53 protein-coding genes and 3 tRNA genes (2 of these 56 cut by a window edge) are annotated in these 57671 nt (G+C 68.2%); 21 read left to right on the plus strand and 35 right to left on the minus strand.

Features of this window, described 5'->3' with window-relative positions; genetic code table 11:
• Both ACTWQR_RS03630 and ACTWQR_RS03635 read right to left on the minus strand, forming a co-directional pair.
• Window positions 1-72 carry the start of an HTTM domain-containing protein gene (locus tag ACTWQR_RS03630; RefSeq protein WP_443225396.1) on the minus strand. It extends 1374 nt beyond the left edge of the window, so the window shows 72 of its 1446 coding nt (coding positions 1-72); its start codon is at window positions 70-72; the stop codon falls past the left edge of the window.
• Window positions 69-1001 (minus strand): DUF5819 family protein, encoded by a 933-nt coding sequence (locus ACTWQR_RS03635; protein WP_443225397.1) that lies wholly within the window; start codon window positions 999-1001, stop codon window positions 69-71. Before ACTWQR_RS03635 ends, ACTWQR_RS03630 begins: the two co-directional genes overlap by 4 nt.
• 268 nt (window positions 1002-1269) lie before the next feature.
• Between ACTWQR_RS03635 and ACTWQR_RS03640 the strand changes: the two genes are divergently transcribed.
• Window positions 1270-2406 (plus strand): acyl-CoA dehydrogenase family protein, encoded by a 1137-nt coding sequence (locus tag ACTWQR_RS03640; protein ID WP_443225398.1) that lies wholly within the window; start codon window positions 1270-1272, stop codon window positions 2404-2406.
• 187 nt (window positions 2407-2593) lie between these two features.
• Here the strand turns inward: ACTWQR_RS03640 and ACTWQR_RS03645 are convergent, their stop codons facing one another.
• From ACTWQR_RS03645 to ACTWQR_RS03660, 4 genes are all read right to left on the minus strand, one after another.
• On the minus strand, window positions 2594-2923 hold the full coding sequence (locus ACTWQR_RS03645; RefSeq protein ID WP_443225571.1) for a rhodanese-like domain-containing protein: 330 nt from the start codon (window positions 2921-2923) through the stop codon (window positions 2594-2596).
• A 109-nt stretch (window positions 2924-3032) separates the two neighbouring features.
• Window positions 3033-4007 carry a hypothetical protein gene (locus ACTWQR_RS03650; RefSeq protein WP_443225399.1) on the minus strand — a complete coding sequence of 325 codons (975 nt, stop codon included), beginning with the start codon at window positions 4005-4007 and terminating at the stop codon, window positions 3033-3035.
• 100 nt (window positions 4008-4107) lie between these two features.
• Window positions 4108-5550 carry a DUF2252 domain-containing protein gene (locus tag ACTWQR_RS03655; RefSeq protein WP_443225400.1) on the minus strand — a complete coding sequence of 481 codons (1443 nt, stop codon included), beginning with the start codon at window positions 5548-5550 and terminating at the stop codon, window positions 4108-4110.
• 980 nt (window positions 5551-6530) lie between these two features.
• Window positions 6531-6617 (minus strand) — tRNA-Leu (locus tag ACTWQR_RS03660).
• A 563-nt stretch (window positions 6618-7180) separates the two neighbouring features.
• Here ACTWQR_RS03660 and ACTWQR_RS03665 point away from each other — a divergent pair.
• The 6 genes from ACTWQR_RS03665 (at window position 7181) to pknB (ending at window position 15413) form a co-directional block, all read left to right on the plus strand.
• Window positions 7181-8023, plus strand: a complete 843-nt coding sequence (locus ACTWQR_RS03665; RefSeq protein WP_443225401.1) for an FhaA domain-containing protein — start codon at window positions 7181-7183, stop codon at window positions 8021-8023.
• A gap of 10 nt (window positions 8024-8033) precedes the next feature.
• Entirely contained in the window at window positions 8034-8555 is a 522-nt protein-coding gene (locus tag ACTWQR_RS03670) for an FHA domain-containing protein FhaB/FipA (RefSeq protein WP_443225402.1), read from the plus strand.
• Window positions 8556-8645: 90 nt separating this feature from the next.
• Entirely contained in the window at window positions 8646-10217 is a 1572-nt protein-coding gene (locus ACTWQR_RS03675; protein ID WP_443225572.1) for a Stp1/IreP family PP2C-type Ser/Thr phosphatase, read from the plus strand.
• Between the two features lie 26 nt (window positions 10218-10243).
• Window positions 10244-11680, plus strand: coding sequence for an FtsW/RodA/SpoVE family cell cycle protein (locus tag ACTWQR_RS03680; protein WP_443225403.1), 1437 nt, complete (start codon window positions 10244-10246; stop codon window positions 11678-11680).
• Window positions 11677-13173, plus strand: coding sequence for a peptidoglycan D,D-transpeptidase FtsI family protein (locus tag ACTWQR_RS03685; RefSeq protein ID WP_443225404.1), 1497 nt, complete (start codon window positions 11677-11679; stop codon window positions 13171-13173). Before ACTWQR_RS03680 ends, ACTWQR_RS03685 begins: the two co-directional genes overlap by 4 nt.
• 227 nt (window positions 13174-13400) lie before the next feature.
• Window positions 13401-15413, plus strand: coding sequence for a Stk1 family PASTA domain-containing Ser/Thr kinase (pknB, locus tag ACTWQR_RS03690; protein ID WP_443225405.1), 2013 nt, complete (start codon window positions 13401-13403; stop codon window positions 15411-15413).
• Window positions 15414-15652: 239 nt separating this feature from the next.
• On the opposite strand, the gene ACTWQR_RS03695 is transcribed toward pknB, so the two are convergent.
• The 6 genes from ACTWQR_RS03695 to ACTWQR_RS03720 form a co-directional block, all read right to left on the minus strand.
• Entirely contained in the window at window positions 15653-16393 is a 741-nt protein-coding gene (locus tag ACTWQR_RS03695; RefSeq protein ID WP_443225406.1) for a class E sortase, read from the minus strand.
• 142 nt (window positions 16394-16535) lie between these two features.
• Complete coding sequence (locus ACTWQR_RS03700; RefSeq protein WP_443225573.1) at window positions 16536-17642, minus strand: class E sortase; 1107 nt, start codon at window positions 17640-17642, stop codon at window positions 16536-16538.
• A gap of 416 nt (window positions 17643-18058) precedes the next feature.
• Window positions 18059-18697: an aminodeoxychorismate/anthranilate synthase component II gene (locus ACTWQR_RS03705; protein ID WP_443225407.1), complete on the minus strand. Its 639-nt coding sequence runs from the start codon at window positions 18695-18697 to the stop codon at window positions 18059-18061.
• Complete coding sequence (locus ACTWQR_RS03710) at window positions 18694-18855, minus strand: hypothetical protein (protein WP_443225408.1); 162 nt, start codon at window positions 18853-18855, stop codon at window positions 18694-18696. Before ACTWQR_RS03710 ends, ACTWQR_RS03705 begins: the two co-directional genes overlap by 4 nt.
• Window positions 18856-18907: 52 nt before the next feature.
• Window positions 18908-19606 (minus strand): class E sortase, encoded by a 699-nt coding sequence (locus ACTWQR_RS03715; protein WP_443225409.1) that lies wholly within the window; start codon window positions 19604-19606, stop codon window positions 18908-18910.
• A 66-nt stretch (window positions 19607-19672) separates the two neighbouring features.
• Complete coding sequence (locus tag ACTWQR_RS03720; protein WP_443225410.1) at window positions 19673-20452, minus strand: DUF881 domain-containing protein; 780 nt, start codon at window positions 20450-20452, stop codon at window positions 19673-19675.
• 142 nt (window positions 20453-20594) lie between these two features.
• Here ACTWQR_RS03720 and crgA point away from each other — a divergent pair, with 142 nt between their 5' ends.
• Window positions 20595-20849 carry a cell division protein CrgA gene (gene crgA / locus ACTWQR_RS03725; RefSeq protein ID WP_443225411.1) on the plus strand — a complete coding sequence of 85 codons (255 nt, stop codon included), beginning with the start codon at window positions 20595-20597 and terminating at the stop codon, window positions 20847-20849.
• A 261-nt stretch (window positions 20850-21110) separates the two neighbouring features.
• Here crgA and ACTWQR_RS03730 read toward each other — a convergent pair whose 3' ends face one another.
• Window positions 21111-22007, minus strand: coding sequence for a rhomboid family intramembrane serine protease (locus ACTWQR_RS03730; RefSeq protein WP_443225412.1), 897 nt, complete (start codon window positions 22005-22007; stop codon window positions 21111-21113).
• 87 nt (window positions 22008-22094) lie between these two features.
• Window positions 22095-22622, minus strand: a complete 528-nt coding sequence (locus tag ACTWQR_RS03735) for a peptidylprolyl isomerase (RefSeq protein ID WP_443225413.1) — start codon at window positions 22620-22622, stop codon at window positions 22095-22097.
• 328 nt (window positions 22623-22950) lie between these two features.
• On the opposite strand from ACTWQR_RS03735, the gene ACTWQR_RS03740 reads away from it, so the two are divergent.
• Complete coding sequence (locus ACTWQR_RS03740) at window positions 22951-23664, plus strand: DUF5324 family protein (protein WP_443225414.1); 714 nt, start codon at window positions 22951-22953, stop codon at window positions 23662-23664.
• Window positions 23665-23848: 184 nt separating this feature from the next.
• Here ACTWQR_RS03740 and ACTWQR_RS03745 read toward each other — a convergent pair whose 3' ends face one another.
• The 4 genes from ACTWQR_RS03745 to ACTWQR_RS03760 form a co-directional block, all read right to left on the minus strand.
• Window positions 23849-24805, minus strand: coding sequence for a hypothetical protein (locus ACTWQR_RS03745; protein WP_443225415.1), 957 nt, complete (start codon window positions 24803-24805; stop codon window positions 23849-23851).
• Entirely contained in the window at window positions 24789-25397 is a 609-nt protein-coding gene (locus tag ACTWQR_RS03750; protein WP_443225416.1) for a sigma-70 family RNA polymerase sigma factor, read from the minus strand. Before ACTWQR_RS03750 ends, ACTWQR_RS03745 begins: the two co-directional genes overlap by 17 nt.
• Window positions 25394-25552 carry a hypothetical protein gene (locus ACTWQR_RS03755; RefSeq protein ID WP_443225417.1) on the minus strand — a complete coding sequence of 53 codons (159 nt, stop codon included), beginning with the start codon at window positions 25550-25552 and terminating at the stop codon, window positions 25394-25396. The genes ACTWQR_RS03750 and ACTWQR_RS03755 overlap by 4 nt, the downstream gene beginning before the upstream one ends.
• 641 nt (window positions 25553-26193) lie before the next feature.
• Window positions 26194-26266, minus strand: a tRNA-Ala gene (locus tag ACTWQR_RS03760).
• Between the two features lie 182 nt (window positions 26267-26448).
• Between ACTWQR_RS03760 and ACTWQR_RS03765 the strand changes: the two genes are divergently transcribed.
• The gene (locus tag ACTWQR_RS03765) at window positions 26449-26997 is read left to right on the plus strand and encodes a helix-turn-helix domain-containing protein (RefSeq protein ID WP_443225418.1); all 549 of its coding nucleotides are present in this window, start codon (window positions 26449-26451) and stop codon (window positions 26995-26997) included.
• Between the two features lie 142 nt (window positions 26998-27139).
• Window positions 27140-28984 carry a serine/threonine protein kinase gene (locus ACTWQR_RS03770; protein WP_443225419.1) on the plus strand — a complete coding sequence of 615 codons (1845 nt, stop codon included), beginning with the start codon at window positions 27140-27142 and terminating at the stop codon, window positions 28982-28984.
• 81 nt (window positions 28985-29065) lie between these two features.
• Here the strand turns inward: ACTWQR_RS03770 and ACTWQR_RS03775 are convergent, their stop codons facing one another.
• Window positions 29066-30484: a hypothetical protein gene (locus ACTWQR_RS03775; protein ID WP_443225420.1), complete on the minus strand. Its 1419-nt coding sequence runs from the start codon at window positions 30482-30484 to the stop codon at window positions 29066-29068.
• 292 nt (window positions 30485-30776) lie between these two features.
• Window positions 30777-30905: a DLW-39 family protein gene (locus ACTWQR_RS03780; RefSeq protein WP_003999697.1), complete on the minus strand. Its 129-nt coding sequence runs from the start codon at window positions 30903-30905 to the stop codon at window positions 30777-30779.
• Between the two features lie 327 nt (window positions 30906-31232).
• Here ACTWQR_RS03780 and ACTWQR_RS03785 point away from each other — a divergent pair, with 327 nt between their 5' ends.
• Window positions 31233-31601 carry a DUF6344 domain-containing protein gene (locus ACTWQR_RS03785; RefSeq protein WP_443225421.1) on the plus strand — a complete coding sequence of 123 codons (369 nt, stop codon included), beginning with the start codon at window positions 31233-31235 and terminating at the stop codon, window positions 31599-31601.
• A gap of 453 nt (window positions 31602-32054) precedes the next feature.
• Here the strand turns inward: ACTWQR_RS03785 and ACTWQR_RS03790 are convergent.
• The 9 genes from ACTWQR_RS03790 to dnaA all read right to left on the minus strand — a co-directional run bounded on the left by ACTWQR_RS03790 (window position 32055) and on the right by dnaA (window position 44788).
• Window positions 32055-32128 (minus strand) — tRNA-Ile (locus ACTWQR_RS03790).
• Window positions 32129-32318: 190 nt separating this feature from the next.
• Window positions 32319-33032 (minus strand): DUF3566 domain-containing protein, encoded by a 714-nt coding sequence (locus tag ACTWQR_RS03795; protein ID WP_443225422.1) that lies wholly within the window; start codon window positions 33030-33032, stop codon window positions 32319-32321.
• 18 nt (window positions 33033-33050) lie between these two features.
• Complete coding sequence (gyrA, locus tag ACTWQR_RS03800) at window positions 33051-35639, minus strand: DNA gyrase subunit A (RefSeq protein ID WP_443225423.1); 2589 nt, start codon at window positions 35637-35639, stop codon at window positions 33051-33053.
• 42 nt (window positions 35640-35681) lie between these two features.
• Window positions 35682-37769: a DNA topoisomerase (ATP-hydrolyzing) subunit B gene (gyrB, locus tag ACTWQR_RS03805; RefSeq protein WP_443225424.1), complete on the minus strand. Its 2088-nt coding sequence runs from the start codon at window positions 37767-37769 to the stop codon at window positions 35682-35684.
• A 286-nt stretch (window positions 37770-38055) separates the two neighbouring features.
• Window positions 38056-38604, minus strand: a complete 549-nt coding sequence (locus ACTWQR_RS03810; RefSeq protein ID WP_443225425.1) for a DUF721 domain-containing protein — start codon at window positions 38602-38604, stop codon at window positions 38056-38058.
• On the minus strand, window positions 38601-39725 hold the full coding sequence (recF, locus tag ACTWQR_RS03815) for a DNA replication/repair protein RecF (RefSeq protein WP_443225426.1): 1125 nt from the start codon (window positions 39723-39725) through the stop codon (window positions 38601-38603). The genes ACTWQR_RS03810 and recF overlap by 4 nt, the downstream gene beginning before the upstream one ends.
• 91 nt (window positions 39726-39816) lie before the next feature.
• Entirely contained in the window at window positions 39817-40692 is an 876-nt protein-coding gene (gene gnd, locus ACTWQR_RS03820; protein WP_443225427.1) for a phosphogluconate dehydrogenase (NAD(+)-dependent, decarboxylating), read from the minus strand.
• A gap of 128 nt (window positions 40693-40820) precedes the next feature.
• Window positions 40821-41951, minus strand: a complete 1131-nt coding sequence (dnaN, locus tag ACTWQR_RS03825) for a DNA polymerase III subunit beta (RefSeq protein ID WP_165259156.1) — start codon at window positions 41949-41951, stop codon at window positions 40821-40823.
• A 977-nt stretch (window positions 41952-42928) separates the two neighbouring features.
• The gene (gene dnaA, locus ACTWQR_RS03830; protein ID WP_443225428.1) at window positions 42929-44788 is read right to left on the minus strand and encodes a chromosomal replication initiator protein DnaA; all 1860 of its coding nucleotides are present in this window, start codon (window positions 44786-44788) and stop codon (window positions 42929-42931) included.
• A gap of 398 nt (window positions 44789-45186) precedes the next feature.
• On the opposite strand from dnaA, the gene rpmH reads away from it, so the two are divergent.
• The 9 genes from rpmH (at window position 45187) to ACTWQR_RS03875 (ending at window position 52232) form a co-directional block, all read left to right on the plus strand.
• A complete protein-coding gene (rpmH, locus tag ACTWQR_RS03835) occupies window positions 45187-45324 on the plus strand; it encodes a 50S ribosomal protein L34 (protein WP_006381191.1) in 138 nt (45 codons plus the stop codon).
• Window positions 45325-45343: 19 nt separating this feature from the next.
• Window positions 45344-45715 (plus strand): ribonuclease P protein component, encoded by a 372-nt coding sequence (rnpA, locus tag ACTWQR_RS03840; protein WP_443225429.1) that lies wholly within the window; start codon window positions 45344-45346, stop codon window positions 45713-45715.
• The gene (yidD, locus tag ACTWQR_RS03845; protein WP_443225430.1) at window positions 45712-46077 is read left to right on the plus strand and encodes a membrane protein insertion efficiency factor YidD; all 366 of its coding nucleotides are present in this window, start codon (window positions 45712-45714) and stop codon (window positions 46075-46077) included. Before rnpA ends, yidD begins: the two co-directional genes overlap by 4 nt.
• 3 nt (window positions 46078-46080) lie before the next feature.
• Complete coding sequence (gene yidC, locus ACTWQR_RS03850) at window positions 46081-47367, plus strand: membrane protein insertase YidC (RefSeq protein WP_443225431.1); 1287 nt, start codon at window positions 46081-46083, stop codon at window positions 47365-47367.
• A gap of 15 nt (window positions 47368-47382) precedes the next feature.
• Window positions 47383-47892, plus strand: coding sequence for a Jag family protein (locus tag ACTWQR_RS03855; protein ID WP_443225432.1), 510 nt, complete (start codon window positions 47383-47385; stop codon window positions 47890-47892).
• Window positions 47893-48027: 135 nt separating this feature from the next.
• Window positions 48028-48744, plus strand: coding sequence for a 16S rRNA (guanine(527)-N(7))-methyltransferase RsmG (gene rsmG, locus ACTWQR_RS03860; protein ID WP_443225433.1), 717 nt, complete (start codon window positions 48028-48030; stop codon window positions 48742-48744).
• A 372-nt stretch (window positions 48745-49116) separates the two neighbouring features.
• A complete protein-coding gene (locus ACTWQR_RS03865; protein ID WP_443225574.1) occupies window positions 49117-50190 on the plus strand; it encodes a ParA family protein in 1074 nt (357 codons plus the stop codon).
• Window positions 50187-51290, plus strand: a complete 1104-nt coding sequence (locus ACTWQR_RS03870; RefSeq protein ID WP_443225434.1) for a ParB/RepB/Spo0J family partition protein — start codon at window positions 50187-50189, stop codon at window positions 51288-51290. The genes ACTWQR_RS03865 and ACTWQR_RS03870 overlap by 4 nt, the downstream gene beginning before the upstream one ends.
• Window positions 51291-51614: 324 nt before the next feature.
• Window positions 51615-52232: a GNAT family N-acetyltransferase gene (locus ACTWQR_RS03875; protein WP_443225435.1), complete on the plus strand. Its 618-nt coding sequence runs from the start codon at window positions 51615-51617 to the stop codon at window positions 52230-52232.
• Between the two features lie 145 nt (window positions 52233-52377).
• Here the strand turns inward: ACTWQR_RS03875 and trxA are convergent, their stop codons facing one another.
• The 6 genes from trxA to murJ form a co-directional block, all read right to left on the minus strand.
• Entirely contained in the window at window positions 52378-52710 is a 333-nt protein-coding gene (gene trxA / locus ACTWQR_RS03880) for a thioredoxin (RefSeq protein ID WP_033321301.1), read from the minus strand.
• A gap of 42 nt (window positions 52711-52752) precedes the next feature.
• Window positions 52753-53724, minus strand: coding sequence for a thioredoxin-disulfide reductase (gene trxB / locus ACTWQR_RS03885; protein WP_443225436.1), 972 nt, complete (start codon window positions 53722-53724; stop codon window positions 52753-52755).
• Between the two features lie 195 nt (window positions 53725-53919).
• Complete coding sequence (locus ACTWQR_RS03890) at window positions 53920-54855, minus strand: anti-sigma factor family protein (protein ID WP_443225437.1); 936 nt, start codon at window positions 54853-54855, stop codon at window positions 53920-53922.
• Window positions 54852-55565 carry an RNA polymerase sigma factor SigM gene (gene sigM / locus ACTWQR_RS03895; protein WP_443225438.1) on the minus strand — a complete coding sequence of 238 codons (714 nt, stop codon included), beginning with the start codon at window positions 55563-55565 and terminating at the stop codon, window positions 54852-54854. Before sigM ends, ACTWQR_RS03890 begins: the two co-directional genes overlap by 4 nt.
• Before the next feature lie 27 nt (window positions 55566-55592).
• Window positions 55593-57320, minus strand: a complete 1728-nt coding sequence (locus ACTWQR_RS03900) for a serine/threonine protein kinase (RefSeq protein WP_443225439.1) — start codon at window positions 57318-57320, stop codon at window positions 55593-55595.
• Between the two features lie 117 nt (window positions 57321-57437).
• Window positions 57438-57671, minus strand: partial view of a murein biosynthesis integral membrane protein MurJ gene (murJ, locus tag ACTWQR_RS03905; protein ID WP_443225440.1) — the end only. 2004 nt of this gene lie beyond the right edge of the window; only the last 234 of its 2238 coding nucleotides appear in the window; the start codon falls outside the window, past its right edge — the gene reads right to left on this strand; it ends in the stop codon at window positions 57438-57440.

Below are 57671 nucleotides of genomic sequence, written 5' to 3' on the forward strand. Positions count from 1 at the left end.
CTGGCTGCCCGTCGGGGTGCTCTTCGGGTCGCCCGTCGCGTTGCTCTTCGGGTCGCGGTCCACGCTGCTCATCCGGCGCTCGCCTCCGTGCTCTCCGTGGGCCGCGTCCCGGCCGGTCGGTCGGCCTTCGACACCGGCCACCAGGGCAGCTGGCGGACCATGGGCTTGTCGGACACCTGCTCCTTGCTCCACTTCGGAGACGGCACATTGGTCGTACGGGAGCGGACCTGGACCTGTTGTACGACCGCGGCCCGGCCGCCCGCCCGCTCGCGGTCGAGGCGCAGCACCACGATGCGGCGCAGATAGCGTTCGGAGAGCGCGCCGCGCAGACCGCTGGGACGGTTCTCGTTGTCGTGCGTGGCCACGTAGAAGTCCCAGGCCCTGCGCAGCTCGTTCTGCTGTGTGTGGCTGGGCAGCAGATTGGCGTCGATGGCCGCGCCGTCCCGCGCGGAGAGGTCGTACCAGCCGGTCGTCGTGACGTCGGCGTCACTGGTCCGCACCTCGGCGCGTACCTGGACCGAGATGTTCTGCTGAAGCGGGTTGGGCGCGAAGAGCTTCCAGTTCTGCTCGAACTCGGGGTAGACCCACTCGTCGATCGCCCGCCCGTGCTGCTTCGTGACCGTGTTCGACGGCGCGACGTGCAGGAAGACCATGCCGACGTGCACACAGGCGGCGACCGCGACGACCGCGAGGGCGAGCGCGGCGGCGATCTGGTAGCGGAGGGAGAGGGCGGCGATGCCGGTGACGGGCGACGGGCCGGCCGGCCCGTCGCCGGAGGGCGAGATGCCGATGAGGGACGGAGGTCCGGCGGGCCCGTCGCCGGAGGCCGCGTGGCCTGCGTGGCCCGCATGGCTGTCCGGCGGCGGGCCGTCGGGGGCGCCTGGCGCGGGCTCAGCGGCGGAGCCGGGCTCGGGAGCAGAGGCAGGGGCTGGGGCAAGGTCGGGGGCCGCGGGCTCGCTCGGCACGGGACGGGCGTTCGAGCCCTTGTCGTACGCGTCCATTTCGCCCCGTTCCCCGATGTCGGCCTGATTCCCTCGCCGGCCCGCAGGGCGTCGTACCGCCCCCGCGGCGCCGCGACGCGACGTTCGCACCGGAACGGTACTCAGGCCCACCCGTCCAGGACAGCCCCAAAAGCCACAGCGGCCACAAGGTTATCCACAGCGGTGGACACCTTACGGCCCTGGTCCCGACCCGTTCCCTTCTTGTAGAACCTGTTCTATCTTGACGCTCCGTCAGATCAGGAGATCCGGGACCGGAGAGGACGGGATCGTGGACTTCACCTTCACCGAGGAGCAGCAGGCGGCCGTGGAGGCGGCGAAGGCGGTGTTCGCGGGGGTCGCGCCCGACGGTGTACCGAGTCCCGCGCTCACCGCGGGCGCCGTCGCGGACGACTTCGACCGTGCGCTGTGGGCCAGGCTCGCCGACGCGGACCTGCTGAGCCTGCTGCTCGACGCCCGCTACGGCGGCGCGGGCCTGGACGCCATCGCGCTGTGCCTGGTGCTGCGCGAGTCGGCGAAGGTGCTCGCGCGAGTGCCGCTGCTGGAGAGCGGTGCGGCGGCCCTGGCCGTGCAGACGTACGGCGGTGAGGAGCTGAAGGCGGAGCTGCTGGCGCGGGCCGGCCGGGGCGAGGTGGTGCTGACTGTCGCCGCGAACGGGCGCACCGGGCACGACGGCGCCGAACTCGCCGTGACCGCGTGGCGGGAGGGCGACACCTGGGTGCTGGACGGGGTACAGACGGCCGTTCCCTGGGCACAGAACGCGGACTTCGTGCTCGTACCCGCGTTGAGCACCGTTTCGGGCCGTTCCGTACTCGCCCTCGTACCCCGCGTCCACGAAGGCGCGGTGCTCGCCGAGCAGGTCTCCACGACGGGCGAGCGGCTCGGCGAACTCCGGCTGGATTCCGCACGCGTCGCCGCCCGTGACGTCATCGACGCCGAGGGCGCCTGGGAGTGGTTGCGTGAGCTCCTCGCGACCGGGACGTGTGCGCTGGCGCTCGGGCTGGGCGAGGGCGTGCTCGGGATGACGAGCGAATACACCAGCAAGCGGGAGCAGTTCGGGTTCCCGGTCGCCACGTTCCAGGCCGTGGCCGTGCAGGCCGCCGACCGCTACATCGACCTGCGCGCGATGGAGGTGACCCTCTGGCAGGCCGCATGGCGGATCAGTACGGGGGCGGGCGGGGCGCTGCCCTCGTCCGGTGACGTCGCCGTCGCCAAGATCTGGGCATCCGAGGGCGTACGACGCGTGGTGCAGACCGCGCAGCATCTGCACGGGGGCTTCGGCGCGGACACCGACTACCCCCTGCACCGGTACCACGCCTGGGCCAAGCACCTGGAGCTCTCGCTCGGCCCGGCGGCGGCACACGAGGAGGCCCTGGGAGACCTGCTGGCGGCGCATGCGCTGGGGTGAGGGCTCCCGCGGCCCGTTTTCTCCCGCGCGAGAGCCACCGCGGCCCGCTTCCTCGGCCCGGTCACCCCGCTGGGGCAGGACGACTTCCGCCTGCCCGCGCCGGAGTGAGGCACGACAGAGCATGGGGAGGCACGCCAGAGCATCGTGAGGCGTGACAGAGCATCGGGCACGATGTCCTGCCGTGCCGCTAGAGCACGAAGCCCGGCCGGCCCTTGTCGTCCACCACGGGGCGGCCCACGGCCGCCCAGACCTGCATGCCGCCGTCGACGTTCACCGCGTCGATGCCCTGCTGGGCCAGGTACATCGCGACCTGCGCCGAACGGCCGCCGGAGCGGCAGATCACATGGATCCTGCCGTCCTGCGGCGCCGCCTCGGTCAGCTCGCCGTAACGGGCCACGAAATCGCTGATGGGGATGTGCAGTGCCCCTTCCGCGTGACCTGCCTGCCACTCGTCGTCCTCCCGGACGTCCAGCAGGAAGTCTCCGTCCGAGAGATCCCCGACCTCGACCGTGGGCACACCAGCTCCGAATTGCATGCCTCTGACGCTACCTGACCTGGTCGCCGCCCCGGTCCGCCCGGTGTACGCGAACGAGTCGTACGCGACCGGATCAGGCCTGAGATCGGCCTCAGGCCCCACTGCCGAGCAACCCCGCCAGCTCCGCCTCCCGCTCGCCCACCTGCGTCAGCAACTGCTCGGCGATCTCCTCCAGGAGCCGGTCGGGGTCGTCCGGCGCCATCTTGAGCATCGCTCCGATCGCGCTCTCCTCCAGATCGCGGGCCACGAACGTGAGCAGATCCTTGCGCTGGGCGAGCCATTCGAGGCGGGCGTAGAGCTCCTCGCTGCGGCTCGGGCGCCACTCCTCGGGCACGGGACCGGCGGCCCACTCCTCGGACAGCTCCCGGAGCAGCGCCTCGTCCCCACGGCCGTACGCGGCGTTGACCCGAGCGATGAACTCATCGCGCCGCGCGCGCTCGCCGTCGTCCTGAGCCAGGTCGGGGTGCGCCTTGCGGACGAGCTCCCGGTAGAGCTTGCGGGCCTCGTCGCTCGGCCGGACCCGCTGCGGCGGCCGCACCGGCTGGTCGGTCAGCATGGCCGAGGCCTCCGGGGACAGCCCGTCCGAGTCGAGCCAGTCGTGGAACAGTTCCTCGATCCCCGGCATCGGCATGACGCGGGCGCGCGCTTCCCGCGCCTTGCGCACGTCCTCCGGGTCGCCGGTGCGCGCGGCCCGGGCCTCGGCGATCTGCGCCTCCAGCTCGTCGAGCCGTGAGTACATCGGCCCGAGCTTCTGGTGGTGCAGCCGGGAGAAGTTCTCCACCTCGACCCGGAACGTCTCCACCGCGATCTCGTACTCGATCAGCGCCTGCTCGGCCGCCCGCACGGCCCGCTCCAGCCGCTCCTCGGGCCACGCCTGCTCTTCGCCTCCGCCTCCGGCGTCGCCCGAGGGCTCGTCACCCCCGGCCTCCGTGCCCGACGGCTCATCAGCCCCCGGCACCGCGTCGGCGCCCGGCTCGGCGGACGGCCCGTCCTCGACGGGCGGCTCGCCGCGGGGCGGCTCCGCGGAGGGCTCGGACGGGTACTGCTCAGCTTCCGGGGTCGTCACACGACCAGCCTAGGCCACGGCTCCGCCACCCCCTCAAAAGCGCCTGGACAAGGGCTTTACCGCCAGGGCAAGCGCCCCTCACCCTAAGCGCCCCTAGGAGTCAGACCCCCAACTCGGCCACGACCCGTCCCGCCCGCACAGCTGCCACCAGCTCCGTGTGGTCCGCCTCTGTCCGGTCCGCGTACGCCACCGAGAAGGAGGCGATGGCCTCGTCCAGCTCCTCGCTCTTGCCGCAGTACCCCGAGATCAGCCGCGGATCGGCGCTGTGGGCGTGCGCCCGCGCGAGCAGCGCCCCTGTCATGCGTGCGTAGTCGTCTATCTGGTCCGCGGCCAGCGCCGCGGGATCGACGCTGCCCTTGCGGTTGCGGAACTGCCGTACCTGGAACGGGCGCCCGTCGACCGAGGTCCAACCGAGGAGGATGTCGCTGACGACCTGCATGCGCTTCTGCCCGAGAACGACGCGACGGCCCTCGTGCACGACCTCCGGCACCGGAAGACCGGCCGTCTCCAGGTGCGGCACCAGTACGGAGCCGCGGGTCTCCTTCACCTGGAGCACGAGAGGCTCACCGCGGTGGTCCAGCAGCAGCACCACGTACGAGCGGGCGCCCACGCTTCCCGTGCCGACCACGCGGAACGCGACATCGTGCACCGCGTACCGAGCGAGGAGCGGGAGCCGGTCCTCGGAGAGCGTGCCCAGGTACTCCTCCAGCGAGAACGCCACCGCGGCGGCCTCCTCGTCGGGGACGCGCCGCAGCACCGGCGGAGCGTCGACGAAACGACGCCCGCCGCCCTCGACGACCTCCGTCGACTTCGCCGCGAACCGCCCGCTGGTGTTGGCCCGCGCCTTCTCCGAGACCCGCTCCAGCGTGCCGAGCAGGTCGTGGGCGTCGGTGTGGGAGACCAACTCCTCGTCCGCGATGGCGTTCCACGCGTCCAGGACCGGGAGCTTGGCCAGCAGCCGCATGGTGCGCCGGTAGGAACCGGCCGCGAACTGCGCCGCCTTGCGGCAGGTGTCCTCGTCCGCACCCGCCTCGCGGCCGGCGAGCACCAGGGAGGCCGCGAGCCGCTTGAGGTCCCACTCCCACGGCCCGTGCACGGTCTCGTCGAAGTCGTTCAGGTCGATGACGAGGCCACCGCGCGCGTCCGCGTACAGGCCGAAGTTCCCCGCGTGCGCGTCCCCGCAGATCTGCGCGCCGATGCCCGTCAGGGGCGTACGCGCCAGGTCGTACGCCATGAGTCCGGCCGAACCGCGCAGGAAGGCGAAGGGGGTGGCCGCCATCCTGCCGACCCGTATCGGCGTGAGGTGGGGGATCCGGTCGCGACTGGACTCCTCGACCGCGGTCACGGCGTCCGGGCGATCGCCGTTCGTATCCACGGAGGCGTGCGCGCTGCGCGGGACGCGCTCCCGCAGCGCCTTGCCCTCATCCTTGGGGGAGCTCTTCGCGGCCCACTGCGCGAACCCGCGCACGCTCGGAACCCTTGCTGTCCCGGCCACCGCGCCACCGACCTCGCTCACACCGACCGCCTCCCCGTGCACGAACATCAACTCGTGATGACCGTACAGCCGGGCGTCTACCCGCGTTAGCCCCTGTGGACAACTCCCCGCCTGTGGAAAACTCCCCAGCTCAGCGCGAACGACCCGGCCCGCAGCCCCGGCCCTCATCCCCGGCCCGCAAGACCGGCCGGCCTTCAGGACCCACCCCACCGCCGGGCACCCGCGCCGGGCACCCGCCGCCGCTACTTCCGGAACCGCTCCGGGCACTGCCGTCCGCTGCGGCCGCAGCGGAGCGCCGCAGCGGACCGTCGCCGGTCGCCAGGACGTCGCCGAAGCCGTTCAGCGGTGCCGAAGCCGTTCAGTAATAGCGGCCGCCCTGCGGGGCGGGCAGGGCGGCGAGTTCGGCGAGGTCCTCGGCGCCGAGCCGCACATCCGCCGCACCCGCGTTGTCCAGGAGGTACTTCGGAGTCTTGGTGCCGGGGATCGGGACGACGTACTCTCCCTGGGTCAGGACTGCGGCCTGGCTTTGGTCCTGACCCAGGCCAGGCCGCGCCGGAAGTCGTCCTGCGGCAGGTCGTCGAGGAGGTGAATCGTCCGGCGAGGAAGCCGCCCTTGCTCGTCACGCGGGGTGGCCAGGTCGGTTGACCAATCATGAACGGCTTACTTCGTAATGTGGTGGCACCGGCTCACTCGGCGCACCCCGTTGAGGTGGAGATGCGGGACGCCTGTGCTCGGCGGCGAGCGCCCCCGCCGCCGCCGAACCCGCCACCGGCGAAAAACCAAAGATCGCGGAACCTGGACATCCACCGGCCCTCTGGTGCCGACCGCCCGACCCGGGTCCAGCGCCACCCCAGCGCCCCCCCCAAGAACAACCAGCAGCACAAAACGCAGGGGCCCCGACCGTGAGATACCTCACCGCCGGGGCCCTGCCATGTCGCTGTCCGAGCCGCAGCCCCACCAGCACAACGAGAAACGGGCCCCCACCATGACTTTCGTCACTGGTGAAGACCCGTTCCATCGGTTCTTCATGGTGCGCGAGGGGGGAGTTGAACCCCCACGCCCTTGCGGGCACTGGAACCTGAATCCAGCGCGTCTGCCTATTCCGCCACCCGCGCATTGGGTGTGTCATCCGTCTCTCACCGGGTGGGTGAGCGCCGCCGACATGCAGAAGATTAGCACGGTGGAGAGGGTGGATTCACACCCGTTTCCGGGGCCGGCGACGGGGCAGCCGACCCGGGCGCCACCCCTGTGTCACCCCGTCATCACCTGCGGAGCCAGCCAGTGCGACGCCCCGTAGGGCACTCAGGAGGGGCCCCGAACTGTGCCCCGAACGGCGCCTGGACCCCACCGCCCCCGTGCGCTACGTATCAGCCGCAACCGGTTCACGTATCAACCTCGTACCGGTCCCGGCCATCTCCCCAGGAGGCGGCCAGGGTCGGCAGCCGGGTGCGGGACACTGTGGTGAAGCCGCCTCTACGATCCTTCCCAACGGAGTGTGCGGGGGGAGTTCGAAGAGGAGCTCCGGCGGGAACCTCGGGAGGGGACTTCAGTGGGCTCATGGGCGTCGACATCAGTCGACACCCGTCGACCGGGCCGACAGGGGGAACCAGCCGATTTCCCGGCGCGTGGATACGATCAGTAAGCAGTACCAGGGCGATGACAAAGGAGGAGGTGCCCCATGGGAGTCCTGAAGAAGTTCGAGCAACGTCTCGAAGGTCTGGTCAACGGCACCTTCGCCAAGGTGTTCAAGTCCGAGGTCCAGCCAGTCGAGATCGCGGGAGCGCTCCAGCGGGAGTGCGACAACAACGCGACCATCTGGAACCGCGACCGGACCGTCGTGCCCAACGATTTCATCGTGGAGCTGAGTACGCCGGACTACGAGCGCCTCAGTCCCTACTCCGGCCAGCTCGGCGACGAGCTGGCAGGCATGGTGCGCGACTACGCCAAGCAGCAGCGCTACACGTTCATGGGCCCCATCAAGGTCCACCTGGAGAAGGCGGACGACCTCGACACCGGTCTGTACCGGGTACGCAGCCGTACGCTCGCCTCCTCCGCCAACCAGCAGGCCGCTCCCGAGCGAGCCCCCGCGGGCGGCCGTCCCGGGGGCTACGGGTATCCGCCGGCGGCCCAGCCGGCCGGTGCTCCCCCCATGCCGTCCGCGCCGCCGCCCGGCGGCCGTCCGGGCCCGACGCCCATGGGACAGCGGCCCGCCGCTGCTCCCGGACCGGTGCCCGGTGCTCGCGTGCGGCACTGGATCGAGGTCAATGGCACCCGCCATCAGATCTCCCGCCCGACGCTGGTGCTGGGCCGCAGCACCGAAGCCGACGTGCGGATCGACGACCCCGGCGTCTCGCGCCGGCACTGTGAGATCCGGACCGGAACGCCCTCGACGATCCAGGATCTCGGGTCCACCAACGGCATCGTGGTGGACGGGCAGCACACCACCCGCGCTACGCTCCGCGACGGCTCGCGGATCGTCGTGGGCAGTACCACCATCATTTACCGGCAAGCCGAAGGGTGAAGCGGGGGCAATGTCAGAGCTGACCCTCACGGTCATGCGGCTGGGTTTCCTGGCCGTACTGTGGCTGTTCGTGATCGTGGCCGTGCAGGTCATCCGCAGCGACCTGTTCGGAACGCGTGTCACACAGCGCGGCTCGCGCCGGGACGCCCAAAGGCCGCAGCAGGCGGCGCGCCAGGCCGCGCCGCCCCAGCAGCGCCAGCAGGCCGCACCGAGCGGCGGCGGCCGTCAGCGCCGTGGCGCCCCCACCAAGCTGGTCGTCTCGGAGGGCACCCTCACGGGTACGACAGTCGCCCTCCAGGGGCAGACCATCACGCTGGGCCGCGCGCACGACAGCACCATCGTGCTGGACGACGACTACGCCTCCAGCAGGCATGCCAGGATCTACCCGGATCGTGACGGCCAGTGGATCGTCGAGGATCTCGGGTCCACGAACGGCACGTATCTCGACCGGAACCGACTGACGACTCCCACGCCCGTACCGCTGGGCGCGCCGATCCGCATCGGCAAGACCGTCATCGAGCTGCGGAAGTAGTACGACAATGAGCGAGCGGAGCGAGCGAGCAGCGGCGGTCCACACGACGGACCCCGGCGCGCTCCCGACCGGAGGGTGGGCACCGTGCGGATGTACCCGGAGCCGACGGGCGAGGTGCGCATGAGTCTGTCACTGCGCTTCGCCGCCGGATCGCACAAAGGCATGATCCGCGAGGGCAACGAGGACTCCGGCTACGCCGGTCCTCGCCTGCTCGCGATCGCCGACGGAATGGGCGGCCAGGCCGCCGGTGAGGTCGCCTCCTCCGAGGTGATCTCCACCATCGTCGCGCTCGACGACGACGTGCCGGGCTCCGACATTCTCACCTCGCTCGGCACCGCCGTACAGCGCGCCAACGACCAGCTCAGGATGATGGTCGAGGAGGACCCCCAGCTCGAGGGCATGGGGACGACTCTCACGGCACTCCTGTGGACCGGGCAGCGGCTCGGCCTCGTACACGTCGGCGACTCCCGCGCGTACCTCCTGCGGGACGGCGTACTGACGCAGATCACCCAGGACCACACCTGGGTGCAGCGCCTCGTGGACGAGGGCCGCATCACAGAGGACGAGGCCACCACTCACCCGCAGCGGTCTCTGCTGATGCGGGCGCTGGGCAGCGGCGACCACGTCGAGCCCGACCTCTCCATCCGTGAAGTCCGCGCCGGCGACCGGTACCTGATCTGCTCCGACGGACTGTCGGGGGTGGTCAGCCATCAGACGATGGAGGACACCCTCGCCAGCTACCAGGGCCCCCAGGAGACCGTGCAGGAGCTGATCCAGCTCGCGCTGCGCGGTGGTGGCCCCGACAACATCACGGTCATCGTGGCCGACGTCCTCGACATCGACAGCGGAGACACCCTCGCCGGGCAGCTCTCCGACACCCCTGTCATCGTGGGCGCGGTCGCCGAGAACCAGCAGCAGCAGCTGCACGACAACGGCGCCATGCAGACCCCGGCGGGCCGCGCGTCCAGCCTCGGCCGTCAGGTGCCCGGGCAGGGCGGCGGCGAGTTCGGCCCGCCCGGCAGCGGCGACACCACCGGCTACGTACCCACCGACGGCTTCGGCGGCTACTCCGACGACGACTTCGTCAAGCCGCGCTCCGGACGCAAGTGGCTGAAGAGATCCCTCTACGCCGCGCTCGCGCTCGCTGTCATCGGCGGCGGGCTGTACGGCGGCTACCGCTGGACGCAGACGCAGTACTACGTCGGCACCAAGGGCGAGCACGTCGCGCTGTACCGCGGCATCAGCCAGGACCTGGCCTGGGTCTCGCTCTCGAAGGTCGAGAAGGACCACCCCGAGATCGAACTCAAGTACCTGCCGCCGTACCAGCAGAAGCAGGTCAAGGCCACGATCGCCGAGGGCGGCCTGAGCGACGCCGCCTCGAAGATCGAGGAGCTGGCCACGCAGGCGTCCGCGTGCAAGAAGGACGCCGAGCGCCGCGAAGCCGAGAGCGAGCAGAACTCGAAGACCGGCGAGGGCGAGGCCGGCGGCGTCACGGGAACCACACGGACGTCGGCCGCGTCCAAGGCGGCACCGACGCCGACGGCGACCCCGTCATCCCCGTCGCCCGACCCGTCCAAGTCCACGACCGCACCCACTCCCACACCCGGCCCCAGCCTCTCCGACGAAGAGCAGAAGCTGGTCTCGCTGTGCGGTAAGCAGTAAGCAGCCGTGAGGGGCCCTGTCACACGATGAGCAGTACTTCCAACCCGTCGACACAGCACACGTCCACGATCGGCGCGATCGGAACGCCGAGCCGGCGCAACACCGAGCTCGCGCTGCTGGTGTTCGCCGTCGTCATCCCGGTGTTCGCCTACGCCAACGTCGGTCTGGCCATCAATGACTCGGTGCCGCCCGGCCTGCTGAGCTACGGCCTCGGGCTCGGCCTGCTCGCGGGCGTCGGCCACATCGTCGTACGGAAGTTCGCGCCGTACGCGGACCCGCTGCTGCTGCCCCTGGCAACGCTGCTCAACGGCGTCGGCCTTGTGGTCATCTGGCGGCTCGACCAGTCGAGGCGGCTGCAGGCGAGCAACACGTTCGTCGAGGCGGCCCCCCGCCAGCTGCTGTACTCCGCGCTGGGCGTCGCCCTGTTCGTGGTCGTACTGATCTTCCTCAAGGACCACCGCGTCCTGCAGCGCTACACCTACATCTCCATGGTCGGCGCGCTGATCCTGCTGCTCCTGCCGCTGGTCCCGGGCCTCGGCCTGAACGTCTTCGGCGCCAGGATCTGGATCTCGATCGCCGGTTTCACCATCCAGCCGGGAGAGTTCGCGAAGATCGTCCTCGCGATCTTCTTCGCCGGCTATCTGATGGTGAAGAGAGACGCCCTGGCCCTGGCCAGCCGCCGCTTCATGGGCCTCTACCTGCCGCGCGGTCGCGACCTCGGACCGATCCTCGTCGTCTGGGCGATCTCGATCCTGATCCTGGTCTTCGAGACCGACCTCGGTACGTCGCTGCTGTTCTTCGGAATGTTCATCATCATGCTGTATGTCGCCACCGAGCGCACCAGCTGGATCGTCTTCGGCATGCTGATGTCCGGGGCCGGCGCCGTCGGCGTCGCCACCTTCGAACCGCACGTCCAGCAGCGCGTCGAGGCCTGGCTCGACCCGATGCGCGAGTACACGCTCAGCCAGGAGGGCGTGGTCGGACACACCGAGCAGTCGATGCAGGCCCTGTGGGCCTTCGGCTCCGGCGGCACCCTCGGCACCGGTCTCGGCCAGGGCAACTCCGACCTCATCGGCTTCGCCGCCAACTCCGACTTCATCCTCGCCACCTTCGGCGAGGAACTGGGCCTGGCCGGCGTGATGGCCATCCTGCTGCTGTACGGGCTGATCGTGGAGCGCGGCGTGCGCACCTCACTCGCCGCCCGCGACCCCTTCGGCAAGCTGCTGGCCATCGGCCTGTCCGGCGCCTTCGCCCTCCAGGTCTTCGTCGTCGCCGGCGGCGTCATGGGCCTGATCCCGCTGACCGGTATGACGATGCCGTTCCTGGCGTACGGAGGTTCCTCCGTCATCGCCAACTGGGCCCTCATCGGCATCCTGATCAGAATCAGCGACACCGCGCGCCGCCCCGCGCCCGCCCCCGCGCCCAGTCCCGACGCCGAGATGACCCAGGTGGTCCGACCGTGAACAAGCCCCTGCGACGGATCGCGATCTTCTGCGGGCTCCTTGTCCTCGCGCTCCTCATCCGCGACAACTGGATCCAGTACGTCCAGGCCGACTCGCTGAAGGACGACCCCAAGAACCGCCGCGTCGCCATCGCCCGCTACGCCACACCGCGCGGCGACATCATCGTCGACGGCAACCCGATCACCGGGTCCACCAAGACCAGCGGCGACGACTTCAACGACTTCGAGTACAAGCGCACGTACAAGGACGGCGCGATGTGGGCCCCCGTCACGGGCTACGCCTCGCAGGCCTTCGGCGCCACACAGTTGGAGAGCATCGAGGACGGCATCCTCACCGGTGACGACGACCGGCTCTTCTTCCGCCGCACGCTCGACATGGTCACCGGCAAGAAGCAGGAGGGCGGCAATGTCGTCACCACGCTCAACGCCGCCGCGCAGAAGGCCGCGTACAACGGCCTGCTGAAGCAGGGCAAGGGCGCCGTCGCCGCCATCGACCCGTCCACCGGAGCGATCCTGGCGCTGGCCTCCACCCCCTCGTACGACCCCTCGACGTTCGCCGGAAACTCCACCAAGGTCGACGGCGAGGCCTGGAAGAAGCTTCAGAAGAAGAACAACCCGGACAACCCGATGCTCAACCGGGCGCTGCGCGAGATCTACCCGCCCGGCTCCACCTTCAAGGTGGTCACCGCGGCCGCCGCCCTGGAGCACGACCTCTACACGGACCCCGACGCGAAGACCGAATCGCCGGACCCGTGGATCATGCCGGGCACCACCACCAAGCTGCCGAACGAGGGCACCATCCCTTGTGAGAACGCCACGCTCCGCCAGGCCCTGAGGTTCTCCTGCAACACCGTCTTCGGCAAGGTCGGCTTCGACCTCGGCAAGGACAAGATGCTGGAGACCGCCAAGAAGTTCGGCTTCAACGAGGAGCAGTTCATCCCGGTCCGCTCCAGCGCCTCCAACTTCCCCGAGGAGATGGACAAGCCGCAGACCGCGCTCAGCTCCATCGGCCAGTTCGAGACCGCCACGACCCCGCTGCAGATGGCCATGGTGGCCTCCGCCGTCGCCAACAACGGCACGCTTATGAAGCCGTACATGATCGACAAGCGCCAGGCGCCGAACCTCGACGTCATCGAGCAGACCGACCCCGAGAAGATGAGCCAGCCACTCTCCGAGGAGAACGCCCAGATCCTGCAGTCGATGATGGAGACGGTCGTCAAGGAGGGCACCGGCACCAACGCCCAGATCAACGAGAACGGCGTCACCGTCGGCGGCAAGACCGGTACCGCCCAGCGTGGTGTCGACAACAGCCAGAACCCGTACGCCTGGTTCATCTCGTACGCGAAGACCAGCGACGGCAGCTCTCCGGTCGCCGTCGCCGTGGTGGTCGAGGACGAGAGCGCCAACCGTGGCGACATCTCCGGCGGCGGTCTCGCCGCACCGATCGCCAAGGACGTGATGAAGGCAGTCATCGACAGCAAGCCGGGATCATAAATGAACGCGACGAGCGCGATGAACGTAAGAAAGACCGCGGTCCACACAAAACAGTGACCCCGCTCACGTCCCCTTCACATCGGTGCACGATGCGATACCGGTCCTGTATCGGGTGACGGTTGTGGCCAGGTCAGTCAAGGCGAGCCGGGTACGGTATGCCCGGACAGCACACCGCCGGACCACGCGTGGGTGTGGTCAGGACCGACGGAGAGGGCTGGTAGGTAGCTATGGAAGAGCCGCGTCGCCTCGGCGGCCGGTACGAGCTGGGCCAGGTGCTCGGCCGTGGTGGCATGGCAGAGGTTCATCTCGCCCATGACACCCGGCTCGGCCGCACCGTGGCGGTGAAGACGCTGCGGGCGGACCTCGCACGCGACCCGTCGTTCCAGGCCCGGTTCCGCCGGGAGGCCCAGTCGGCCGCCTCGCTCAACCATCCCGCGATCGTCGCCGTGTACGACACGGGTGAGGACTACATCGAGGGCATCTCCATCCCGTACATCGTGATGGAGTACGTCGACGGGTCCACGCTGCGCGAGCTGCTGCACTCCGGGCGCAAGCTGCTGCCCGAGCGCGCCATGGAGATGACCATCGGCATCCTCCAGGCGCTCGAGTACTCGCACCGCAACGGCATCGTCCACCGTGACATCAAGCCGGCGAACGTCATGCTGACGCGCAACGGCCAGGTCAAGGTCATGGACTTCGGCATCGCCCGTGCGATGGGCGATTCCGGCATGACGATGACGCAGACCGCCGCGGTCATAGGAACGGCGCAGTACCTCTCGCCGGAGCAGGCGAAGGGCGAGCAGGTCGACGCCCGGTCCGACCTGTACTCGACGGGCTGCCTGCTGTACGAGCTCCTGACGGTCCGCCCGCCCTTCATCGGGGACTCCCCGGTCGCGGTCGCGTACCAGCACGTACGGGAAGAGGCCCAGCCTCCGTCGAACTTCGACCCTGAGATCACGCCCGAGATGGACGCGATCGTCCTGCGGGCCCTGGTCAAGGACCCGGACTACCGCTACCAGTCGGCCGACGAGATGCGCGTCGACATCGAGGCCTGCCTCGACGGCCAGCCCGTCGCGGCCACCGCGGCCATGGGTTCCGTCGGCTACGGCGGCTACCCGGACGACCAGCCGACCACGGCCCTGCGCTCCACGGACGCGCAGGCCACGTCGATGCTGCCCCCGATGAGCCCGGACGACGACGGCTACGGCTACGACGACCGCGCCGGCCGCCGCCGCCAGCAGCCGAAGAAGAGCAGCACCTCGACGATCCTGCTGGTCGTCGCCGGTGTGCTTGTCCTGGTCGGCGCGATCCTCATCGGGAAGTGGGCGTTCAGCGGGACGGGCGGTACCGGGGACGAGCCGTTCCCGGCGCCGAACTTCGTGAACCGGACCCAGGTCGAGGCCCAGAAGATGGCGACGAACGTCGACCTGACGGTCAAGATCGAGAACAAGGCCTGCGAGGAGACCCCGAAGGGCAGCGTCTGCGACCAGAACCCGGCCGCGAAGACCGAGGTCAACAAGGGCGACACGATCACGCTGACGGTGTCGACGGGGGCGCCGAAGGTGGCGGTGCCGAACGTCATCGACGATCCCGTCGATGACGCCACGGAGAAGCTCGAGGGCGACAAGTACCAGTTCGAGGTCAAGACGGAGAGCAAGGAGTCCAGCGAGGAGCCCGGCACGGTCCTCGAACAGGACCCGACGGCGGGCGACGAGGTGGAGAAGGGCTCCACGATCACCCTCACCATCGCCAAGGAGAAGGAACAGACCACTGTTCCGGACGTCAGCGGCCAGAGCTGCGACCAAGCCCGGGCGCAGATGGAGGACAGCGACCTCACAGGCACCTGCACCGAGGTGGAGACCGAGGACGACAACCTGGTCGGCAAGGTCATCGCGACCACGCCGGCGGCCAACTCCGCGGTCGATCCGGGCTCGACGGTGACCATCCAGATCGGCAAGAAGGCGGAGGACAAGGAGTTCGCCATGCCGAAGGTGACCCAGATGACTCTTGGCCAGGCCAAGCAGGTTCTGGCGCAGAGCCAGCTCCAGCTCGGCAGCGTCCAGGGCTCGCAGGACGACAACGCCATCGTGTTCGGCAGCAACCCGCAGGAGGGCGCTGGGGTGAAGGCGGGCGACAAGGTCGACCTCTTCACGACCGACGCCGGGCAGAACAACGGCGGCGGCAACGGCGGCCAGATCTTCGGAGGCGCCACCGGCGCGACGACGCGGGACGAGGACTGACGCCCGCTCGCTCACTCGCTGCGCAGGGTATGTACGACGAAGCCCCGTGTCCCCTCTTCTGAAGGGGGGCACGGGGCTTCGTCGTACTCCTCAGGACGGGCCAGGGCTTCGTCGGCGTACACATCGTGCACAGAGGGGCCGTGAGGCCGTACACGGGCCGTGGAGCCCTCACCGATCCCGGAGCGGCCAACAGGGACCATGCGGCCGTACGCGGGACGTGCGGCCGCATGTGGGACGCGTCAGCGCAGCTCGGGCGGCGGCGTCCGCTCGTCGTTGACCTTCTCCACGCGGTCCAGCTCGCCCCACACCACGTACCGGTAGCGGGACGTGTAGACGGGCGTGCAGGTCGTCAGCGTGATGTAGCGGCCGGCCTTCGTCCTGCCCGACTCCTTGGGGACGGGCGCGAGGACCTTGACGTTGAACTTCGAGGTCTCGGGGAGGGTGGCGTAGACCTTGTAGACGTACCAGTTGTCCTTGGTCTCGAAGACGATCGCGTCGCCCTTTTCGAGCTTGTCGATGTTGTGGAACTTGGCGCCGTGCCCGTCCCGGTGGGCGGCCAGCGAGAAGTTGCCCTTCTTGTCCTGCGGGAGAGCGGACTTCACGGGGTCGGTGTAGTAGCCGGCGATGCCGTCGTTGAGGCTCTTCGTGGAAGTGCCCTTCTTGACCAGCACCTCGCCGCTCTTCATCGCCGGGACGTGCAGGAAGCCGATGCCGTCCTTGGTGTCCAGGCCGATCGGTCCCCGGTCCTCCGCCCAGTGGTCGCGCACCTTGTCGCCCTGCTTGTCTGCCTCTCGGTCCGCGACGACGTTCGTCCACCACAGCGAATAGGCGACGAACAGGCCGAGGACCAGACCCGCCGTGATGAGGAGTTCGCCGAAGACGCTGACGGCCGCCGCGATCCGGCCGCCACCGCGGCGCCGCGGTGCGGGGGAGGACGCCGGCGCGTCGGTGTGCTCTTCGTGGTCGGTCGTCGCTGCCACTGCGTTTGCCCCGTCTGGTGTCTCAGGATCAGGAAGTGTTGGGATCAGAATTCTTGGACTTGGACCAGGAAGTCTTGGAAATCTCGGACGTCTTGGGTGAGGAGGTTTTGGATCAGGAGGTCTTGAGTGGTCCCACGTGCTCTCAACTGACGAGCGCGTCCGGTTTGCCCTTGCTGCGCGGCCGTTCCTCGACCATGTTGCCCCAGACGATCATCCGGTATTTGCTGGTGAATTCCGGGGTGCAGGTGGTCAGAGTGATGTAACGGCCCGCCGCCGTGAAGGTCGACCCCGTGGGGATCGCGTTCAGCACGGCCGTGTTGTTCGGTGGCGTCACGGGCAGGATCGACGCCATTTTGTAGACGAAGTACTTGTCCTGCGTCTCGACGACGATCGGATCGCCCGGCTTGAGACGGTTGATGTACCGGAACGGTTCGCCGTGGGTGTTGCGGTGCCCCGCCAGCCCGAAGTTGCCCGTCTTGGCATCCGGCATAGCCGTCTTCACGCCTTCCTCGGCGTAGTGGCCGACCATGCCGCGGTCGAGAACCCGCTTCTTGTCGGTCCCCTCGGCGATCGGCACGACCACGTCCAGCTTCGGGATGTGCAGAATGGCGAAGCCCTGACCCGGCTCGAACGTGCCCGGATTCCGCTTGCCGTTCGCCCAGTCGTCCTGGAGGCTGCTCGCCTCGTTGCCCGCCTGCGCGGCCGCCCGGACGTTCGTCCACCACAGCTGGTACGTCACGAACAGCAGCATCAGTACGCCGGTGGTGATGAACACCTCACCGATCGCCCGGCTCGCCATCACGGCCGCGCCCGGCTTCCGCGCCCGCGCCGCGCGCCGCGCCTCCACCCGCGAGAGGGGCGCACCGGCCTCCAGTGGCCCCTGGGGCGCCCCGCCGGTTCCCCCGGCCCCACCGTGCCGCCCATGGCGCCTGGCGGCCTTGCGCCGGGCCGCACGGCCGCCGACGACGGCACCGCCCAAGGTCCCTGCGCCTGTGCCCGCGCCCGTGAACCGTGTGCCCGTTCCTGCGGGTGATGCGGCGGCGGGCATCGCGGGCGTCGCGGATATGGATTCGGCGTCGGCTATTCGCAGCGCGACGGTCTCGTCGTCGAGCGGGGGAGGCTCGTGCGGCTCGGAGTAGGCCTCGCCGTACGGCTGCCGCGGCGCCCCTGCGTACGGCGGCTGAGCCTCCTCTAAGGCGGCCGGGGGCTCTTGGTACCGCGGTCCGGGCTCTCCGTAGGAGGGCCGCAACTCCTCGTACGGCCGTTGCGGCTCGACAGGCGTGACAGGTACGGCAGGTGTGACTGGGACGGCAGGCGTGACGTACGACGGCTGCGGTTCGGCGTACCCATGCGCGGGCTCCATGTGCGCACGGCGCACCGGCTCCGCGTACGCCGAAGCGGTCTGCTCCGCGCTCCAGTCCCGTGTATGCCCCTGAGGGTCGTACCAGTCCCGCTCCGGTGCCGCGGGCTGACCCTGCCCCGGCAGGGGGTCGCTGAGCGGGTCGGCCAGCTCCTCGACGGCGGCCTGCATCGCTGCGTCCGACTCCTCGAAGGCCTCGTAGGCCTCGAAGGCACCCGCGCCCTTCGCCTCGAACGACGCAGCGCCCCCGTACACGGCGTCCTCGCCGTACGGGGCGGCACTGTCGCGCTCGGGGCGCAGGGCGGTCACGCCGTGGCCCTGCCCACCACCGGGGCAAGCCCCGTCGACCTGGCCACGGCCTCTTGGTAGCCGCACTCGACCAGCCAGTTGGCCAGCATGCGGTGACCGTGCTCGGTCAGTACCGACTCGGGATGGAACTGCACGCCCTCAACCGCGAATTCACGGTGCCTGAGGCCCATGATGATCCCGTCGTGCGTGCGGGCCGTGACCTCCAGCTCGGCCGGGACGGTCTTCGGCTCAGCGGCAAGCGAGTGGTAGCGAGTGGCGGTGAAGGGCGAGGGCAGTCCCGCGAACACACCCCTGCCCTCGTGCTCCACCAACGACGTCTTGCCGTGCAGCAGCTCGGGCGCGCGGTCCACCACACCGCCGTACGCCACCTGCATCGACTGCATCCCGAGACAGACCCCGAAGACGGGAACCCCGGTTGTGGCACAGTGCCGCACCATGTCGACACAGACGCCGGCCTCCTCGGGCGTACCCGGGCCCGGCGACAGCAGTACGCCGTCGAAGCCGTCCTGGGCGTGCGCCGTGGACACCTCGTCGTTGCGCAGCACCTCGCACTCTGCGCCCAGCTGGTACAGGTACTGGACCAGGTTGAAGACGAAGCTGTCGTAGTTGTCGACGACGAGAATCCGCGCGCTCACTGGTTGTCCACCGTCACATCGTTGAAGGGCAGCAGCGGTTCGGCCCACGGGAAGACGTACTGGAAGAGCACGTAGACCACCGCGAGAACCAGCACGATGGAGAGCAGCGCCTTGATCCACACGTTTCCCGGCAGATGCCGCCAGATGAAGCTGTACATGCCGTCCCTTCCGTCACACCACGGCACCCGACTCACGCCGTACACGACCAGACTAACGGCGTAGTGCCTCCGGTTTCCCAGCCTCTACGGGCTGGGTGGCATCAAGGTGGGCCCAGACGATCAGCCGGTGGCTGCTGCCCCATTCCGGTTCACAGGTCGTCAGCGTCAGATAGCGGCCCTCCCTCGTGTACCCGGACTTCTCCGGCACGGGGTCGATGACCGCCGTGTCGGTGGGGAGCGTCTTGTAGGGCTTGGTGTCGATGCGGTACGAGAACCACGTCGTGCCGTCGGTCAGCACCACCGCGTCACCTGGGCGCAGCCGAGGAAAGTCCTTGAACGGGTCCCCGTACGTGCGGCGATGGCCGGCGACGGCGAAGTTGCCCTCCTGGCCGAGCTGCGCGGTGCTCGCGTAATGGCCGAGGCCCTTCTTGAGGGTGTTGGTCTTCGTGCCTTCCAGCACGGGCTTGTTCCACGTGAAACCAAGCCGCGGGATGTACATGACAGCGAAGGGCTTGCCGTCCTTGTACGGGGCCGGCGGCTCGGGATCATCAGCGGTGGGCTCGCTCGTGGGGGCCTCGGACTCGGCTGCCACGGAACCCTTCGACCACTGCTCCTCAAGCAGCGCGACCTGGTCGTCCATCGCACCGTCGGCCTTCAGGCCCGTCCAGAACAGCACGTAGACGACGAAGAGCACGATCAAGGTGCCGACGGTGATGCACAACTCACTGATCGTCCTGACGACCACTCGCACTGACACAAGGTCCCCCCAGCGGCAGCTACTCCAACTACTCCACGGGCTTCCTACGCCACGGCTTTCCTACTCCACAGGCTTCGCGTAGTGGAGATCCACTGTGCCCGAGTAGCCGGGAAGAGTCACCGTCTCGTCCTCATCGACTTTCCAGCCGAGCCCGTAGACGTTGACGTACACCATGTAGTTCTGGATCGCCGAGGAGGCCGAGAGGGCCTTCTGGAGCTTGTCCGGGTCGCCGACCGCCTGGATCTTGTACGGGGGCGAGTAGACGCGGCCCTGAAGGATCAGGGTGTTGCCGACGCAGCGGACGGCGCTGGTGGAGATCAGCCGCTGGTCCATGACCTTGATGCCCTCGGCGCCGCCCTGCCACAGGGCGTTGACCACGGCCTGCAGGTCCTGCTGGTGGATGACCAGGTAGTCGGGCTGCGGCTCGGGGTAGCCGGGGAGCTTCGCGGTGGCGTTCGGAGGCGCGTCGTCGAGGGTGACCGTGAGGGCCTTGCCCTTGAGCTTCTGGGTGCCCGCGTTCTTCTCCAGGGCGGCGAGCCTGGCCTCCTCCGCCTTCGTGCTGCCGTTGTCCCGCTCGGCGAGGGCCTCGACGTCGTTCCGCAGCGATCCGTTGCTCTCGTCCAGCTGGCCGTTCTTGTGGCTGCGCTCCTGAACCAGGTCGGAGAGCTTCAGAAGCGAGGCATCCGTCCTGATATTGGTGCCCTTGGCCGTGTCGAAGCTGGTGAAGAAGATCAGCCCGGCCAGGGCGAACACAGCCACGGTCAGCACCCGTACCGGCCGAAAACGCCGGATACGGTCAGGGCTGGAACCTGGCTGTGGGAAGTCGGCAGAATTGCTCAACGTACCCTTATCTCCTTCGGCGCCGCGGAAGCACTACGCTAACGGACGCCCGGGGGAGCGCTAAGAGTCCCCTTGTACGCTGCCCCGGAGCCAGCCCACGTTCCCTGCGCGGCCACGCAGCGCATCGACAGGAGAGACCCTCGTGCCGAAGTCACGTATCCGCAAGAAGGCCGACTACACGCCGCCCCCGGCGAAGCAGGCGACCGCCATCAAACTGAACAGTCGTGGCTGGGTCGCCCCGGTCATGCTGGCCTTGTTCCTCATCGGCCTCGCCTGGATCGTCGTTTTCTACGTGACGGACGGCTCGCTGCCGATCGACGCGCTCGGAAACTGGAACATCGTCGTCGGCTTCGGCTTCATCGCGGCGGGATTCGGCGTATCCACGCAGTGGAAGTAACAGCGGTCGACACCCAGGTGCACGTAGTTCTGCCCCGAGCTATCCACTGAGTTATCCACAGCCGTTTCCACAGGGGTGGAAAAAGAACGACGATCTGTGGATAACTCGCCCGACGTTGACGCCGGTGTGACTGACCTACCGGGATCCGGAAGTGCGTTCGCCCCCTGTCCTGCCTGGGGAAACCCAGGTCAGCGACAGGGGGCACACTTGTTCCCGCACACTATGCACAAGATCCGGCACAGTCTGTGGACAACGCCTGGCTCACGTGAGCTGCGAGGTCCTCACCAGTGTCATGACCACGACCGCGATCAATACCAGCGCGCAGACGCCGTACTGGATCAGGGCCCGCCGCTCACGGGGGGCGTGGACCATCGCGTAGCCGATCAGGACGCCGCCGGCGAGGCCGCCGATGTGGGCCTCCCACGCGATGTTGGACCACCCAAAGGTGAGGATGAGGTTGATCACCAGCAGGGCGATGACCGGACGCATGTCGTAGTTGAGTCGGCGCATGAGGATGGCGGTCGCACCGAACAGCCCGAAGATCGCTCCGGAGGCGCCGAGCGACGGCTGGTTCGGCTCGGCGATCAGATACGTGAGCGCGCTCCCGGCGAGGCCGGAGACTCCGTACAGCGCGAGGTAACGAACGCGGCCGAGGGCTGACTCCAGGGGGCCGCCGAGCCACCACAGGCTGAGCATGTTGAAGGCGATGTGGATATAGCTGCCGTGCAGGAACATCGCCGTGACCAGCCGGTACCACTGTCCCTCCGCGACGCCCTCGATGCCTCCGAGGAGCGGCACGTACGCGCGGCCGATGAGGTCGAAGCTGTCGGTGAAGCGGTCGCCCACGGAGAGCTGGACCAGGAAGAGCGCGAGGTTGAGCCCGAGGAGGATCTTGGTGATGAGCCGGGGATCCGCGGTGACCGTGCCGCCGGCGAGGGTGCGGGGCTGGGAAGCGCTCGGCGCGTGCCCCGTGCCGGATCCGTCCCGCACACACTCCGGGCACTGGAAGCCGACCGAGGCGCTGATCATGCACTCGGGGCAGATGGGGCGCTCGCAGCGAGTGCACCGGATGCCGGTCTCGCGGTCAGGGTGCCGGTAGCAGGTGGGCAGGCTCGCGGCGTCCTGCGGTCCCTGCGGGCTGCCTGGCGCCTGATCCATGGGTCCCCTCATTCTTCATACGCAACGCACCGCCCCGCTCATCCTTACGGATGGGCGGGGCGTTTGGTTCCCTCTTGGGGTGCGTCCCTAGCGGGTCTCGACGACGACCGACTCGATGACCACGTCGTTAACCGGGCGGTCGGTGCGCGGGTTGGTCTGCGCGGAGGCGATGGCGTCCACGACCTTCTGGCTGGCCGCGTCGGTGACCTCACCGAAGATGGTGTGCTTGCGGGTCAGCCACGCCGTCGGGGAGACGGTGATGAAGAACTGCGAGCCGTTGGTGCCCGGGCCGGCGTTGGCCATGGCCAGCAGGTACGGCTTGTCGAAGGCGAGGTCCGGGTGGAACTCGTCCTCGAACTGGTAGCCGGGACCGCCGGTGCCGTTGCCCAGCGGGTCACCGCCCTGGATCATGAATCCGCTGATCACCCGGTGGAAGACCGTGCCGTCGTAGAGCTTGTCCGTGGTCTTCGCACCCGTCTCCGGGTTGACCCACTCACGCTCGCCCTTGGCGAGCTCGACGAAGTTCCGGACAGTCTTGGGCGCGTGGTTCGGCAGGAGCCGCACTTCGATGTCGCCGTTGTTGGTCTTCAGGGTGGCGTAAAGCTGCTCAGCCACGATCTGCCTTCCGTTGTCCTTTGTGACACCCCGATCCTCGCACGGACCGCGCCGCCCGTCTTCCGCCGCCGCCCTTCCGGCCCGCTTCGTACCAAACAGGCGCGCGGTCCGAGGATCCATGGCATTGTCGTCGCAAGCTCCTGTTGCACCGTATTGATCAGCTATTGCCCGAGTACACCCGGAGTCGGCACTCATGACCCGGATGCCCGCCCTCGCATGCCCCGGAGTGCTCCGACAGGCATGATCCCGTTAAGGGTGGAAAGGTGAACTGTGACTTTCTGGGGGATGACCCCGTACCCCCACGTACGCCACCGAGGAGGAGGATCCCGTGACCCGCAAGGACAGCGTGCGCACAGCGGCCGAGTCGGCGAGGGACAGCGTGCGCCACGCCGCGGAAGTGGTGGCGCCCTACGCCGACACGACCAAGGACCGAGCCACTCACTACGCGCACGAAGCACGCGTGCGCCTGGCGCCGAAGGTGTCGTCTGCCGCCCACCAGGCCGCTGAACAGGCACGTACGCAGTACGACGCCCATCTCGCCCCGCGCCTGGAGCAGGCGCGTACCCATGTGCCGCCGAAGGTCGACCATGCCGCGCACGAGGCGGCCGTCCGCACTCGCAAGGCTGCCCGGCAGGCGGCGGTCTACTCCCGGCCGAGGATCGAGCAGGCCAGGGCCGCGGCCGGACCCGTCCGCGAGGAAGCCGCGAACCGCAGGGCGGCGGCGCTGGCGGCGCTGCGCGGCCAAGTCTCGGCCAAGGAGATCGAGAAGTTGGTCCGCAAGCACGAGCGGCGGGCCAAGATCGGCCGCGTCGCCAAGGGACTGGCTGCTCTGGGCATCCTGGCCGGCGGCGCCTTCGCCGCGTGGAAGTGGTGGGACAAGCAGGCCAATCCCGACTGGCTGGTCGAGCCGCCCGCCGCCACAGAGGTTCCGGAGAGCGGCCGTCTGGCCTCGGTCGAAGGTAGCGGCCAGGACGAACTCGATCCCGAGGTCCAGGCCAAGCAGGCCGAGGCGGAGGCGGCGGACCGCGACGATCGCGGCTGATGCGTTGGAGGCACCGGACGCGGTTGCCGCAGCTGCGGTGGCTGCCGCGGTGACGCTGCCGCTGGATATCAGGAGCGCTGTGGGGTGGGAGGCCTAGGAGGTCTCCCACCCCACAGCGATGTTTCACGTGAAACCGGCTTCGCGTGGGACTGGCTTCGCGTGAAGCCCGCCTTGCATAGAGGCCCTACGTGGAACCGGTCGCTGTGCGGCGGGTGCGCCTGCGTTCCGGCAGGGGCTTGCGCTTGCAGGGACGGCGAGCGGCGTCCGGCACACCGCTGGCGGGTGCGGTCGGAGTCTGAGTCGGAGAATTCGGAGGGACGGGGGTCGTGGCCGTGAGGGCATGGATGCGGTCGGTGAAGTCGGGGTCGGGCAGGGGCAGATCCAGGTCGTCGTCCACGTAGGCGACGGCCGCCGGCACGTAGTGCAGGACGGCGTTGACCGGCTCGGGTACGGGTGAGTCGTCCGGTTTGAGTGCCCGCAGGATGCGCAGCGTGGTGGTGATCGCGACTTCGGGTTCCGGCTCTCCGTCGGCGACGGCGTCGGCTTGGGTGTGCCACCAGTCGGCCGCTCCGTGCTCGCCCAGGGCCCTGTGGTGCAGGTAGAGGCAGTAGCTGGCGGCGGGGTCGCCGGCCCCGGCCGCGTACTGCCACCAGAAACGGGCCGACTCCTCGCGCTCGGAGAGTTGCAGCATGCACCCGAGGACACGGGCCCCGGACGGTTCGGGCAGCGCCCGGGCGAGGAACAGCTTGAGGTCGGCGAGCGCTCGGGTGTGAGTGATCACCGTCTGGCAGAGAGTCTGCAGATCGTCGGCAGCGGAAGTCTCGTCCACGGAGTTCTCGTCCACCGGGCTTTCGTCCACCGGGCTTTCGTCCACTCGGCTTTCGTCCACCGAGGTCTCGCCGGCCAGGGCTTCTTCGCCCGGTCCGCCGTCGGTGACGCTCCCGTGGACCGAACCGTCGCCACCGAACGAGCCACGGTCGAAATGGGCGTGCGGCGCGGCGCATGAGGACTCCTCGGGCGGATCGTACGGCGCGGCCGCGCGGACAGCCAGGCGGACGGCCGCCGCGTCGATGTCCGCCTCGGTGTAGGGCTCGCGCCGCAGCCTGGCCCGGGCGAGCAGTTCGTCAATGTGCGACGTCATCGGCATGCCCTTCCTCGCTCTCGCTTCCGCTCTGCGCGGCCTCGAGACGCCTCTTCACGCCGTACGCGTGCTCCAGCCGTCGTCTGGCATGGCGGACGGTGGAGCGTACGCCGGCCGGAGTGATCCCTAGCGCGGCCGCCACCTCCTCGACGGTGAAGCCATGGCCGAACTGCAGGAGCATCACGTCCATCTGACGCGGCGGCAGCTGTCCGATCGCCTGGTAGAGACTGAGGCTCTCCTCGAACTGGCCGATGGGATCGACCGCCCGGCTCAGGGCCACCGTCTCGAAGGCGGCCTCGCCTATGAGCGCGGGACGTCGGTCACGGGCCCGGGAGAGATCGATGGTGGTGTGCCTGAGTACTCGCCAGGCGTACGCGGATGGGTTTTCCTTGGCCAGCACGGCCGCCCATGCCTTGAGCAACTTCTCGAAGGATGCGTCGACCGCCTCCTCGGCATCGGCCCTGCTGCCCAGCCGGATCTCCGCCCAGTGAACGTAGATCGGCCGGTACATCCGGTGGAAGGCCTCGAAATCCAGCGGCAGTTTCTTCATCGGCCGGGCGCCGGTCGCGTATCGGGGAAGGTCCTGGCTCACGTCCGCCCCTTTGTGCTGCGCTCGCGTCGCATCTCACTGATGCCTGCCCGCACTCCGGCCGCGGCCACTCGGCGCAGCAGGGTGACGGCGTCACGGCCGAACACCCGCAGGACGAGCACCGCCAGGATCACATCGCCGGCAACGTCGATCGTCACGTGCAGTTTTGCCTCTCCTTGCGGAAGGCGAGGCCTCGTCGCACCCCAGGCGGCCTCGGGAGCGCGTCTGTTTACGCCCTCCGTCCACGATGACGTTTGCAACGTGCCAGGTGTGCAACGCTCATGCTGACTTTCTTAACGGAGCGCAGCGTTCTGGTTACGAATCTCTGTTCACACCAGCTCACACAAGCCTTCACGACTCCCGCGTGCCACCCTCACGCCACCTCGGCCACCTGCGCAGCGACCGCACCGCCTCGACAGCGAGCGCCCCTTTGCGCAAACAATCGCAAAGATCGCGACAAACCCCCTGTGACGCACATCACCGCACAAGCCACCCATGGGCCTCCCGCGCACAGGCGAGGCGGGACCGCCAGAGATTGACGAGGCCACGCCACCCCAGGCAGACCCTCAATTCCTGGTCACCTCGCCCCTGTTGCTCAATCCGGCGCGGAGCGGAAGCCGCCGTGAAAGTACTTCGAATCGAAAGCACCCGGCGGGCGATACACACGGCCTCACTGCAAGACATCCGAGAAACCCGAGAGCCCGTGAAGGGGCGATCCCCGCCCACGGTCCATGCCCCACACAACGCACGAAAACCCCATCCGGCCTGCGTAAAAGCTGGCCGGAGGGGGTTCGTCGAGTGGAGCCTAGGGGAGTCGAACCCCTGACATCTGCCATGCAAAGACAGCGCTCTACCAACTGAGCTAAGGCCCCGGAAGGGGAGCGTCCGCCAGAAGGATCTCCTACGGGACGAGCGCCGCAGACCAGAGTACCGGGTCACCCCCGGTATCCCACAAAAAAGAGGGGGTCCCCGCGCAAGACCACTCTCCGTAAGATGCTCGACGTGGTTCGCTACAGCGAACCGCGGTACTTGGGGAAGCGATGGGGAGACGCGAATGGACGCCGCACAGCAGGAAGCAACCGCAAGAGCCCGGGAGCTGCAGCGGAACTGGTACGGGGAGCCATTGGGGGCGCTCTTTCGTAAGCTCATAGACGATCTCGGCCTCAACCAGGCGCGGCTCGCCGGAGTGCTCGGCCTGTCCGCGCCCATGCTGTCGCAGCTGATGAGCGGCCAGCGCGCCAAGATCGGCAACCCGGCGGTGGTCCAGCGCGTACAGCTGCTGCAGGACCTGGCGGGTCAGGTCGCCGACGGCAGCGTGAGCGCCGCCGAGGCCACCGAACGCATGGACGAGATCAAGAAGTCGCAGGGGGGATCGGTGCTCAGCAACACCACGCAGTCGACAACCAGTTCGGGCGCGCCCACGGTGAAACGCGTGGTCCGCGAGATCCAGTCACTGCTGCGTTCCGTAGCGGCCGCGGGGGACATCATCGAGGCAGCGGACACTCTCGCCCCGACCCACCCGGAACTGGCAGAGTTCCTCCGGGTGTACGGAGCCGGCCGCACCTCCGACGCGGTCGCCCACTACCAGTCCCACCAGAGCTGAGCACACTGCCCGGCTGCCGAACACCCCGTGGCCGGAGGCCTGGCCCCACCGACCGCTGGGAGCCAGGCCGCCGGGCAGCCAGCAGCCAGGCACCTGGAAGAGGCCGCCGTACCGACCGCCGAAGGGGGATCGACGCACAACCATGGGTGAGGTCTTCGCCGGCCGGTACGAACTGGTCGACCCGATCGGACGCGGAGGAGTCGGTGCCGTCTGGCGCGCCTGGGATCACCGACGGCGCCGGTATGTGGCCGCCAAGGTCCTGCAGCAGAGCGACGCACACTCGCTGCTGCGCTTCGTACGGGAGCAGGCACTGCGGATCGACCATCCTCATGTGCTCGCGCCCGCGAGCTGGGCCGCCGACGACGACAAAGTCCTGTTCACCATGGACCTCGTCGGCGGTGGCTCGCTGGCCCACCTGATCGGGGACTACGGTCCCCTCCCCCCGACCTTTGTCTGCACGCTGCTCGACCAGTTGCTGGCGGGGCTCGCCGCGGTGCACGCCGAGGGGGTCGTGCACCGCGACATCAAGCCCGCCAACATCCTTCTTGAGGCGACCGGAACAGGCCGTCCAAAGCTGCGGCTGTCCGACTTCGGCATCTCGATGCGTCTGGGTGAGCCACGGCTGACGGAGACCAACTACGTGGTGGGGACGCCCGGTTACTTCGCGCCCGAGCAGATGCTCGGCGCCGAGCCGGACTTCCCCGCCGACCTCTTCGCCGTGGGCCTGGTCGCCCTCTATCTCCTGGAGGGCGCCAAGCCCGACGCCAAGGCGCTGGTCGAACTCTTCGCGGCCCACGGCACTCCGGGCGCCCCGAAGAGCGTTCCAGAGCCTCTGTGGCAGGTCCTGGCCGCTCTGGTCCAGCCCGACCCACACACGCGGTTCCGCACCGCCACGGGGGCACGCAAGGCGCTCGCCGCGGCCAGGGAGCTCCTCCCGGAGCCCGGCCCCGACGACGAACTGATCGAGATATTCGACCAACTCGGCCCGCTCCCACCCGGGTTCGGCCCGGAAGGCCCTCTCACGGCCACCTCCGGCCATGGACAGGGCCATGGACAGGACACCGTGCCCCAACGGCCTGGCCCGAGCACCTCGTCGCGGCCTCCCCATGTGGGTGCCGTATCGCCAGGGGCCGACCGGACAGGTGCCGACTGGCCCGAGGCGCAGCCAGGCGGCGCCACTTCGTCCGAGGCCCACTCGGGAGCCGTATCCGGTGAGGCCCGCACCAGTGACGTATCCCCAGAGGCTCACACGGACTCTGTCTGGCCCGAGACCCGCACGAATGCCGTCTCTCCGGAAGCCGCCACAAGCACTGCCACGCCGATGCCAGTCGCGCGCCCTGTTCCAGCGAAGCCCCAGCCTCACTCCCGGCTCCAGCCCCATCTCCAGCCCCGCTCCCACACCAGCGCCGGACCGCCGCACGGCTCCAAAGGCGCCGTACCCTCTGCCCCCGCTCCCGGCGACGTACCACCGCCGCCCACCACCGACCCGGGCCCTCCACAGCCCTCCACCATGTCGGACACCGGCAGCTTCCACCTGCCGCCCCCGCCCCCACCCCCGCCCCAGACCTCCACCTCTCACGCCCAACAGCACCAACCACAGCCCCGACCACAAGCGCAACAGCACCCGCAAGCACACCCGCAGCCACAACCACAGTCCGAGCAGCCGCCCACTCCCCCCACGTCGCTCAGGCTCCCGAACCCCACCTACGCCCCGGCGCCGTCGCCATACGAACCCACTCACGTGCCCTCCACCCAGGCTCCGACCCCTTCGGCCCCGACCCCCGTGTCGCAGCCGTACGCGTTCGCCTCTACTGCTTCATACACCGCTCGAGACGTGCGGGTTCCATCTCAACCGCAGTCAGTTACGCGGCATCGCGCCAGGCGGGCGCAGCGTCGGCCCGGGCCGCCCGCGAAGGTGGCGGTCCCGGTGCTCCTGCTCGCGCTGCTCTGTTTCGCGGTCGGATTCTGGGCACTGACCCAGGTCTGAGCCGGAGGGAACCGTGGGCCGGAGGAATCTGGGCCGAGCCGGGTCCTGACCGGGACCCATATCTGATCCGGAGCTGGTGAACTACCAGGACCGAGGCGGCTCGTACTCCCGCGAACCCAGGCCCTCTCGCGCGACCGCCTCCCCGGACTCGGACGCCGAGGCGGCCGTCGACACGGCCCCCGCCCCGCCTCCCACTCTCGCCCGCCACCGCGCGACCACGGTCCACACCCCGAGCCCCAGCACAAGCACGACCCCTGTACCGATCCCGCCCACGGCCACCGCCTTCATCGCGATGTTCCCGTCCGAGCTCCCGGCCCCGCCGGTCGCCACGTTCCCACTCGCCGCCGCGTCCTTGTCGCCCGCTGTCACGTCGAACACGTCGCGCGGCGCGGCAGCGCCTTCGTACGGAGGCGCTGCCTCTGCCGCCCCGCTCACCCGCACACGCAGGGTCAGCGCGTACGGCCCGGCACCGAACTTGTCGGTCATTTCCGCGCTGAGGTGCACGGCCAGGTAGTACCAGCCGGCGAACCGCATCCCGCTCACCTGGTCGTCGACGTCGTACCGGTTCTCGTAGCCAACCGGGGGCAGTGGCTTCAGCGCGGTGGGCCGCTCCTTGCCGTCGTATCCGGCGTCGGCGTCGTCCACAAAGGCGCGCACCGGGTTGTAGAGCGATATGACGAGGGCGCTGCCCAGGAAGCCGTCGCCGCTCGAGGGGCCCAGTTCCGCGGTGGCGTAGATCTGTTGCCCCCAGTCGACCGGAACGCGGTAGAAGAGCGTCTGCCCGGCCTGGATGCCGTCCTTCCAGACGCCCTGCGCCAGGGAGCGCGCCTCGGTGAAGCTCGTGCCGCCCTTGCGGGTCCTGGCCGATCCGTCGAGCGCTTCCGGGGAGGCGGAGTTCCAGACCTCGGGGGCGGCCGTCGGAGCGGTCTTCCCCAGGGCGGGCTCCGACACGTACTGAAGCTCCAGATCCCAGTCGTCCGGCGAGGACTCGGCACCGCTGATGCGCTCGACGAGCACGGAGTACGTCCCCGCCCCCTCGCAGGAGTACGCGCCGCGGCCGGCCCTCCGCGACGCCCAGGCGGTGATCGGCCGCGGACTCTCGGTGGGCCCGAAGCGGGCGGCATCGGCGTCCCCGGAGAAGCAGTTGCGGCCGTTGGAGTCCTGCACGGACACCTTGATGCCGTCCGAGTACACGACTTTCGCGCCCGGCTTGGGGACAGCGGTGGCCGACACGTACGCGTTGGACGCGGCGTCGAGCCGCAGGCGGTAGTAGAGCTTCCCGTTGTTGCGAATGGAGCTCCTGTAGGTCGTGCCGGGCATCAGCCGCACAGCATCGGTGACGTTCGTCTCGCCGTCGACCGGCTTGGCATCGGGGGCGAAACGATACGGGTCAGGAGTACCGGCCGCCTTCGTGTGCCCCGCCGATGCCACGATCGCGAGCAACGCCGCCACGCCGGCCAGGACCGTACGGCCGCGCCACCACACCGTGCGCCGCCCCATCACGCGTCACCCCTCGTCGTAGCCCCGGATCGTCACTTGTCTCGTCATTCGTCGAGCTTCGACAGACCAGCCGTCGTCGCTGTCCCGAGTGCCTTCGAAGCCCCGACCATCCTGCCCCTCCCGCAGCCGCGCCATCCCTTCTTCGCCGACGCAAGCGCTTCCTGTGACGTCCTCGACTGTCTGATCCCAGACTCGCCGACTCTCGGTGGGGAGAGCGTTCGGCCCGTGCCCGAACAACACAAAACCCCGACCGCGTGGCGGCCGGGGTCTGTACTGAGACTGTCGTCGATACTCACGAACCCGTGGGCACGGAGTCGGTCGCCTCCGTCCACAGATCCTGCTCGGCGCGATCCGCCTGGATCTGGCGGTACACGAGGAGCCCGCCGATGGCGGCCAGTGCGACCAGGAGAAGCTTCTTCACCGCGCGACCTCGTCTTTCCTTGACGTAGGAGACTTCTGGCGCCCGACTATACACACCGACCGATATCGATCGGTGACCTGCGTCGGCCCTCAACTCCCGCCCGGCGCACAGCACTAGAACCGAACGACACCGGCCCCACCGCTGCGTGGTCCGCCGCCACACACTGTGACTTTTTGTGCCTTACCAATACCTTTCGGGCTTCTTGGGTCCATCCGGGTGGTGTTCATCTGAAGATCGACGCGCCACGGGCGTAGGTCCACCACTTCGCGGCCCTCATACACATCATGAGGAAAGTACGCAAATCGCCCAACCCGAAAGTGAGGGGCCATGGCCAGGAACAAGGTCATCAAGCTGTGGACCGCGGTCATCACCGCCTTCATCGCGCTGTGCACGACGCTCGGACTCGTCACGACGGCCAGTGCGGCCACGCCGGTACAGCAGCCGGAGAGCCCGCGCAACAGCACGGCGAGCGTGACGTTCCCGACGACCGCCCACTGGGCATGGGCATACGCCCGTACGCTGCCCCCCACCATGAAGCAACGCATCCACGCCGAGGCCCACGGCTCCTCACCCAGCTGCCGCCATCGCGCACCGGCGGACCCGGCTGAGACCTCCGCCGAGGAGGAGACGCACACGGACTCCGCCGCCCCATGCGCGGACCGGACGCAGGTCGACAGACAAGCCCTACCTACGTAAACGAGCCCTAGTCTAGGTAGACCAGCCTCCGCTCGACTCCGCCTCTACTAGACCCCGAACACCCCTCGCAAACCCCATGTCCGGGCGAACTTGCGTACACCACGGACACAAAGCAGGACCCCCAACCCTCGCCGGTTGGGGGTCTTCCTGCGCCAACGCCCAGGCGTCTTCTGCGCGAAGACCGCAACCGCGACCACCAGGCATCACATTCCGCCTTCCCTGGACGCGGAACGACGACCCTTCTGCAGCGGGCGGGCTGACCGCAGGAAACCGAAGAGCGACCCTGGGGCCCCAAGGGAGAGCCGGGAGAAATCCGGGAGAAGACGATCAGGTGTGCTCTTCTGACGTCGACCGCGTTCACGCCAACGCGGACCAACGCCCCTGCCTCAGCCCCAAAAGAAAAGCAGGCGCTTCCCACCTGGGGAAACGCCTACTCTTGATGATCTATACCTGTGGGGCTAACAGGATTTGAACCTGTGGCCTCATCCTTATCAGGGATGCGCTCTAACCAACTGAGCTATAGCCCCGCCGCGCTCTGCGGTGTATGTCCCGCGCGCTGACCTCTGAAGATTAGCGCACGACGCGGCCAGTCCCAAAATCGATAGTTCCGGGGCCCTCTTCGTCCTCGCCGAAGGGTTCGCCCCACCCCACGGGGGAGGCTTCGTCCTGCCCGCTCGGTCGACCCGGAGGGGCCTGCCGAGCGGGCACGACAACGTTTTACTCGTCCTCGGCGAGCGTCAGCTCAACACCGCCGACGAAGCCAGCGGAGAGGTTGTAGATGAACGCGCCGAGCGTGGCGAGCGCGGTGGCGAGGACGACGTCGATGACCGCGATGATCGACGTGAAGATGAGGACGCGCGGCAGCGACAGGAAGGACTGCAGGTCGAAGCCATTGGACTCGTTCGAGCCCGTGGCCTCGGAAATCGTGCCGCCCACCGTGGAGAAGACGCCCATGGCGTCCATGACCATCCACAGCACGGCGGCAGCGACGATCGTGCAGATGCCGAGCGCGATGGACAGCAGGAAGCTGACCTTCATCACCGACCAGGGGTCGGCCTTGGCCACCCGCAGTCGCGCCTTGCGCGTACGGGGCGTCGTACGCGCCCCGGTGCGCGGCCTGCGGACGGCGCCTGCGGACGGCGCCGGCTGAGCCGGGTACGCCTGCGGTGGGTGGTACGGCTGAGCAGGCTGCTGCGGCTGCCGCTCCCCCGGCAGCGGCGAGCCCGGAGCCGACGGCGCCGCCGAGCCCGGAGGCACCGGCGAGCCTGGGGCCGCACCTGCCGCGTACTGCGGCGTCTGTGGGCCTCGCGTGTCCGTCACAGTTCCCCCCTGGGATCCATGAGAGTCATGGGAGTCAGTCGCCTCCGTGGCGGGGCCACGGCCGCCGTCCGTCTCCGTGCCGGTCGAACCGGCGCCCGTGGCTCCACTCACGTTGACTCACTCCTCGCGCTACTCGTCCGAGGACTGTTCGTCCTCGTCCGTGCCGACGACCGTCTCGACGTCGTCCGAGTCGTCGACCGCGCCGTCGACTTCCTCGGCCTCGCGACCGGCCTCGGCGTTACGAGCGATACCGACCACGGCATCGCGCTTGCCCAGGTTGATCAGTTGGACGCCCATGGTGTCACGGCCCGTCTCCCTGACCTCATTGACCCGCGTACGAATCACACCGCCCGACAGCGTGATGGCGAGGATCTCATCCGTCTCCTCGACCACCAGCGCGCCGACGAGAGACCCGCGGTCCTCGACGATCTTGGCGGCCTTGATACCGAGGCCACCGCGACCCTGGACGCGGTACTCGTCGACGTTGGTCCGCTTCGCGTACCCACCGTCTGTGGCAGTGAACACGAACGTACCGGGTCGAACAACATTCATCGAGAGGAGCTCGTCCCCGCCACGGAAGCTCATGCCCTTGACACCCGAGGTGGCACGGCCCATGGGACGCAATGCGTCGTCCGTAGCGGTGAACCTGATCGATTGCGCCTTCCTGCTGATCAGAAGCAGATCGTCCTCTGCCGAAACCAGTTCAGCACCGATCAGCTCATCGTCAGAACCGCTCTCCGTCTCACGAAGGTTGATGGCGATGACGCCGCCCGAGCGCGGGGAATCGTAGTCCTTGAGGGATGTCTTCTTTACAAGACCTCCCTTAGTGGCGAGAACCAGATAAGGCGCCGCTTCGTAGTCGCGGATCGCGAGGATCTCGGCGATGGCCTCGTCCGGCTGGAAGGCCAACAGGTTCGCGACGTGCTGTCCACGCGCGTCACGTCCGGCGTCGGGGAGCTCGTACGCCTTCGCCCGGTAGACGCGGCCCTTGTTGGTGAAGAACAACAGCCAGTGGTGCGTCGTCGACACGAAGAAGTGGTCGACGATGTCGTCCTGCTTCAGCTTCGTGCCGCGTACGCCCTTGCCGCCGCGCTTCTGCGAACGGTAGTCCTCGGTCTTTGTCCGCTTGATGTAGCCGCCGCGCGTGATGGTGACGACGATGTCCTCTTCGGCGATCAGGTCCTCCATGGACATGTCGCCGTCGAAGGGGACCAGCTTGGAGCGGCGGTCGTCGCCGAACTTCTCGACGATCGCGGCCAGTTCCTCGCTGATGATGCCGCGCTGGCGGACCGGCGAGGCAAGAATCGCGTTGTACTCGCGGATCTTCGCCTGGAGCTCGTCGTGCTCCTGAACGATCTTCTGGCGTTCCAGGGCGGCGAGGCGGCGCAACTGCATCTCGAGGATGGCGTTCGCCTGGATCTCATCGATCTCCAGGAGGCCCATCAGGCCCTCGCGCGCGATCTCGACGGTGTCGCTGCGCCGGATCAGCGCGATGACCTCGTCGATGGCGTCCAGGGCCTTCAGGAGGCCGCGCAGGATGTGCGCGCGCTCCTCGGCCTTGCGCAGCCGGAACTTCGTACGCCGGACAATGACCTCGATCTGGTGCGTCACCCAGTGGCGGATGAACGCGTCCAGGGAGAGAGTGCGCGGCACGCCGTCGACGAGCGCCAGCATGTTGGCGCCGAAGTTCGTCTGCAGGTCGGTGTGCTTGTAGAGGTTGTTCAGGACAACCTTGGCGACCGCGTCGCGCTTCAGGACGATGACCAGGCGTTGACCCGTACGCGACGAGGTCTCGTCCCGTACGTCCGCGATGCCGCCGACCTTGCCGTCCTTCACGAGGTCGGCGATCTTCTGCGCGAGGTTGTCCGGGTTGACCTGGTACGGGAGTTCTGTGACCACCAGGCACTGGCGACCCTGGATCTCCTCGACCTCGACGACCGCACGCATCGTGATGGAGCCGCGGCCCGTGCGGTACGCCTCCTCGATGCCCTTACGGCCCACTACCAGGGCGCCACTCGGGAAATCGGGGCCCTTGATGCGCTCGATCAGGGCGTCCAGGAGCTCCTCGTGGGAGGCCTCGGGGTTCTCCAGGTACCACTGGGCGCCGGACGCGACCTCGCGCAGGTTGTGCGGCGGGATGTTGGTCGCCATACCGACCGCGATACCCGCCGAGCCGTTGATCAGCAGGTTCGGGAAGCGGGCCGGCAGGACGGTGGGCTCCTGGGAGCGGCCGTCGTAGTTGTCCGTGAAGTCGACGGTCTCCTCGTCGATGTCGCGGACCATCTCCATGGACAGCGGCATCATCTTGCACTCGGTGTACCGCATGGCGGCGGCCGGGTCGTTGCCCGGGGAACCGAAGTTGCCGTTGGAGTCCACCAGCGGCATCCGCATCGACCACGGCTGCGCGAGGCGCACCAGGGCGTCGTAGATGGAGGAGTCGCCGTGCGGGTGGTAGTTGCCCATGACGTCGCCGACGACGCGGGCGCACTTGTAGAAGCCCTTCTCGGGCCGGTAGCCGCCGTCGTACATGGCGTACAGGACACGGCGGTGGACGGGCTTGAGACCGTCCCGTACGTCCGGCAGCGCGCGCGACACGATGACGGACATCGCGTAGTCGAGGTACGAGCGCTGCATCTCGGTCTCGAGCCCCACGGGCTCGACACGCATAGCGATCTCGCCCTCTGCTTCAGGCATGCTCGGAGTGATCTCGTCGGCCATTGCGGGTGAAAGTCCTTTCTGCTGCAGTCAGCTGAGGCCGACTCAGATGTCGAGGAAGCGGACGTCCTTGGCGTTGCGCTGGATGAACGCGCGGCGGGCCTCGACGTCCTCGCCCATCAGGACCGAGAACAGGTCGTCGGCCTGGGCGGCGTCGTCGAGAGTCACCTGTCCGAGGACGCGGTGCTCCTGGTCCATCGTCGTGATGCGCAGCTCCTCGGCGTTCATCTCGCCGAGACCCTTGAATCGCTGGACCGAGTCCTCGCGGATGCGCTTGCCGGACTGCTTGCCCAGCTCGATCAGAGCGTCGCGCTCGCGGTCCGAGTACGCGTACTCGAAGTCGTCCCGGCCCCACTTGATCTTGTACAGCGGCGGGCGGGACAGGAACACGTGGCCGGCCTCGACAAGCGGCCGCATGAAGCGGAACAGGAAGGTCAGCAGCAGCGTGTTGATGTGCTGGCCGTCGACGTCGGCGTCCGCCATCAGGATGATCTTGTGATAGCGGAGCCTCGCGATGTCGAAGTCCTCGTGGACTCCGGTGCCGAAGGCCGAGATCAGTGCCTGGATCTCCTGGTTCTGCAGGATCTTGTCGATCCGCGCCTTCTCGACGTTGAGGATCTTGCCTCGGATCGGGAGGATCGCCTGGTACTCCGGGTTGCGGCCGGACTTGGCCGAGCCGCCGGCGGAGTCGCCCTCGACGATGAAGATCTCGCACTTGACGGGGTCGTTGGACTGGCAGTCGCTCAGCTTGCCCGGCAGGGACGCCGTCTCCAGCAGGCCCTTGCGGCGCGTCAGGTCGCGGGCCTTGCGGGCCGCCACGCGCGCGGTGGCCGCCTGGATCGACTTGCGGATGATGTCCGCGGCTTCGTTCGGGTTGCGGTCCAGCCAGTCGCTGATGTGCTCGTGGACGACCTTCTGGACGAATGTCTTCGCCTCGGTGTTGCCCAGCTTGGTCTTGGTCTGGCCCTCGAACTGCGGCTCGCCCAGCTTGATCGAGATGATCGCCGTCAGCCCCTCGCGGATGTCGTCACCCGTGAGGTTGTCGTCCTTCTCGCGCAGCAGCTTCTTGTCGCGCGCGTACCGGTTGATCAGACCCGTCAGAGCGGCCCGGAAGCCCTCCTCGTGCGTACCGCCCTCGTGCGTGTGGATGGTGTTGGCGAAGGAGTACACACCCTCGCTGTAACCGGTGTTCCACTGCATCGCGACCTCGAGGGAGAGCATGCGCTCCTTGTCCTCGGCCTCGATGTCGATCACCGTCTCGTGGACGACGTCTCCCTTGCGGGAGTTGAGGTACTTCACGAAGTCAACGATGCCGCCCGCGTAGTGGTACGTGACGGTCTTGACCTCGGCGATCTCGTCCGCACCAGCCTCGTCCGCACCCGCCGTCGCCTTCGCCGACTCGCGCTCATCAGTGAGTTTGATCGTCAAACCCTTGTTGAGGAACGCCATCTCCTGGAAACGCCGTGACAGCGTCTCGAAGGAGTAGTCCGTGGTCTCGAAGATGTCGCCGTCGGCCCAGAAGGTGACCGACGTACCGGTCACTTCCGTGGCCTCGTGCTTGGCGAGCGGAGCCGTCGGGACGCCCAGCTTGTAGTCCTGCGTCCAGCGGTAACCGTCGGTCTTGACCTCGACGGCCACCTTCGTGGACAGCGCGTTCACGACGGAGACACCCACGCCGTGGAGACCACCGGAGACCGCGTAGCCACCGCCACCGAATTTGCCGCCCGCGTGCAGCACGGTCAGCACGACCTCGACGGCCGGCTTGCCCTCGGACGGGACGATGCCCACCGGGATGCCGCGGCCGTTGTCGACGACGCGCACGCCACCGTCGGCGAGGATCGTGACGTCAATCATGTCCGCGTGGCCGGCCAGCGCCTCGTCGACTGAGTTGTCGACGACCTCTTGCACGAGGTGGTGCAGTCCGCGCTCACCGGTCGAGCCGATGTACATGCCGGGTCGCTTGCGGACCGCGTCCAGACCCTCGAGGACGGTGATGGCGCTGGCGTCGTACGCCGTGGCCATGACCTCGCCGTTCGAGGTGATGGCCTCGGCGTTGACGCCGGCGTCGGTGGACGGGATGTTCTCGTTGGGGTTGCCGGAATCGGCCACGAAGCGCCCTTTCTGGCACAGCACAAGCCAAGCTCCTGGCGGGTGGCCGGAGCGGCTGCAGCGTGTTGCGTTGGTAAGCCTTTGTCAGCGTTGCTCGGTGTGTCCCACAAGTGGGGCGGGATTAGCTTCCAGTCTACCGGTAGCGCCGACAGTGATGGGGGTTTGCCGGTACCTGAGTCCGCATGTGCCGCCCTGAACCGGTCTCCACCGACTCCCCATATGCGGACCTAGGCTCAAAGAGGCGCAGAGCGGCACTCAGCGCTTCGAGGTGTCAACCCCCCGCTACCGAGGGCATACCGGCCGGTCTGCCTCACCCGTAGGTGTCGCCGGGACCTGTGCTGCCGGGCGCGCGCAGGGGGCCGAAGCGGCGGGCGGGCCCAGCGGGGCCCTGCACCTTGATCACCCTCACGGTGCCGTGGCCGAGGTCCTCGTTCAGGCGTGCCACCAGCTGCGGAGCGAGCAGCCGCAACTGCGTGGCCCAGGCCGTCGAGTCACACTGCACGATCAGCACACGCTCGTCCTCGTCGTACTTCTCCGGTACGCAGTGGTTGGCCAGGTCGTCACCGACGATCTGCGGCCAGCGGCCCATGACGCCGCCGACGGCGGCCGGGGTCTCCCAACCGCGCTCGGTGATGAGCCGGTTTATGGCGGAACCGAGCGCCATCGGGTCGCGCCCGTCGGCGTGCGCGCCGGAGCGCAGGCCGCCGCGCCGCGCCTGCTTCTTCTGCCGCGCCGCGTCCCCGCGCGCGCGGGCCTGTTCCTTGGCGGCCCGCAGAGCCACGCGGGCGAGGTCCACGCCGGAGGGCTCGGGGCCAGACGGCTCGGGCGCCTTCTTCGGCTCAGGTGTGTTTTCGCTCATACGCGCTCCACCGTGCCCTCCGACACGGCGTACCGCGCTCCCGTCAGTACGTCCGGTACGTCGTCGTCGACCGCGGCCGTCACCAGGACCTGCTCTCCGGGGGCCACGAGTTCCGCGAGACGTTCTCTTCTGCGCGTGTCCAGCTCGGCGAACACGTCGTCGAGGACCAGCACCGGCTCGTTGCCCTCGGCCCGCAGGAGGTCGTACGAGGCCAGGCGCAGAGCGAGCGCGTACGACCAGGACTCGCCGTGTGACGCATATCCCTTCGCGGGCATCTCACCAAGCTTGAGTAGCAGCTCGTCCCTCTGCGGGCCGACCAGAGTGAGGCCCCGCTCGATCTCCTGCTTACGGGACTCCGCGAGGGCGGCCATCAGCTGCTCGTACAGCTCCTCGCGCGTGTGGCCGACGATCTCGGGCGAGGAGGGCTTGTACTCCAGGGCCACAGGACCGCCGCCGGGCGCCAGCTGCTCGTACGCCTTGTCGGCCAGTGGCTGGATCGCGGCGACCAGATCGAGCCGCTGAGCGAGCAGCTCGGCGCCCACGCGCGCTAGATGCTGGTCCCACACGTCGAGGGTGGACAGGTCCATGGTGCGGCCGCCGTGGCGGCGCGCCAGCGCGGCCGATTTCAGGAGTGTGTTGCGCTGCTTCAGGACACGGTCGTAGTCCGAGCGCACGCCCGCCATGCGCGGGGCGCGCGCGGTGATCAGCTCGTCGAGGAAGCGCCGGCGCTCTCCCGGATCGCCCTTGACCAGCGCGAGGTCCTCGGGGGCGAACAGCACGGTCCGTACGATCCCGAGCACGTCACGGGGTCTGACCTGCGAGGACCTGTTGATGCGGGCGCGGTTGGCCCGGCCGGGATTCAGCTCGAGCTCGATGAGCTGCTGACGCTCGCCCTGCCGGACGTTGGCTCTGATGATCGCGCGGTCGGCGCCCATCCGTACGAGGGGAGCGTCGGACGAGACACGGTGGCTGCCGAGGCTGGCGAGATAGCCGACGGCCTCGACGAGATTCGTCTTGCCCTGCCCGTTGGGGCCCACGAACGCGGTGACGCCCGGGTCGAGCGGGACCTCAACCCGGGCGTACGAGCGGAAGTCGGCCAGCGACAGATGCGTGACGTGCATGGTCGTTCGCCGACCTCCCCCAGAGATGTGGATCCGCGGAGCGGACCTGTGGATTACTTCTTCTCGCTTATCAACGGGCTTCTCGACCGGTCTACTTCTTCTCGACCGCGTGGCCCCCGAACTGGTTCCGCAGCGCCGCGATCATCTTCATCTGCGGAGAGTCGTCCTGCCGGGACGCGAACCGCGCGAACAGCGACGCGGTGATCGCGGGCAGCGGCACCGCGTGGTCGATGGCGGCTTCCACAGTCCAGCGGCCCTCGCCGGAGTCCTGTGCATAACCGCGCAGCCCCTCCAGGTGCTCGTCCCCGTCCAGGGCGTTGACGGCCAGGTCGAGCAGCCAGGAGCGGATGACGGTGCCCTCCTGCCAGGAGCGGAAGACCTCGCGCACGTCGGTGACCGAGTCGACCTTCTCCAGGAGCTCCCAGCCCTCGGCGTAGGCCTGCATCATCGCGTACTCGATGCCGTTGTGGACCATCTTCGAGAAGTGCCCCGCGCCCACCTTGCCCGCGTGCACGGAGCCGACGTCGCCTTCGGGCTTGAGGGCGTCGAAGACGGGCTGGACCTTGGCGATGTTCTCGGCGTCACCGCCGTACATCAGCGCATAGCCGTTCTGCAGGCCCCAGACGCCGCCGGAGACGCCGCAGTCGACGAACCCGATGCCCTTGGCCGCGAGCTCCTCCGCGTGCTTCTCGTCGTCCGTCCAGCGCGAGTTTCCGCCGTCCACGACCACATCACCGGGCTCCAGGAGCTCGCCGAGCTCGTCGACGGTGGACTGGGTCGCCGCCCCGGCCGGGACCATGACCCACACCACACGCGGCCCCTGGAGTTTGCCCACAAGCTCCTCAAGACTGTGGACATCGGCGAGGTCCGGGTTGCGGTCGTATCCGATGACGGTATGGCCTGCGCGGCGTATGCGCTCGCGCATGTTGCCGCCCATCTTGCCGAGGCCGACGAGACCGAGCTCCATCAGGTGGTTCCTTCACTAGCGACGTGGCGGGAGGGCACTTTCGTACCTGCGTCCGAGCCTAAACCCGGACGCTCCCGCACACCTGTGGGCATAGCCGCTCAAATGTATGCCCCGACCTGTGGTCTTCGTCAGCCGCTGAGGCGCACCGGCATGATCAGGTACTTGTACGCCTCGTCCGCCTCCGCGTCCACGGCGGGCTTGCCGCTGAGGAGCGCCGGCTTGGTGGACGTCGTGAAGGACAACTGCGCGACCGGGGAGTCGATGGCGCTCAGGCCGTCCAGCAAGAAGGTCGGGTTGAAGGCGATCGAGACGTCGTCGCCCTCCAGCTGGGCGTCGACCCTTTCCACAGCCTGTGCATCGTCGCTGGAACCGGCTTCCAGGATCAGCACACCCTGCTCGAAGGAGAGCCGCACCGGGGTGTTCCGCTCGGCCACCAGGGCCACGCGCTTGACGGCCTCCACGAAGGGGGCGGTCTCGATGACGGCGATCGAGTTGAACTCCGTCGGGAACAGCGAGCGGTACTTCGGGAGGTCGCCCTCCAGCAGGCGCGTGGTCGTACGCCGTCCCGCGCCCTCGAAGCCGATGAGACCTTCGCCCGCGCCGGAGCCGGACAGCGCCAGGATCACGCTGTCGCCGCTCGTAAGGGCCTTGGCGGTGTCCAGGAGCGTCTTGGCGGGCACCAGGGCGACCGCTGACGCCTCCGGGTTCTCCGGCTTCCACAGGAACTCACGGACCGCGAAGCGGTAGCGGTCGGTGGAGGCGAGCGTGACCGTGTCGCCCTCGATCTCGATGCGTACACCGGTGAGGACGGGCAGCGTGTCGTCGCGGCCGGCCGCGATGGCCACCTGGGCAGCGGCGGAGGCGAAGACCTCGCCGGGGACGGTGCCGGTCGCCGAGGGCATCTGTGGCAGCGCCGGGTACTCCTCCACAGGCAGCGTGTGGAGTGTGAAGCGCGAGGATCCGCAGACCACCGTCGCCCGTACACCGTCTGTGGAAATCTCCACCGGCCGGTTGGGCAGGGCGCGGCAGATGTCGGCGAGGAGGCGGCCGGAGACGAGCACCGTGCCTTCCTCGTCGATCTCGGCGTCCACAGAGACGCGTGCCGAGACCTCGTAGTCGAAGCTGGAGAGACTCAGCGCGCCCTCCTCCGCCTTCAACAGGAGGCCGGCGAGCACAGGCGCCGGCGGACGGGCCGGGAGGCTGCGTGCCGCCCAGGCCACTGCCTCCGCGAGTACGTCGCGTTCCACCCGGATCTTCACCGTTGCCGCCTCCGTCTGTTGCCGGCGCTCTCGCCCTGCTTCGCCTTCGTCGTCTGACCCGGTGTCGCTCAGCCCACCGATGGGCAGGACACCGGGGACCAGTCTGACGCACCGCACTGACAGTCGGTGCCCCTCGGGGTCAAGTCGTTCCGAGCTGCACCTGAGGCTCCGAGCGAGAGTTGTGCACAGCCCCTTCTTCGAATCGATTCCCAGACTCTCTCTAGTTGGGAGTAGTAGTAGGGGCTGTGGATACCGTGGATAACCGCGTATTCGCAGGTCAGTGCCGATTTTTTGTCCACTGGCCCTGTGGGCGGCGGCGGTGGACAACCGGGGTGCGCTGTGGACGGAGAAAAGTTCTGCACACTCGATACACAGACTCGGGGCACTTCTCCCCAGCGCCGTCCCCAGCTTTACCCACGTTCCCCACAGCCCAACCAGGCACCTTTGTGTGACGCCTTTCACTCGACGCGGTGAGAGGGCCCGTCACGTTGCCGAACAGTGGACAGCGGTGTGGAGAAGCCGGGGATCGCTGGGGACAACGGGCTCCAGTCTGTGGGCCATCGGTGGACAACTTCCTGCACAGCCTGTGGATCTTCTCGTCGTCCACAGGCTGTGGAGATCGTTCGTCCACGAATCCACAACCGGCTGACCTGGCTCGATCTTCCTTCAGCGGCGCGCCTTGTGGACACGATCTGGACAACTTCCCAGTCCCCAGGGTGTGGACGCGAGAAAGTCCCGGAATCTGTGGAGGGCGGCCGTAACCGGGCGCGTATTCGAACAGTGGGTGCTCATCGGGTGGCCGCGGGGCGACTCTGGAACGGGTCCGGAACGGCGGAGACGGCCCGCAGGAGGCGTGTGCAACGCCGGCAGGCGGCGTGCTCGACAGCGGAGAGCACCCCGGATGTTTGCCGGAGACGACGAAAGGCGCCCTCGGGAACGCGTCCCGGGGCGCCTTCAGCGACGTACCGCCGTGGCTGTCAGCCGTTCTTGATGCGGTTCGTGAGCTCGGTGACCTGGTTGTAGATCGAGCGCCGCTCGGCCATCAGCGCGCGGATCTTGCGATCGGCGTGCATGACGGTCGTGTGGTCGCGGCCGCCGAACTGGGCGCCGATCTTCGGTAGCGAGAGGTCGGTGAGCTCGCGGCAGAGGTACATGGCGATCTGGCGTGCCGTCACCAGCACGCGGCTGCGCGAGGAGCCGCACAGGTCGTCCACCGTCAGCCCGAAGTAGTCGGCCGTGGCCGCCATGATCGCGGTCGCGGTGATCTCGGGGGCCGAGTCCTCGCCGCCCGGGATGAGGTCCTTGAGGACGATCTCCGTCAGACCGAGGTCCACGGGCTGCCGGTTGAGCGACGCGAACGCCGTCACCCGGATCAGCGCGCCCTCCAGCTCGCGGATGTTGCGCGAGATCCGGGACGCGATGAACTCCAGGACCTCCGGCGGGGCGTTGAGCTGCTCCTGTACCGCCTTTTTACGGAGGATGGCGATTCGGGTCTCCAGCTCGGGCGGCTGGACGTCGGTGATCAGGCCCCACTCGAAACGGTTCCGCAGTCGGTCCTCCAGGGTCACCAGCTGCTTGGGCGGCCGGTCCGAGGACAGCACGATCTGCTTGTTCGCGTTGTGGAGTGTGTTGAAGGTGTGGAAGAACTCCTCCTGCGTCGACTCCTTGTCCGCCAGGAACTGGATGTCGTCGACCAGAAGGATGTCCATCTCGCGGTACCGCTTGCGGAAGCTGTCGCCCTTGCCGTCGCGGATGGAGTTGATGAACTCGTTGGTGAACTCCTCGGAGCTCACATACCGCACGCGCGTGCCCGGGTAGAGGCTGCGGGCGTAGTGCCCGATCGCGTGCAGCAAGTGGGTCTTGCCGAGTCCGGACTCCCCGTAGATGAAGAGGGGGTTGTATGCCTTCGCGGGCGCCTCGGCGACGGCGACCGCGGCCGCGTGCGCGAAGCGGTTCGAGGCGCCGATGACAAAGGTGTCGAAGAGGTACTTCGGATTCAGGCGCGCAGTGGGCTCGCCAGGGCCCGTCGCTGGCGCCGGCTGCGCGGCCAGCGGTCCCGGCGCGCCGCTGGAGGCGGGCAGTGAGGAGCCGACGGGTCCGCCGCGGTGTACGTGGCCCGAGCCGGACGGCGGCTCGGGCCGCTCGCGGCGGTCCGGGCGCTGGTCGTAGTCGGAGCGCGGCTGGTCGTAGTCGGGCCGCTGCCGCTCGTAGGGCGAGCGCGCCGGCGGCTGCGGCCGGTAGTCCTGGGAGGGCGACGCGTATGGGTCCCGGTCCGGGAAGCCGAGCCGCTGCTGCTGCCAGCCGTAGTCGTCCTGCGAGGGCCGCGGCCAGGCGCCGGGGTCGGGGCGCTGGTAGTCGGGGTACGCGGGGCGGGCGGTCGGGAGCTGGTCACCGCGGGCGGGCGGCTGCTGGTCGGGGTGACCCTGGTGATCGTGCGGGCGGTCGTCGGCACGGTGGCGGCCGTACCCCCGGTATTCGTCGCGGCTCTGCGGAGGGTGCTCCGTGTCCTCGTAGCGCGGCTGGGACTGGGCGGGCGGCGCCGGCGGGGCAGGGGGCTCGCCGACGGAGTCGTCGACGGTGATCGCGATACGGATCGGGCGGCCGCACTCGCGGGTCAGCGTTTCGCTCACGATCGGCGCCAGGCGTCCCTCGAGGACGCCCTTCGCAAACTCGTTCGGAACAGCGAGGAGTGCGGTGTCCGCCACCAGAGCCAGCGGCTGGCAGCGCTTGATCCAGTGCTCGTCCTTCGCCTCGACTCCCTGCCCGCGGCCTTCACCGAGAAGTTGCTCCAATACTCGTGGCCACACTGCGGCAAGATCGGCAGGTACGTCAGCCACAGGGCACGCTCTCTCACGGGTCCCACGAACGTGTGGTTCTTGGGACGGATTGGGTTGGAACTCAGCTTGGGCGGGCGGAACGAATCAGATGGAGCAGGGAGAAGGGAACGAACCGAAGTCCAGCCACGGTAGTCAGGGCGACCCATGCGGTTCAAGTTGTTGTCCCCAGCCTGTGGATAGTGTCTCCTGGGCGGAGCCGGTTTGACCGGATGGCGTAGCCGCGCGTACCGTGACCAGGTCGAGTTGTCGATGGCTGCTGCCGCCTGCCTCCGATGGGCACAGGTCACGTCGAGTGATCGGGAAGCGGTGCACTCGGGCGTTAATACGAGCTACTCGTGGGCGCACGGTGACAGCCAAGGCGGCACCCCGCCACTACCGATACTTTCTGGAGCCCCCGAGTGAGCAAGCGCACCTTCCAGCCGAACAACCGTCGTCGCGCCAAGACCCACGGCTTCCGCCTGCGGATGCGCACCCGTGCCGGTCGCGCGATTCTCGCGAACCGTCGTGGCAAGGGTCGCGCCAGCCTGTCCGCCTGATCACTTAACAGGTCATGACGTGCTGCCTACCGAGAATCGGCTGAGGCGGCGCGAGGACTTCGCGACCGCGGTACGCCGAGGACGCCGGGCCGGACGCCCGCTTCTTGTCGTCCACCTACGTAGCGGTGCAACGGACCCGCACGCGCCTGGGGAGAGCGCTCCCTCGACGCGTGCGGGTTTCGTTGTCAGCAAAGCCGTGGGCGGAGCCGTCGTACGCAACAAGGTGAAGCGCAGGCTTCGTCATCTGATGCGCGACCGAGTGGCCCTGCTGCCCCCCGGTAGCCTGGTAGTCGTACGAGCGCTGCCCGCTGCGGGCGACGCCGACCATGCAGAGCTGGCCCGAGACCTGGATGCCGCCCTGGAGCGGCTACTGGGAGGGGGCGCGCGATGAAGTACCCACTGCTGGCTTTCATCAAGCTGTACCAGTGGACCATCAGCCCGTTGCTCGGGCCGGTGTGCAAGTACTACCCGTCGTGTTCGCACTACGGGTACCAGGCCATCGACCGCCACGGTGCGATCAAAGGGACGGCGCTGACCGCCTGGCGCATCCTGCGGTGCAATCCGTGGTCGCTGGGCGGTGTGGACCATGTCCCGCCGCGCAAGCGTCCGCGGTGGCACGAAATGCTGCGCAATACCTGGCGCGCACGCAAGGGCGGGAACTCCGCCGCCGAACCGGCCATCGAGAGGCATGGTATGTCCGACCACCCTTCGAGCCCGGCCGCCGAGACCCCGTCCCATGCTCAAGGAGCCTGATTAGTGGACACGATTGCCAGTATTTTCAGCTTCATCACGACACCCGTTTCCTGGGTCATCGTCCAGTTCCACTCGGTGTACGGCGCCCTCTTCGGCGATGACACCGGCTGGGCGTGGGGCCTGTCCATCGTGTCCCTGGTGATCCTGATCCGTATCTGCCTGATCCCGCTCTTCGTGAAGCAGATCAAGGCGACTCGGGCGATGCAGACGCTGCAACCCGAGATGAAGAAGATCCAGGAGCGCTACAAGAACGACAAGCAGCGTCAGTCCGAAGAGATGATGAAGCTGTACAAGGAGACGGGCACCAACCCGCTCTCCTCGTGCCTTCCCATCCTGGCGCAGTCCCCGTTCTTCTTCGCCCTGTACCACGTGCTCAACAGCATCGCGTCGAACGACACCATCGGCGTGATCAACAAAGATCTGCTGGAGAGCGCGCAGAAGGCGCATATCTTTGGTGCTCCGCTGGCCGCCAAGTTCACGGACAGCGCGAACAAGGTCGAAGCGCTCGGTGCTTCGCTGACCGACGTCCGGGTCATCACCGCGATCATGATCGTCCTGATGTCGGCGTCGCAGTTCTACACGCAGCGCCAGCTGATGACGAAGAACGTCGACACGACGGTGAAGACGCCGTTCATGCAGCAGCAGAAGATGCTGATGTACGTCTTCCCCATCATGTTCGCCGTCTTCGGCATCAACTTCCCGGTCGGTGTCCTCGTCTACTGGCTGACCACCAACGTGTGGACCATGGGTCAGCAGATGTACGTCATCCACAACAACCCGACTCCGGGCAGCAAGGCCCAGGCCTCGTACCTGGAGCGCCTGCAGAAGCATGTCCTCAACCACGGCAAGACCCGCAGCCGTGGTGAGAAGGCCATCGTCAAGGCGATCGTCGCCAAGGGCCGCGACCGCAACGAGTTCGAGCGCAAGTTCATCAACAGCCTTACCAAGGCGGGCCTGGCGGCCCAGTCCGACGGCACCGTGGTGAAGAGTGAGAGCGCGACCGTCGAGACCGAGGACGGCACGCCGACGGCGACGGGCGGCGCTCCCAAGCGTCAGCAGCCCAAGCGGCAGAGCAAGTCCCGGCGTCAGTCGGGCGGTGCCCAGGGTGCCGCCAAGTCGGCGGGCGACTCCGAGCCGAAGACCTCCCTCACCAAGTCCGACGAACCGCAGGATGCCAAGCCCGGGCCCAAGCCGGCGGGCGGCAAGTCCGCGTCCGGTGGCACCCGCAGCAAGGCCCAGTCCGGACAGCGCAAGGGCCCACAGCGGCCCAAGTCCCCGTCCAAGAAGTAAGAAGGAGTCCATCCCGTGACGGAAGGCACTACCTCCGCCGCCAGCGAGGGCGACACCCTGACCCGCCTGGAGCAGGAGGGTGAGATCGCGGCGGACTACCTCGAGGGTCTGCTGGACATCGCCGACCTCGACGGCGACATCGACATGGATGTCGAGGCCGATCGTGCGGCTGTCTCGATCATCAGCGACACCGGCGGCCGTGATCTGTACAAGCTGGTCGGCCGTGACGGTGAGGTGCTGGAGGCGCTCCAGGAGCTCACGCGGCTGGCTGTGCACCGGGAGACCGGGGACCGCAGTCGGCTGATGCTGGACATCGCGGGCTACCGGGCGAAGAAGCGTGAGGAGCTTTCCGAGCTGGGTGCGAAGGCCGCGGCGGAGGTCAAGAGTTCTGGCGAGCCGGTGCGCATGAAGCCGATGACCCCCTTCGAGCGCAAGGTCGTGCACGACGCGGTCAAGGCCGCGGGCCTGCGCAGCGAGTCCGAGGGCGAGGAGCCCGAGCGCTTCGTCGTCGTGCTCCCCGCCTGATCCAGCACGTCGTTGTCCCGGCCCCGTCTGTGTTCGCAGGCGGGGCCGAACTTTGTCAGCCTGATAGTCCCCGCAGTTCCTAGTCCTGGTAGTCAGCGCGCAGTGCGCTTATGCGGTACGGAAGGACGGTTCCCCGTGACGGAGGCAGCGGAGCTTCCCCCTGCGCCCGAGCAAGCCCGGGCAGTATTCGGCGATCGCTTCACAGACGCGGTTCGCTACGCGGAGCTGCTGGCGGACGCGGGGGTACAGCGGGGTCTGATCGGCCCTCGTGAAGTGCCCCGCCTGTGGGAGCGACACATGCTGAACTGCGCGGTGCTCTCGGAGGTGGTTCCCGAGGGTGTGACCGTGTGCGACGTCGGTTCCGGTGCCGGGCTGCCCGGCATTCCGCTGGCCCTCGTCCGCCCGGACCTGAAGATCACGCTGCTTGAGCCACTGCTGCGGCGCACGAACTTCCTCACCGAGGTGGTCGAACTGCTCGGCCTCGACCATGTCACCGTCGTGCGTGGGCGTGCCGAGGAGGTCCTGGGCACGCTGACTCCGGTCCACGTGGTGACGGCACGGGCCGTGGCACCGCTGGACCGCCTCGCGGCGTGGGGCGTTCCGCTGCTGCGCCCGTACGGGGAAATGCTTCTACTCAAGGGCGACACCGCGGAGGAGGAGGTCAAGGGCGCGGGGGCCGCACTGAGCAAGCTCGGCGCCGTGGAGACCTCCGTGCTCCACGTCGGTGAGGGCGTGGTGGAGCCGCTCGCCACTGTGGTGCGGGTTGAGGTCGGCGAGAGTCCGGGTGGTGTGCGCTTCGCCGCCAAGCGGGCGAAGGCGGCACGGACGGGGCGAGCCCGGCGGCGTCGCTGACGGTCGCCTCGGATGACGAGCGATCGGGATGCTTGGTGTCGGGTCGGAGGCTCGTTCACTGAACCGTCCTGACGACGAGACGTACTCCAGACAAGCTGCCAAACCTACGCATGCCGGAGTGTCGCGCGGTCACGGTCGAAGCCGCTGTGCATCGTGTTTCACGTGAAACGTCGCTCACTGTTGCATGGCATCATCGGTCGCGGCCGGGCTGAGGCCGAACCCCGCGACCGTAACCCCCTCGGATCCTTCGGATCTTTCGGAAAAAGACCCCCTCCTGGCGACAGCACATCCCCCGGAGAGGGAGCGGAGTTGTCCACAGAGGGGGATTTCTCCACAGAAGCAAGGGCCTCGCTGGTTCACGACCCCGAAGACATGGGAGGCTCTGTTCATTGCGAGCCTGAAGTCGAGGAGAGTGAATCCTTGCGGTCCGACGCCAACATCGCGGGACCGATGACCGATCCGGTCCCCGGTCCCCGTACCGAATCGATGGGGGAGGATGTTTCACGTGAAACACCGCCCCCGATGGACGACACTCCCATCGGTCGTGCTGCCCAATTGGCGGTGGAGGCTCTGGGCCGCGCCGGCGAGGGACTGCCACGGCCCGAGCAGACCCGTGTCATGGTGGTCGCCAACCAGAAGGGCGGGGTGGGGAAGACCACCACGACGGTCAACCTTGCCGCCTCGCTCGCTCTGCATGGCGGCCGGGTCCTGGTGGTCGATCTCGATCCTCAGGGCAATGCCTCCACAGCACTGGGCATCGATCACCACGCCGAAGTTCCTTCCATCTACGACGTGCTGATCGACAGCAAGCCGCTCTCCGAGGTCGTCCAGCCAGTCCCTGATGTCGAGGGTCTCTTCTGTGCGCCTGCCACGATCGATCTCGCCGGTGCGGAGATCGAGTTGGTATCCCTGGTGGCTCGGGAGAGCCGACTGGAGCGAGCGATCCAGGCGTACGAGCAGCCGCTGGACTACATCCTCATCGACTGCCCGCCCTCGTTGGGTCTGCTGACAGTCAACGCGCTCGTCGCCGGTGCGGAGGTGCTGATCCCGATTCAGTGCGAGTACTACGCGCTCGAGGGCCTGGGCCAGTTGCTGCGCAATGTCGATCTGGTGCGGGGGCACCTCAACCCGGATCTGCATGTGTCGACGATCCTGCTCACTATGTACGACGGCCGGACTCGCCTCGCGTCTCAGGTCGCCGACGAGGTGCGCAACCACTTCGGTGACGAGGTGCTGCGGACGAGCATTCCCCGCTCGGTCCGTATCTCGGAAGCCCCGAGCTACGGGCAGACGGTGCTGACGTACGATCCGGGTTCGAGCGGCGCTCTCTCTTACCTTGAGGCGGCACGGGAAATCGCGTTGCGCGGCGTCGGTCTGGCCTACGACGCGCAGCATGCCCACATGGGCGCACACAACGAACAGAGCATGGTGGAGGGGATCCAGTGAGTGAGCGACGGAGGGGGTTGGGCCGTGGTCTCGGCGCACTGATCCCTGCTGCACCGACAGGGGAGAAGGCGGCGCCACCGGCGGTGGGCGGAGCGTCCACGTCATCGGCGGCCGTGCCCGTGCTCACCGCAGAGCGTGGGGTGGCGGCAGCCAAGGTGGCCACTCTTCCGCCGCCTCATGTTTCACATGAAACCGAGGAGCCGTCGACGAATGGCTTTGCGGAGGCGCCGACAGCACCCGCCGGCGCTTACTTCGCCGAGCTGCCCCTCGACTCCATCACCCCCAACCCGCGCCAGCCCCGTGAAGTGTTCGACGAGGATGCTCTTGCGGAACTCGTTACTTCCATCAAGGAAGTCGGGCTTCTCCAGCCGGTCGTCGTACGGGAGTTGGGCCCGGCGCGCTACGAGCTCATCATGGGCGAGCGGCGCTGGCGTGCCTGCCGTGAGGCGGGGCTCGAGGCCATTCCGGCGATTGTGCGGGCCACGGAGGACGAGAAGCTTCTCCTGGACGCGCTTCTGGAGAACCTGCACCGAGCTCAGCTGAATCCGCTGGAAGAGGCGGCCGCCTACGACCAGCTGCTCCGGGATTTCAACTGCACCCACGATCAGCTGGCGGACCGGATCGGCCGGTCGCGCCCACAGGTCTCCAACACCCTGCGACTGCTGAAGCTCTCGCCGTCGGTCCAGCGCCGCGTCGCCGCCGGGGTGCTCTCCGCAGGGCACGCGCGGGCCCTGCTGTCCGTGGCGGACTCGGAGGAGCAGGACCGGCTGGCCCACCGGATCGTGGCCGAGGGGCTCTCGGTGCGGGCCGTCGAGGAGATCGTCACCCTCATGGGCTCGCGGCCGCAGTCGTCCCCGCGTTCCAAGGGGCCGCGGGCCGGCACTCGGCTATCCCCGGCGCTGAGCGATCTCGCGAGCCGTCTATCGGACCGCTTCGAGACCCGGGTGAAGGTCGACCTCGGCCAGAAGAAGGGCAAGATCACCGTCGAGTTCGCCTCGATGGATGACCTTGAGCGGATCCTCGGCAGTCTTGCTCCGGGCGAGGGGCCGGTTCTGCAGAAGAGCCTCCTGGACGACGACTCCGAGGAGACGGAAGCCTGAGTCTCGGCGGCTGGGCGATTCGGATCGTCCGATCAACAGAGCGGGCCGTGTCCGGTGTGTACCGGAACACGGCTCGCTCTTTGCTTTCTGACGGTATCGATGGAATCGCATCGTGGATACGATGCGTTCGGGTATGGCGCATTCACCTGGCAGCACCTTCTGTGGGGAGGCGGGGGCCATGCGAACGGTGAGCCGCACCGGACTGGTGAGCGCGGGTCTGGGGCTCGGCGCGGTCGGCGGGTTCGTCGGCAGCCTGCTCAGGGAACGGAGCGCTCTGACAGCCGCCCGCGACGCAGCGGGCGAAGGAAGCGAGGAACTGCCTTCATGGGGCGTCGGCTCGTACCGCTCACGCTGGACAACCTTCAGGACCTTCCCAAGCGCTGTCGCGCGTGCGTCTTCTGGGAGTTGGACCCAGTCAGCGGTCAGGCCGCGGTAAAGGCAGGCACACCCGAGCTGGAGAAGGAGGCGTGGATCTCCGCCGTCCTGTTGGAGTGGGGATCCTGCGGCCGGGTGGTGTACGTGGACGACGTGCCGGTGGGTTTCGTGCTGTACGCGCCTCCCGCATACGTGCCGCGCGCGACGGCGTTTCCCACGAGTCCGGTCTCCCCTGACGCGGTCCAGCTGATGACGGCCTTTATTCTGCCGGGCTTTCAAGGGCAGGGGCTCGGACGTGTGATGGTCCAGACGGTTGCCAAGGATCTGCTGCGGCGCGGTTTCAAGGCGATCGAGGCCTTCGGGGACGCCCGGTGGAAGGAGCCGGCGTGCGTCCTGCCCGCCGATCATCTTCTGGCGGTCGGCTTCAAGACGGTCAGGCCTCACCCGACGTACCCGCGCCTGCGGCTGGAGCTGCGGACGACGCTCTCTTGGAAGGAAGACGTGGAGCTGGCCCTCGACCGGCTGTTGGGAGCGGTACAGAAGGAGCCGGCACTGCGTCCTCTGTAAGAGCGCGCCCGGGTGCAGGCGCCCGCTCAGGCTTGTTCTTGAGGCCCCTCGCATCGGCCGCACATGCGGATGGGCCAACCCATCCGGGTTGGCCCATCCGTGTTTCACGTGAAACATCGCCGCACGTATGCGACGGCTTCTCGAACTACTCGGTGATGAAGTCCTCGAGGTCTCGCACGATCGCGGCCTTCGGCTTCGCACCGACGATGGTCTTGGCGACCTCGCCACCCTGGTAGACGTTCAGGGTCGGGATGGACATGACGCCGTACTTGGCGGCCGTACCCGGGTTCTCGTCGATGTTGAGCTTGACGACCTCGATCTTGTCGCCGTACTCGGCGGCGATCGCCTCGAGGGACGGAGCGATCTGGCGGCACGGACCGCACCAGGCGGCCCAGAAGTCCACCAGGACAGGCTTATCGCTCTTGAGGACGTCCTGCTCGAAGGAATCGTCGGTCACGTGCTTCAGGGTGCCGGCCACGGCGGGCTCCTTAACTGGTTGGTGCGGTGGGGCGGATGGGGGTCAGACAGTGGTCTTCTCGGGCTCCGCCGCTGCCTCGCTGTCCGCGATGGCGGAGAGGTAGCGCTCGGCGTCGAGAGCGGCGGAGCAGCCGGTGCCGGCCGCGGTGATCGCCTGGCGGTAGGTGTGGTCGACGACATCTCCGGCGCCGAAGACACCCGTCAGGTTCGTCCGGGTCGAGGGCGCCTCGACCTGGAGGTAGCCCTCCTCGTCCAGGTCGAGCTGACCCTTGAAGAGCTCGGTGCGGGGGTCGTGGCCGATTGCGATGAACAGGCCGGTGACCGGCAGCTCGGACATCTCGCCGGTCTTCAGGTTGCGCAGCTTCAGGCCGGAGAGCTTCTGGTCGCCCTGGATCTCGGCGACCTCGCTGTCCCAGACGAACTTGATCTTCGGGTCGGCGAAGGCGCGCTCCTGCATCGCCTTGGAGGCGCGCAGGGTGTCACGGCGGTGCACGATCGTCACGGACTTGGCGAAGCGGGAGAGGAAGGTGGCCTCCTCCATCGCGGTGTCACCGCCGCCGATCACAGCGATGTCCTGGTCCTTGAAGAAGAAGCCGTCACAGGTCGCGCACCAGGAGACGCCGCGGCCAGAGAGAGCGTCCTCGTTGGGCAGACCCAGCTTGCGGTGCTGGGAGCCCGTGGTGACGATGACGGCCTTCGCCTGGTGCACCGTGCCCGCAGTGTCCGTGACGGTCTTGATCTCGCCGCTGAGGTCGACCGCGACGACGTCGTCCGGAACGAGCTCGGCACCGAAGCGCTCGGCCTGCGCACGCATGTTGTCCATGAGCTCGGGGCCCATGATGCCGTCCTGGAAGCCGGGGAAGTTCTCCACCTCGGTGGTGGTCATCAGCGCGCCGCCTGCGGTGACGGCACCTTCGAACACCAGCGGTTTGAGCGACGCGCGCGCGGTGTAGAGCGCCGCCGTGTAGCCGGCAGGCCCTGATCCGATGATGATCACGTTACGGACGTCGCTCACGGCTTGATTCCTCGTCTCTGGAGACTGCTTCGTACTACCGGTGGGAGCCTCTCTCAGAACTCTCACCCCACCCAACGGATCCTAAGGGGCGCGCATTCCCACTGTGTCCGGGCACACTCAATTGCGTCACCGCACGAGGAAGCCACGGATCGCGGAGTGGCGGTTTCAGGGGGGCCTCGGCGGAGCCGAACTCGCTCAACTCCGCGGGTAGGAGTGCTGCAGGAGGACCTTGCCGACGGGTGGTGAAGACTTGCCCACACAGGCGGAGTCGACGACATAGGCCGCGACCCGTGTGGTGTCGGAGGCATCGGGCATGACCACGAGATACGCCTCCTTGCCTTCGTAGGAACCTTCCTTGGCAGCGAGGGGGGCTTGGTCACGGCCGATGCCCTGCTTGATGCAGTCGGGTACCGAGACTGCGTCAAGGATGCTCGGCTCTTCAGCGGACTCGGTGCCGTAGGGCTTCGTGGTTCGGGGACCGCCGTTCTTCTTCTCGCCCTTGAGGAGATTCGCGACCTGGCCCTCGAGCTTCTCCTCGGCGAACGTGTTGGCGGAGTCGCTCTGTTGCGGGGATACCGCCGAGGAACCGTTGCCCGAGGTATCGCTGCCCAGCGACTGGAGGAGCAGGCCGCCGAGTCCCAGTGCGGCAGCTGTGAACATGGCGCCCAGGATGACGGTCCCGCGGCGTCCACGACGCGGGCGGTTCGTACGACCGGGGCCGGTGGCGGCGCGAGGCCGGCCTGCGGGACGGTTCGCCGCAGCTGACGTTTCACGTGAAACATGCCTGCCGTCGTCCTCGTCGGACATCGAACGGGAGGCGTTGGCGGGCGCCGGGAGGTCCGTGGCACTGTGCGAGGCCTCGGCGTCGGGCGCCGTGGCGTTCAGCAGGGCCTCCGCGGCGAGGGCGGCATCGATGCGTCCTGCGACATCGGCGGGCATGCGCGGCGGGCCCGGCAGCGTGCCGAGCATGCCGCGGATCTCCTCCAGCGAGTCGTACACGTCGGCACAGAGCGCGCAGCCGTCCAGGTGCTGGCGCACATCCGCGGTACGGGAGGGCGGGAGCAGACCTTCGGTGAGGTCGGAGATCTCCGTGACTTCCGGGTGCCCGGCCGTGTCAGTCGTGGATGTCACGCTCGCCCACCTCCGCCCTTCACAGCAGCTGAATCGCTCGGTCCATCGTGTGCTCCCGCTGCGGGTGGGACGGATGCCCCCTGCGTGCGGTTCCGTCCCTCACCCGACTTCTTGCTGTCTCTGTCTCTCCCGCTGTCCGTACGCAGGTGTTTGAGGAGCGGGAGAAGTCTGGCTCTGCCACGCGCGCAGCGGCTCTTGACCGTGCCGGTCGGCACGTCGAGCAGGCTGGCGGCCTCCGCGACCGGGTAGCCCTGCATGTCCACCAGGACGAGGGCCGCCCGCTGGTCGGCGGGCAGAGTGTTCAGCGCCTGCAGCAGTTCGCGGTGCAGATCATTGCGCTCCGCCGGAGCCGAGGCCGACTCGTGCGGCTCCAGGAGCTGCTCGAGTCGTTCCGTGTCGTCCACTAGGGAGGTCTTCCTGGAGGCCGCCTTGCGGGCGCGGTCCAGGCAGGCGTTCACGGTGATCCGGTGCAGCCACGTCGTGACGGCCGACTGGCCGCGGAAGGTGTGGGCGGCCCGGTAGGCGGAGACGAGAGCGTCCTGGACGGCGTCAGCGGCCTCCTCGCGGTCGCCCAGGGTCCGCAGCGCCACCGCCCACAGCCGGTCACGATGACGCCGTACGAGCTCTCCGAAGGCATCGGGGTCGCCCTCCACGTGACGGGCAAGGAGGTCCTGATCGCTTACTTCGCTGTATCCGGCGTCGTCCGCCATCGGACCCCCTCCCCCCTAGGTGAGTGCTCAGCCTGTGAACTTCACGTCGGTGATGGCCTGCTTGTAGCCGGCGTCGCTGAACTGGTCGCCGGGCGCATACGGCAGGGCAGTGAACCACACCAGCACGTATTGGGTCTTCACGTTCTTGTCGACCTTCACCTTCGCGGTGCTGCCGCTCGTTGTCAGGGTGCCGATCTTCTGCATGGAGCTCAGCGACGTCGAGGAGCTCATCGAGTCCGTCGCGTACAGCGTGATCGTCGTGTGGTCACCGCTGAACCGGAGTCCTATCGATGCGGCAGAGATCTCCTGCTTCGAGCCGAGGTCGTAGACGATGCCGACGCCAGGCTTGTAGGAGGGCTCCAGCTTTGGACCGTCCACGAAGCTCTTGCTTCGCCAGTACGTCGAGCTGTCGCCGTCGTACGTCTTGTCCACGTCCTCTGGAGCTTGAGCGCCGCCCTTCGCGACGTACTCCTGGGCACCCTCGACGGTGATCGGCTTGACCGGCTTGGCCTTGTCGCCGTTCTTGTCGTTGTCGTCCGTCGTCCGTGTGTTGCCCGTGTCGTCGGACTTCCCCCGCTCCATGAGGGCGTCCGCCAGCTGCCAGCTGCCCAGGCCCAGTGCGGCGATCAGGAGCGCGGACACGGCCCACTTGAGGGCCTTGCCGGTGCGGCTCTGCAGCGGGGGCGGCGGGGCCGACACCGGCTGGGTGGTGCCTTGGTGAGGGGCCGGGCGGCCGTAGCTGCCCTGCTGGTACGTGGTGCGCTGGTACTCCGGCGGCGCTGTGAAAGCGGGCTCCGGCGGACGGATGCGGGGCATCTCGCCGACTGCCTTCACCAGCTCCTCCGGCGTCGTGCACGGAGGCTCTTGGCGGGACGCGGTCGCGCCGTCGTTGACGAGCGCACGCATCGCGAGCTCCGACAGGCCGCGGTGCACACCTGCCCGCACCTGGTCGGGGGCGATGAGACCGACACCCTTGGGCAAACCGGAGAGGCCGTACGCGTTGTTCTCGTACGGCCATCGCTGAGTGAGCGCGGCGTACAGGAGCGCGCCGATCGCCTCCGTGTCGGTGCGCTGCGGGGTGTCCGAGCTGATCCCGCGCAGGGCGGCGTTCACGGCGAGCCCGCGGATGCGCCACTGGCCGGACGAGGTGCGCAGCACGGCACCGGGGGTCAGCTTCAGATGTGCCAGCCCCTCGCGATGCGCGGCGGCCATCGCCTGGGAGACCTGGCTGACCATCTGGTACGCCTCGTGCACTTCCAGCGGGTTGGAGGCCAGGAGCGCCGTCAACTCCGTGGCGTCCGGCAGCCACTCGTGCACCACATAGACGAGGTCGTTCTCCTCGACCGCGTCCAGGACCTGGACGAAGCGGGGATCGCCCAGCAGGGCGGAGGAGCGGGCCGCCGCCAGGACGGAGCGCGCTCGCGGATGGTCGGCGGGCAGTAGATGCACGCCGACCGCGCGGCGGAGCTTCTCGTCCACCGCACGCCAACTGCTGAAACCGTCCAGACGGGTGACGCACTCCTCCAGCCGGTAGCGTCTGGCGAGCTTGTGACCGCTGTGCAGCTCGGGCGGTGAGGTCTTGTCGGGGCTCTCGTCCCCCACGCTCCCCTGTTCCTCTTCGCTCTCCGAGCTCTCCGTGTCCCGCTCCAGGTTCTGGGCCACCCCGTCGGCCGTGGACTGGTCCGCCTTAGCGGTCAGCGGCTCGTCACCGCTGTTGTCTGCCACGTCGACGGCAGCTGTGCTCCGTTCCGCCACCGTCGTTCCTGCCTCCCCATCCGTTGCGCGCTCTCCAACGCCAAAGCCAATTGTGCCCACAGTCCGCCCCTATGCACGACACGCGGTTGCGGACGATGGTTGTGCGCGTACCCCGCCTCAGCGCCCGAGGCGCCCCCGGACCATGCCGACCATTCCGTTCAGCTCCTCGATGCGCATCCGCCGCGCCGCGACGAAGAAGACACCGAGTAGTACGACGCCACCGCCGAGCAGGGCGGCGAACGAGCCGCCGACCCCCTGTCCCAGTGTGTGGCCGATTCCGTAGACGGCCGCACCGCTGAGCAGCGCGGCCGGCACCGACGCGATACCGAGCCGAGCGTACGTGCGCAGGAC

Source organism: Streptomyces sp. 2A115, assembly GCF_052245575.1.
Classification (GTDB): Bacteria; Actinomycetota; Actinomycetes; order Streptomycetales; family Streptomycetaceae; genus Streptomyces.

Coding starts and splice junctions, on each gene's coding strand:
- ACTWQR_RS03635 (WP_443225397.1), bottom strand. CDS start 1,001: ATGGACGCGTACGACAAGGGCTCGAACGCCCGTCCCGTGCCGAGCGAG.
- ACTWQR_RS03655 (WP_443225400.1), bottom strand. CDS start 5,550: ATGTTCGTGCACGGGGAGGCGGTCGGTGTGAGCGAGGTCGGTGGCGCG.
- ACTWQR_RS03665 (WP_443225401.1), top strand. CDS start 7,181: ATGGGAGTCCTGAAGAAGTTCGAGCAACGTCTCGAAGGTCTGGTCAAC.
- ACTWQR_RS03670 (WP_443225402.1), top strand. CDS start 8,034: ATGTCAGAGCTGACCCTCACGGTCATGCGGCTGGGTTTCCTGGCCGTA.
- ACTWQR_RS03675 (WP_443225572.1), top strand. CDS start 8,646: ATGTACCCGGAGCCGACGGGCGAGGTGCGCATGAGTCTGTCACTGCGC.
- ACTWQR_RS03680 (WP_443225403.1), top strand. CDS start 10,244: ATGAGCAGTACTTCCAACCCGTCGACACAGCACACGTCCACGATCGGC.
- pknB (WP_443225405.1), top strand. CDS start 13,401: ATGGAAGAGCCGCGTCGCCTCGGCGGCCGGTACGAGCTGGGCCAGGTG.
- ACTWQR_RS03710 (WP_443225408.1), bottom strand. CDS start 18,855: ATGTACAGCTTCATCTGGCGGCATCTGCCGGGAAACGTGTGGATCAAG.
- ACTWQR_RS03730 (WP_443225412.1), bottom strand. CDS start 22,007: ATGGATCAGGCGCCAGGCAGCCCGCAGGGACCGCAGGACGCCGCGAGC.
- ACTWQR_RS03745 (WP_443225415.1), bottom strand. CDS start 24,805: ATGACGTCGCACATTGACGAACTGCTCGCCCGGGCCAGGCTGCGGCGC.
- ACTWQR_RS03765 (WP_443225418.1), top strand. CDS start 26,449: ATGGACGCCGCACAGCAGGAAGCAACCGCAAGAGCCCGGGAGCTGCAG.
- ACTWQR_RS03770 (WP_443225419.1), top strand. CDS start 27,140: ATGGGTGAGGTCTTCGCCGGCCGGTACGAACTGGTCGACCCGATCGGA.
- ACTWQR_RS03775 (WP_443225420.1), bottom strand. CDS start 30,484: ATGGGGCGGCGCACGGTGTGGTGGCGCGGCCGTACGGTCCTGGCCGGC.
- ACTWQR_RS03785 (WP_443225421.1), top strand. CDS start 31,233: ATGGCCAGGAACAAGGTCATCAAGCTGTGGACCGCGGTCATCACCGCC.
- gyrA (WP_443225423.1), bottom strand. CDS start 35,639: ATGGCCGACGAGATCACTCCGAGCATGCCTGAAGCAGAGGGCGAGATC.
- ACTWQR_RS03810 (WP_443225425.1), bottom strand. CDS start 38,604: ATGAGCGAAAACACACCTGAGCCGAAGAAGGCGCCCGAGCCGTCTGGC.
- recF (WP_443225426.1), bottom strand. CDS start 39,725: ATGCACGTCACGCATCTGTCGCTGGCCGACTTCCGCTCGTACGCCCGG.
- gnd (WP_443225427.1), bottom strand. CDS start 40,692: ATGGAGCTCGGTCTCGTCGGCCTCGGCAAGATGGGCGGCAACATGCGC.
- yidD (WP_443225430.1), top strand. CDS start 45,712: ATGAAGTACCCACTGCTGGCTTTCATCAAGCTGTACCAGTGGACCATC.
- ACTWQR_RS03865 (WP_443225574.1), top strand. CDS start 49,117: ATGGGAGGCTCTGTTCATTGCGAGCCTGAAGTCGAGGAGAGTGAATCC.
- ACTWQR_RS03875 (WP_443225435.1), top strand. CDS start 51,615: ATGGGGCGTCGGCTCGTACCGCTCACGCTGGACAACCTTCAGGACCTT.
- sigM (WP_443225438.1), bottom strand. CDS start 55,565: ATGGCGGACGACGCCGGATACAGCGAAGTAAGCGATCAGGACCTCCTT.